Raw genomic sequence first — 57671 nt, forward strand, 5'->3', positions numbered from 1 at the left:
TGCCGGCATTCTCCTAAAAATTGTTTATCATTAAGACTGTGGTGCGGAAGTCCTTCTCCCTGGACGCTTCCGACGGCGTCTTTAGCTTGTTCACTTCTATACAAATAGAAGACCATAATTTTATTATAGCACAGTTCGAAAATTATCTGAATTATTACAGCTAGCATAGTCCATTTTAAATATGAAGATTTTTCCCGTAACAAAAAAACAACTGCAAACATATCGTTTACAGTCGCTTCTTGAAATAAGCTATTTTTTTAAGTGCCCACTCATAATGGCTTGACGTCGCCGAAACGAAATAGCTGCCAAGCGTGCTTCCACCGCTCCAAGTAAAAACCCCTTTTTTAAACAAATCATCGTTAGAAAATTGCTCAACAAGTTGCATAACTTGGCCATGACTTTCCTGCAATAAGCGTAGCGCTGCCGGGTATGCTGTTTGCTGATGCTTTTCCAAAAAAACGATGTTCATTGCGCCGTAAGTTTTCCAGTTATAGCCTTCCAGCAAAAATTGCTTTTTCTCCCCCTTTAAATTGACCTCTACCCAATCTAAAAGTAATTTTTGCCATTCATACAAGTGAATGAGGACATCGCGGATATTTTTATCCCTATTCCAGTGTGCTTCTTTTTTATTTATGTCGGCCAACTGAAACGCGGCTAACTTCACTTCATTTGGCATTTCCTCTAACATATGTATGAGTTGTTGATACTTTTCGTTTGAGGCTTGTATAAGATCTGCTTTAGTTGTTGGTCTCGCCACTATTATCATCTCCTTTATAATTTTTATACATGTCCGAAATTTGCGCGCTTACTAGGGCGCGTAGTGAAGCTGGGCTTTCCACGATGCAGGCGCTGCCGAGGCCTAAAATAAATGTTTCCAGCCAAGCATTATGTTCGGCAATAATTTTCAGCCGTAAAAATGGCTCCGCTTCTTCTATAATTTCCACTTGATGCCAGCTTTCAAAAATATGAAAAATCGAGCGATCAATTCGCAACACAAATTCAAGCATATTCTGCTTTTGCCAAATGAAATCGCGTTCATAATACGCTAGATTAGGATTAAATGGTTGACCTAGTTCGATGTGTTTGATTCGGTCTAGCAAAAACAATTTTGGAGCGCCTTCTTCTGTACCACTTAAATACCAGCGGCCACTTTTGAAAAGCAATTGATAGGATTCAATCATGCGTTGCTTCTTATGCCCATCTAATTTGGTGTATGTGAACATTAGTTGGTGATTGCTTTTTATAGCTTCTTGGATGCGCATAAATTTCGCGTCATCCGTTTTGGTGCCTTGCCAAGACGAAAAATCCACCACAACTTGATGTGCATGCTGTTCAATTTGTTGTAATTCTTCGGCATCGAACAGCAATTGTAGCTTTTCAATAATTGCCGTTTTATTTGGGTCATTTTCAATATTCAACCGATAAAGCGAAAGCAGCATGTATTTAAAATCGAGCGAGGAAAACAATTGTTTATCCAAATAGTAGTTCTCCATAATGCTAATCCCACCATTAAACCCCGGTGTCGAAATTATCGGTATACCAGCATAATCTAGTGCTTCCAAATCGCGATAAATGGTTCGTTCTGATACTTCAAAAAAATCGGCCAAAGTTTGAACTGTCACTTTCCGTTTGCTGACTAACAGCAACACAATGGCTAACATTCGACTAAAACGCATGAACGGCTTTCCCCTCTCGTTTAAAATAGCGTGTTTATTTTATTCCAATATAAATTTCAATCCGCGTTTTTTCAATATCTGGATTGGGATAATATAATTCAAAATCCGTCACGCAAGTGCGCTCCAATTGCGTCTGCCAAATTTCCTGCCAAAGTGCTGCTGGCGCCGTCATTGGATTTCCAACCACTGTAAAGCGGGCATATTTTCCATTTTGAATTGTGACCTCCCCGTCTGCCGTAGCTACACCTGCCAGCACGTCATACGATAAGGAAGTCGGTTTTTCATAATCACCTTCAAAATTAAAATACACACCGTATACTTTTGTTTCCATATCCATTGTAGCATGATTTTGATAAAACCCTTGCCAAAGTTCCGTAAATTTCTCACTCATATTCGGGTCATCATTACTAATGTGCACGTGTTCTCCAGTCACTTTTATTTCTTCAAAATGGCTAACTTGATAATTCATTTTTATTACCTCCCTTTCAGCTCCAGTATAGCACCGGGCTCTGACAACAGTTTGTCAGGGTAATAAAAAAAGTTTGCAGACGACAAAGTCTACAAACTTTTTAAAATTCAAACGGTCCCGACGGGATTTGAACCCGCGATCTCCTGCGTGACAGGCAGGCATGTTAACCCCTACACCACGGAACCAAGTGAGCACCTTAAAAAGGGCACTTCACCATTAAACCATGCTTGCCAAAAATCGTCAACTATTTTTTAGAGGCTATAAGTCGTTGCTTTAAATAAATCTAATTTCCCAATGCGGCTTACTGCTTCCCTAAGTCGCTCCTCGTCCATTAGAAGGCCCACTCGGACGTAACCTTCTCCGCACTCGCCGAAGCCACTTCCATCGGCCACCGCCACATTAGCTTTTTCGAGCAAATGCTCTGTAAAGCTTGTGCTCGTGAAGTTTTCGGGCACTTTCATCCAAGCAAAAAACGAGCCCCTTGGAATGACTGCTTCCCAGCCGATTTCCGAACACGCGTCTAAAAAGGCATTTTTTCGACTTTCGTAACGCTCATTTTGCTTTCTGACAGCTTCCTGGGAGCCTCTAAGCGCTTCAATCCCCGCATCCTGAATGGCAGGGAAAAGACTCACATACAGATGGTCTTGGATTAAATTGATGGCTTCAATCATCGTTTCATTCCCGACAGCGAAACCAATTCGCCAGCCGGCCATATTGTATGTTTTGGATAGTGTGTATAGCTCAATTCCGACATCCTTCGCCCCTTCTGTTTGGAGGAAACTAATTGGTTTGGCGCCGAAACCGATAGCCCCGTAAGCGAAATCATGCACGACGGCAATCTCATTTTCCTTAGCAAACGAGACGGTGTCTTCGAAAAACTTCTCTGTAGCGATGGCGCCCGTTGGATTGTTCGGATAATTTAAATACATCAACTTCGCATCTGACCGCGTCGCCTCATCTATCAGAGCATAATCCGGTAGAAATTGATTTTCCTCCAAAAGAGGCATTAATGTATACTCGGCGTCCGCTAAAACCGCGCCAGACAAGTAATCTGGGTAGCCAGGGTCAGGCAAGAGCATTTTTTCGCCGGGGTCAAGCAGACACATCGGCAGCTCCACAAGCCCCGTCTTCGTCCCAAACAAAATCGCCACTTCCTTTTCAGGATCCAAAGTCACCCCGTACTCTTCTTTGTAAAAATTGGCAGCCGCCTCTTTCAGTTCTGCCTTGCCGCGAAACAAAGAATACTTGTGGTTTTGCACATCATCTGCGGCATTTTTTAGTGCTTCTACGATGTTTTGCGGCGTAGGCTGATCTGGATTTCCTTGTCCCAAATTGATGACATCATGCCCTTCTGCAATTTTGCGATTTACATTTTGTACTAATTTTGAAAAAAATTGCTCTGGCAAATTTTCGAGCTTTTTAGAAAATCTCATTTCGTACGCCTCCCGTTTTATGTTTCATTGTTAAATATCTTAAAGTTTTCTAGCAATTTTGTCTAGTCTAGAAATAAAAAACATTAAAAAAGCATTGACAATCACCTTAAAAATCGGTATATTTTTACGTAACAAGTTTTTATAATGTAGTTCTCTTATCGAGAGAGGCTGAGGGACTGGCCCGATGACGCCCGGCAACCTAACTTTTTGAAGTGAAGGTGCTAATTCCAGCAAAATGGTATAGCCATTTTGGTAGATGAGAGGAGTTCGAATAGGCAACACATTCAACTTCTCTATTCTGATGGTAGAGGGGTTTATTTATGTGCTAAAAACTTTTTTAGTACATAAATACAAGGCGAAACGCTGTGTCCACACTCTCAAACTAGAATGTTTATAAAAATTTAAATTTAGACACATTTAGGGAGGAATTTTTAATGAAAAAGAGAACTAAAGGAATTTTGATTGCATTTACTGGCGCGGCACTACTTGCACTTTCTGCATGTGGTGGCGGGAAATCCGAAACGCTAAGCACGGAAAAGATTACAATTGGCGTAACGGGTGGACCTCACCAACAAATTGCGGAGGAAGTGAAAAAGTTAGCTAAAAAAGACGGGCTGGACATCACAATTAAAACGTTTGACGATTATAACACGCCAAACACTGCGCTAAACGATGGGGATTTAGACGCGAATAACTACCAAACGATTCCGTTTTTAGATGCACAGAAAAAAGATAAAGGCTACAAAATCGACCAAGTCTTTAAGACGGTTGCTTTCCCAATGGGCATTTATTCCAAAGATATTAAAGACATCAAAGAGCTTAAGAAGGGGGATAAAATTGCGGTTCCAAATGATCCTTCGAACGAATATCGTGGCTTAAAACTTTTTGAAGACGCTGGTGTCATTAAGTTGAAAGACGGCGTGGAAGAAAAAGCAACGAAAAAAGATATCGCGGAAAACCCGCTCGATTTAGAAATCATCGAACTTGAAGCTTCGCAAATTCCAGCGCAACTTGGTGAAGTAAAAGCAGCTGCCATCAACACCAATTTTGCGATGGGCGCTGGACTCACCATTAATGATGATGCGATTTTCCATGAACCAACGAAAGACAATCCGTATCCAAATGTTTTTGTCGTAAGAACTGAAAATAAAGATGATGAAGTTGTCGATACACTTAAAAAATATTACCATTCTGATGAAATTAAAAGCTTCATTGAAAAAGAATTTAATGGGTCTGTTGTACCTGCATTTTAGGGAGATGTAACCATGATTAAACTAGAACATGTCAGCAAGACTTTTAATGTTAACGGGCGAAGCGTTCAGGCGGTGAAGGACGTTTCGCTTTCCGTCCAAAAAGGTGAGATTTACGGTGTTGTGGGTTATAGCGGCGCTGGAAAAAGTACGCTTGTTCGTTGCATTAATTTTTTAGAACAGCCAACTGAAGGTACTGTGCATATTGCAAACGACAATCTCGCACAACTTTCGGCGAAAAACTTGCGTTTCGCGAGACGTAAAATCGGAATGATTTTTCAAGGCTACAATCTACTTAAAACGGCCACTGTATATGAAAATATCGCGCTACCGCTTAAACTTGAAGGTTTAAAAAGCGATGAGATTACAGCACGTGTTGAAAAATACTTAGAAATTGTTGGGCTTACGGATAAAAAAGAAAATTTCCCAGCTCAACTTTCTGGCGGTCAAAAGCAGCGTGTTGCCATTGCGAGAGCGCTTGCTCATGAACCTGAAATTTTACTTAGTGATGAGGCGACGAGTGCGCTTGATCCTGAAACGACCGAAGCCATTTTAAATTTGCTACTTAAAATCAACCGCGAACTCGGCATTACGATTTTCCTTATTACGCATGAACTCGATGTCATTCAGCGCATTTGTGACCGCGTTGCTGTGATGGAAAACGGGCAAATTGTTGAAGAAGGCACTGTTTTAGATGTATTCACGAAGCCAAAACACCCGACTACCAAACGTTTTGTTGGCTCAGAGGCTAGTTTTGAAATTCCAGCCGATGTGTTAGAAAAATATAAGCAAACAGGTAAATTGGTTTCACTCCATTTCATTGGCGAAGGTTCTGATGAGCCTGCCCTTGCGCTTGTATCCCGGAAATTTGATTGCCTGCCGAGCATTTTGGCGGGGGGAATTGATCACCTGAAAAATGATACCCTTGGCAAACTTTTAGTCCATTTAAAAGGTGATGAGGCCGAATATAACAAAGCAATTGAGTACTTGCGCGAACAAGGCGTAGTCGTTTCGGAGGTGCAACAAAATGGTTGATTTTTTTAACGAATGGGGCGACACCCTTTGGACTGGATTTCTAGAAACCCTTACAATGACAAGCATCACGCTCGTCATCTCCATTTTGGTCGGTCTGCCACTTGGTATTTTACTTGTTTTAACACGAAAAGATGGGCAAGCTGAGAATAAAACGGCTTACACGATTTTAAACTGGATTATTAATATTTTACGTTCGCTGCCATTTATTATTTTACTTTTTTTAATTTTGCCATTTACAAAAATTATCGTGGGCACTACAATTGGCGTAAAGGGCGTTATTTTGCCGCTTGTCGTTTTCACAGCGCCATATATCGCTCGGCTGATGGAATCTGCTTTACTTGAAGTCGACCGCGGTGTCATTGAAGCGTATCAGGCGATGGGAATTTCTACGTCAAAAATCATTTTAAATGTTGTGCTTCGCGAGGCGCGTTCAGGCATCGTGCTTGGCCTGACAATCGCTACAATTGGTCTAATTGGAGCCACCGCGATGGCAGGACTAGTTGGCGCCGGCGGACTTGGAACCATTGCCTATCAATACGGATTCCAGCGCTTTGAACCAACCATTATGTACGCGACCATTATTATTTTAATTATCATCGTACAAACCTTGCAATCACTTGGAAATTTCCTAGCAAGACGATTAAAGAAAGACTGAAAACTGGGGGAATAAAATATGTGGAAGCTTGCGCTTTGCCAAATTGACGTTACGTTTAAGGATCCAGATGCGAATTTCAAACGGGTCCGGCAAACAGTAACCGAGGCGGCAAGAAGCGGTGCTGAGATTGCCGTTTTACCCGAAATGTGGAATACGGGCTATTGTTTGAGCGAGCTTGAGATATACGCAGACCGTCACGGCGAGCGGACGAAAAACTTTTTATCTGAGCTTGCGAGAGAGCAAAATATTACGATTATTGGCGGTTCCGTTGCCATCAAAACGGACGGGAAATTCACAAATATTATGTACGCTTTTGATAATCAAGGTGATTTTCTTTCTTCTTATAAAAAGGTCCACCCTTTCAAGCTAATGGACGAACATCTCTATTTGGAGCCTGGGAATGATGCCAACCTCTTCATGCTAAACGGCACAAAAACAGCCGGCTTCATCTGTTATGATATTCGCTTCCCCGAATGGATGCGGCACCATACCGCAAGAGGCGCAGAAGTTATTTTTGTTGTTGCCCAGTGGCCAGATGTGCGCATTTCCCAGTGGGAAAAATTGCTCGTCGCACGGGCAATCGAAAATCAAGCGTTCGTCGTGGCCGTAAACCGTGTCGGCAAAGATCCAAACAACCAATTTAACGGCCATTCTATGGTCATCAATCCGCACGGGGAAATCCTCCTTTTAGCGGGAGAAACTGAAGAAAATTTCTACAGCACAATTGATTTGGCTGAAATCAGTGCGGCGCGTCAATCGATGTCCATTTTCGAAGACCGCCGCCCAGAATTATATTTCTAAGCTCACACAAAAAGAGAAAATAGGCAAGTAAAGATCCAGTAACTATACCATTTTTTAAAATGGATTTACTGGATTTTCACTTGTTTTTTTTATTTATGTCCCAGCCTCTTTTTTATATAATTTCTTCATTTATTTTCATTATTTTTTCATTTTAAGACGATACAATAAATGCATCATCTAAATCATAGGTTTTACACCTATTTTATATATTCTTCCTTAAAACCGCCAAAGCCCCTATCAAATCCATGATAGGGGCTTTGGTTTTTATTGGTATTTTAGTTGAATGGCTTCCAAATAGGCTATAAAGTTATCGTAAAATTCATTTTGACTTTTTATCGTTGCATGTGTTCCTAGGTTTAAAAGAAAGCGGTAGCCAACTTCATGATCAGGTAGAATAACCTTGGCTTGAAAATACGTTTCATCGAGTGCTTTTATTTCCAGAACATTTGCGCGCTCCACAATTTGTTCCCGTCCAGTACGGTCAAGGAGCAAGTCTACTTCTTCCATTTCAAAAGGTGAAAATTGCGGTTTTGGGTTAAATGGTCTGACCACAAATTCGCGCGGCGTAAAAGTATCCGCAAGGGTTTCTAAGTGAATCATTCGCGATAATTTAAACGTCCGAAAGTCTTCCCGCTCTGTGCTATAGCCTTGTAAATACCAATAACGATTTCGGAAAAGCAAATGGTATGGTTCTATTTTTCGCTTCGTTTCATTCCCATCTCGGTCGCTATATGTCACGGCAACATATTGATGTTTTTTTATCGCCAAATGTAGCTCCTCAACGTGTTCATTTATTTCTTTTTTCGTTGTTACATTTGAAAAATCCAGCGAAATAAGATGATCACTAATTTCATCATCAGACCGCAACATATTTTTCATTTTCAAAAGCGTTCGCTTAATATCTGTTGAAGAAAATAATTGTTCAAATCCATTCAAACTTGTGACAATTGTCGTTAAATCTTCCGTAGTAAGTAAACGTTTGTCTACTTTATAAGTTGGCATAATTCCAATTCCACCGTTCACGCCTGGCATCGTATAAATCGGAATTTTCGCCATCGAAAGTGTTTCCATGTCGCGGTAAATCGTACGTTTTGATACTTCGAACATTTTTGCCATTTCATTTGCGCTAACAATTTCACGTTGTAAAAGCAACATAATAATGCCAATTAGCCGCTCAATTTTCATTTTTTTACTCCTTTTTCAAATGATGACATACAGTTGTCAACATTAGCGTGTTATAGTTACATCATAACAAAATTAAATTTATTTTTGGAGGGAAAAAGTTATGTCATTTGAAATTGTACACTTAGAAAAAGAAGTATTTTCCGGAGAAAAAGTTGAAATTCCTAATTTTAATCCACAAGAAGGTTTTGGAAAAATGAGCGAAATTAAGACTGCTGCCTACGAAAAGTACGCGGACGATGCAAAAAATTATGTTGGTATTAATGCGTCCATCGATGGCAAACAAAATTACATCGTTGCAAAATCTGGTGAAGGTAATGGTGTGATTTCCTTTGAAATTCCTGAAGGCGACTATGCAAAATTCGTATCCGAAGAAACTGAACGCACTGCCATTGACAATTTTATCGGTCAAACTTACGGCGAAGTGATGCAAGGCGGTAAATACGACCTTGCCGGAAACTTTAACTTGGAAGATTTACGCGAAGACAAATTTACAATCTATATTCCAGTGAACGCAAAATAAACATTGAAAAAGAAGCAGAATTAATTTTCTGCTTCTTTTTATGCTTACAATAAATTTTCGCCTGTCATAACATTGACGCTTACGACGACTCTATTTTCTGAATCTAAACCGTTTAGGATGTATTTCATTGTTTCAAGATTTTCTCTCACTTTATCACGCGCATAATACGTAAATGTGCCATCTGCTTTTAAATCCCCGCCAGCATAGATTTGCTCTTCTCCCGTCGTTATATTACGAGCAACAAAACGAAGTGACGCAATATTCCAATATGTTCCTGTAATAAATGAGGCTGCATCTCGTTTATATAGCGGCGACACAATTAGTCGCGTTGCTAATTGCGGCGGTAAATGAAGCATAAATTCGGCTACGCTAAACCCTCTTTCATCAAAACCTTCAATTTTCAAGTGCGTACAATTAGCTGTGATTTCGGTGTATTGCAATGAAAATCGTCCGCTTGACTCAATTGTACCGCCTGTTTCTTGTGGTCGTTCCGCTCCATCAGATAATATTTCTGTTATTCTAAGTTGCGTAATGCCCCCTATGAATTTCCCCTTAACTTCTGTTCCCGATACAGTCGCTTCCGTTATTTGACTCACATCAATCACATTATCCTTCATATCCACCCACACTAATTGTCCATTTTGAATGGTTCTAAGGACAATTAACTTCGTTTCCGGTTTACCATCTTCTTTTAAAAGTGCAATATCCCCTTCTACTACAACTTCATTATAACGATACAAATCTTGTTTTTTAACAACTGGAATTGTGAGTCGTTCTGCCAGCAATCGTGTTTTAAAGGAATAGGCATCCGAATAGCTCGTTTTTTGCTCGCTCAAAACATTCTCTTTTCCCATGATTACTGTTCTGTAGCCATTATCTGTTATTCTTGGTTTTGATTGAAAGCTAGTTCCAGCTACTTCAATTGCATTTACTTCGCCAGCTTCAATAATTGTATTGAACGCTAGTTGTCCCACCTTAACATTAGCACGATCACGAATCGTTACAAGATTACAATTATCGATTTCATATGCATATTCGGGACTTACTTTTCCTAAAAAGCGATTGTCTGAAATAAATGTTTTTCCAACCCCTTTTACGGCTAAAGGTTCAGCGCCGCCATCAATTTGAATGTGCGCTTTCTTGTTTTCTTCAAAAGTATTATGTTGAATAAATGTGTAGGCATTTTCAATTTGCGCGCCGTTTGTGCCTCTTTGGAGTTTAATCGCTGCATTATCGAAAAAGCCCAATGAACTTTCTTTGATTGTAACACCATGGCACCCTTCCAAAAGGATTCCGATTCGATTAGCAAACGCCTGGATCGTTTTATTGTCTGCTGTTTTAATGGCAAGACCTGTATTTGCGTCTGCCTGCACTCCACAAGCCAAAATCTTTACGTTTGTTAAGCTACTTTCGTTAATATTTTCTAAATGAATGAAGGTCCCCGTCGCATCCTCCACTCTCCCTTTGTCCCTTTTGAGTTTCAAATAATCTTGTGTTGAGCCACTATTATCAATATGAATGTCTTCAAGAATCAATCCCTGCCCAACAACTCGTTTGCCATTAAATAGCTTTGCTGATGTATCACTAATTGCCTGAATGGCAGTCCCGCGAATATTAAAGAAAAACAGGTTTTTAAATTTGCATAAATCATACGGGCGAATAATTCGGATTGTTGTGACGTTATTTACGTATCTCAAGTCAAAAGTTAAATGAGACATGCCAATATTTCGAATAAAAGAACGTTCCCCAGTTCGCTTCTCGCCATTAAAATAAGCAAAATCAAAAATCGGTTGGTCCTCTTTTTCTTTGTCAAAAATCAGTTCATTATTCACCATCTCACCAGAAGGGATGATTTGACTTGATAGCGAAGAATCCCCTTGTAAGTTAACTCCCGCTTTATCTACAAAAATAGTCTTTGAGATTTTATAACTACCAGCCGGAAAATAAACTATCCCGCCTTCTTTTGTCATTTCCTCTGTTTCAGCTCTGGATAAAACTGTTTTATCGGCTTTCTTTACAGGATATTCATACAGCGCATCAATCGCGTCTTGGATTGCTTTTGTATCATCTGCTAGGCCATTTCCAACTGCGCCAAAATCTTTAACGTTGTGTACTTTTATTTCGGGTATAATGGTTGTTTCCACTTATGATCTCTCCTTTATGTTTACAAGTAAAGATTTATTTCTTTACTATTTCTTTATCATAGTACAAATTGGTTTTCTATAAAATTTTGGTATCCCTCGCAACAAAATGTGTAAAATGCCCATTTAAAGTTAAAAAAATCAGTTATTTGCCTCATTTTGTCCACAGACAAATAAAGAAAATTCCACTATACTAATAGTAATCTCTTTAGCTTGTATAGAACCATGTAGAAACAGCCACTTATTTTTTAAGTGGCTGTTTCTATATACTAAAATAACCTTTAGTGAATTCACTAAAGGTTATCTGCGCAAAATTAGTTTCCGCTAATTTCGCGTGCCACTCATGCTATATGGCTAAGTTTGTTATCGCTTCTTCATTTGTGAACGAGAATACTACAGCATGATATTCTAAGTATACTATTATGCCTTGCGTAAATCTGTGGATATTTTGTAGCCATTTCATTTCATAAAAACTAGGAAATCATTGCTATTCCTAACAATGAGCGCTAAATACTTTTTTATTTTTTTGTATAAACTACACATTTTAGTAAATATGATGCTAAGATGAAAGTATCGAAAAGGAGTGAAGAAGGATGGCACGCATAAAAGAGTACGAAATTGCAATCCAACACATTAAGCAACCTACTTCGGAAATTTCACATGGGACCACATTAATTTTCGCAATTTCAGGAAAAGTCACAGTCAAAATTTCAGAGCGGCACTTTCATTTGGAAGAAGGCGATATATTAGTCCTTGATCGCCATACATTTTACACGATTCAAGGAGAAAATCAGCATTTAATTATTTATTTGACGATTTCCGATACTTTTTTCACACAATATTATGCCGATTATTTCCGGCATTCATTTAACTTTTTCACTAAGGAAATCGATCCCGGGAGAGAACAAATTGTCAGTTCCCTCCGAAAGTCTATCAGTGAACTTTTAATCGCCTCAACGAATCAAAGACAAGCCAACAAGCTAGACGCGCAAACTGCATTACTTCAAATCTTGCTCGTTTTAACTCGTTTTTTAAAAAAGGAAAACCCTTCTTTTGCTAAAAAGGAAATGAATGATAAGCGCATCTCGCGAATCATTAGAGAGGTAGAAGAACATTTTGATGAGGCCTTGTCCCTTCATGATTTTGCTCAAAAGGAATATTTAAGTGAGGCTTATTTATCTCGTTATTTCAAGAAAACAACTGGCGTCGGCTTTTTGCAATACTTGACGGAAGTTAGATTGAAGCATGCGCGTGAAAACTTGCTCTATTCGACAGAGAGTATTACCGAAATTGCGCTTAAAAATGGCTTCTCGAGTCAAAAACATTTCTCAGAAGCATTTAAACAGTACTTCCATTCGCCGCCTAGTGAGTACAGAACGCAGCACCACCGCGAATTGAGTCCCCTCGAGCAAAAACAAGAAAGCCAGCAAAATCGTGCGATTGAGCAAATTGTGCCAACATCCGATATTCTCATTAAACTTGCTCGTCTATATCACAACATTGAATCTGGCAATGAATTAAATGAAGCACCGTTTGAAAAGAAGAAAATAGCAATTGCGGACAAGGCAGCACGAGCTTTAACCCAAAATATGCATATCCTAACCATTGGAGAGTTAAAGGAAGTTTTGAAGGAAAATGTGCAAAAACAAATTTTAACGTCACGCGATGAGCTCGGCGTCAATTATATCGGCATTCGCCATTTATTTAAAGGAAGCACTTTTCTGCCTGAGGCTGAAACGGACGAATTAGTTCCTACATCTTCTCCTTATGCAAATGCAGATGTGGCGATTTCATTTTTAAAACAGCATCGTTTGCAACTTTTTATTCGGCTTGAGTATCAAGATATCTCCGAAAATGAACATGATGTTTTTGAACGTCTTGATCACTTTTTGCGACACTCTATCCAAGTTTTCGGCCGAGAATTTGTTTCGCAGTGGCACTTTATGTTTTTCAATCCTAAACTGACCTTTGCGGATAAAAATGAATTGAAGCGTGTATATTTGAAGCTCCAGCAAATCATTAAGTCGCGCCTATCCGCCATTCAAGTGGGCACTTTTGTTCCGTTTTCGCTTTCGCAAAATGCGGTTCCTGTGCGCCATACTTGGTTTTTAGAGGCGGCGGATCAAATTGATTTCATTACCTATAACGCGAATCAAAATGAAGCGGTTGATTTTTCAAAAGAAGATTTTTTGATTACGGAAGATTATTGTTTGACTAAAACGCTAAAACTGAAAGCTTATTTGAAGCATCACCAAATTCATAAGCCGCTTATGCTCGTTAATTGGAATACACTCACGGGAAATACGCGGTACACGAATGGTACTTTTTTCCGTGGTGCGCTCGTCCTAAAAACCATGCTTGATTTAGCCCCAGAAGTGGATGCTCTTGGTTTTTGGATTAATACGGAGCTTCACGAGGAGGATGGCAGTCAGCTAAATATTAGTCTTGACGGGCTCGAAATGTTTCATTTTTTCAACGGGAAGCGACCAGCGTTTTATGCAGTGAAATTTCTGAAGCGGCTTAAAGGTGTTGTTGTTGCGGAGGGAAAAGATTTTATTATGACGCGGCATGTGGACGGCTATCAGCTTATTTTGATGAACTGTGCGACGATGAATCCGCGCTTTTCAGTAGAAGAAAAATTTTTAAAAGAAGAGCGAAAAGAAGTTCATGTTCGCATGTTGGGGCTTGAACCGGGAGAATATCAAGTTTGCAAATGGCAATTTGATCGCGATAATGGCGCTTTATATTCTAAATACTGGCAGTTAAATAGTAAGCACGGTTTAGATGAAGAAATTTTAGATTACATTGTGGATGCCTCGCAGCCTACGTTAACGGTTAGTGATGAGACGATTACAGATGATTGGTCATTTTACGCCTATTTAGATATTAATGCGATTCATTTTTATGAATTTCGGCATACGATTTAAGCTTAACGGAAACGTTAAGCTTTTTTCTTGCGTTCAACGTCGAATTTTTGACATCAATAAAATCACTTTTTAAAAAAGGAAATTTTCAAGCTAAAAATAAGCAAAAAAACACCCTTCTTTTGATTTTTATTTTTTTATAATAAAGATGCATCGACAATTACTGATGTTCTGGCCAGTATCAGTACAATAAATTGGAGGTTTTTACGGTGAAAGAAGAGTTATTCAAAAAATTAAACGAAAAACAATCTCGTATGATTGAAATCCGCCGCTACTTGCATGAAAATCCTGAACTTTCTTTTCAAGAAGAAAACACAGCAAAATACGTTGCGGATTTTTATAAAGATATGGACTGTGACGTGCGGACTCATGTTGGCGGAAACGGTGTTGTTGTAACGATTGACACTGGAAAGCCGGGTAAAACGCTTGCGATTCGTGCAGACTTTGACGCGTTACCTATTCAAGAAGAAACTGGGTTACCGTTTGCATCTAAAAACCCTGGTGTTATGCACGCTTGTGGCCATGATGGTCATACTGCATATATGTTAGTCCTAGCTGAAACATTGATTGAAATGAAGGAACAACTAACAGGCAAAATCGTCATTTTACATCAACACGCAGAAGAAACACCTCCTGGCGGTGCGATTCAAATGATTCAAGATGGTGCTTTAGATGGTGTTGATAATGTTCTTGGTATTCACGTCATGTCAACGATGAAAACTGGCGAAGTCTTCTACCGCGAAGGTGCGATTCAAACTGGACGTTCTTATTTCAAATTGAAAGTGCAAGGTCAAGGCGGACATGGTTCCTCACCTCACCTCGCAAATGATGCGATTGTGGCGGCAAGCGAATTCGTTGTGGCTGTTCAAACGGTCATTAGTCGTCGCTTAAATCCGTTCGATGTTGGTTCCATCACAATTGGTTCATTCGACGGAAAAGGAAGCTTCAACGTGATTAAAGACGCGGTTACTCTTGAAGGTGATGTGCGCTCGATGTCGGAGGACACACGCCAAACGATCGAAAAGGAAATCAAACGCATTGTGCGCGGAATTGAAGCGATGTTCGGCGTGACTTGTGAACTAGATTACAAAAATGATTATCCCGTTTTAAACAACGATGAAGCTTTGACCGAATTTGTTGTCAACTCACTTCAAAGCTCAGACATCCCTGAAATCACAGATGTGGTGCGTTGTGAACCGCAACCACCTTCTGAAGACTTCGCTTATTATGCGAAAGAACGGCCTAGCGTATTTTTCTATGTTGGCGCGATGCCGGCGGATGGACATTTTTATCCGCATCACCACCCTAAATTTGATATTAATGAAGACGCCTTACTTATTGCTTCAAAAGCGATGGGCGCTTGTGTACTGGATTATTTAAAAGGAGAGAATAACTAATGGCAACAAACGCATATAAAGGAACAAATAAACTTATCGTCGGCATCGTATTTGGTGTTATCACATTTTGGCTTTTTGCACAATCGATGGTTAACATCGTACCAGCTGTGCAAGATGACCTCGGTATTTCGTCAGACTTACTTAGCGTCGCAATCAGCTTAACTGCACTATTTTCTGGTATTTTCATCGTAGTCGCTGGTGGCATGGCGGATAAGTTTGGCCGCATGAAATTAACTTATATTGGACTTATTTTAAGCATTATTGGCTCGCTTCTACTTATCGTTACTCAAGGAGCGACATTACTCATTATTGGTCGGATTATCCAAGGACTTTCTGCTGCATGTATTATGCCTGCAACACTTGCCTTGATGAAAACTTATTTTGAAGGAACAGAAAGACAAAGAGCGCTTAGCTACTGGTCAATCGGCTCTTGGGGTGGATCAGGTATTTGTTCATTTGCTGGTGGACTTATCGCCACTTATATGGGCTGGCGCTGGATCTTCGTTTTCTCAATCGCATTCGCACTTTTAGGCATGTTATTAATTAAAGGAACACCTGAAAGCAAAGTTGTGCAAACAACGAAAGCAAAATTTGATACATTTGGACTAATTCTTTTCGTCATCGCAATGGTTTGTTTAAACCTTATTATTACACGCGGCGCAACATTCGGCTGGACAAGCCCAACAACAATCATTATGCTCGTTGTTTTCCTTCTTTCTGCTGGACTATTTTTCCGCACAGAGCTTCGCCAAGCAAATGGCTTTATTGACTTTTCTTTGTTTAAAAATAAGGCTTACACTGGCGCAACTCTTTCTAATTTCTTGTTAAATGCAGCGGCTGGAACGCTCGTTGTCGCAAACACTTATGTGCAAGTCGGACGCGGCTTTACAGCCTTCCAATCTGGTTTGCTTTCCATCGGTTACCTCGTTTGCGTTCTCGGAATGATTCGCATCGGTGAAAAAATCCTTCAACGAATTGGTGCCCGAAAACCAATGATTATGGGTTCAGCTATTACAGCCGTTGGAATCGCGTTAATGGCACTTACATTTATTCCTGGTGCTCTTTATACAATCCTTGTATTCATCGGATTCGCTTTGTTCGGAATAGGACTTGGTATGTATGCAACACCGTCCACTGATACAGCCGTTTCAAATGCACCCGAAGATAAAGTTGGTGTAGCATCTGGAATTTACAAAATGGCAAGCTCCCTCGGTGGTTCATTCGGCGTAGCCATTTCAGCTACTATTTATGGTGTGATTGCAGCATCTGGGAATGTTGATTTAGCAGCAATGGTTGGTTTAATCGCGAATGTCGCATTTTGTTTGATTTCACTCATTTCTGTTGTCGTCACTACACCAAAAGCGGAAAAATCTAAAGTAGTAAGCGCTACAAACGAATAAGGAGGCTTTAAAATGCGTAATCAATTAATGAAAATGCTCGAAGAACGAAAAGACGAAATGATTCAAATTAGACGTCATTTACATGAGCATCCAGAACTATCTTTTCACGAAGTAGAAACCGCAAAATTCATTCAAAATTTTTATAAAGGGAAAGATGTAGAAGTCGCAACTGAGGTCGGCAATGGTCATGCTGTCGTCGTCACAATTAAAGGTGGCAAACCTGGTAAAACCATTGCGCTACGTGCCGATTTTGATGCCCTTCCCGTTGAAGAAGAAACAAACCTGCCATTTAAATCCAAAAACCCGGGTGTCATGCACGCCTGCGGTCATGATGGTCATACCGCCTATTTGCTCATTCTTGCCGACTGCCTGATTGAGCTTAAAGAAAACATTCCCGGAACGATTAAAATTGTCCATCAACATGCGGAAGAAACACCGCCAGGCGGAGCTAAAAGCGTCGTTGAGTCAGGTATCCTAGATGATGTGGACCAAATTTACGGCATTCACGTATTCCCATTCGGCGAATCTGGCGAAGTTTACTATCATAGCGGCTATTCAATGGCTGGTCGCACTTACTTTAAGTTGCGCATCCAAGGTACTGGCGGACACGGCTCCTCGCCGCATATGGCAAATGATGCCATCGTAGCAGGCGCACACTTTGTAACAGCCGTACAAACCGTAATTAGCAGACGTCTTAATCCTTTTGATACAGGCGTCGTTACAATTGGCTCTTTCGACGGGAAAGGAAGCTTTAATGTCATCAAAGACTCCGTCGAATTGGAAGGCGACGTCCGCTACATGAACAACGAAACACGTGAAAAAATCGATACTGAAATCCACCGCATTGTCTCCGGCATCGAAGCGATGTTTGGCGTTACAGTAGAATTAACTTATACCAATGACTACCCACCTCTTTACAATGACCCAAAAGTTACTGATCAAGTTGTTGCAAGTTTACAAAAAGGCATTGGTGAGTATTTAACGGCTGTTTCCGAATATGACATGCTTTCTGGTTCAGAAGATTTTGCTTACTATTTGGAAAAAATTCCCGGCGTATTTTTCTACATTGGTGCTAAACCTAAAAATACAGAGCACGCTTATTTCAATCACCATCCGAAATTTGATATTGATGAAGATGCGCTTCTAGTTGCCGCAAAATCTGTTGCGGAAGTTGTTTTAAGCTACTATTCATTGGATTAATAATCGTCAAAAAGAACATAATCAGTCTCTGATTATGTTCTTTTTACATACTAGGTGATTATACATATACAAATCGGGGAAAGAAAGTATATGATAGAGAAAAAGGGGGAATTTTAGATGATTAAGGAAAGAAAAATTGTGTTAATCACCAGTTTGTTTTTTATTGCGCTCACTTTTTTAGCCTTGCTTTTTCAAAGAGAGATAATTTGGAATATGGTTTCGGGGCATTTTGATTTTTCAGTATCGAATGTTATTAACCTGCTGGCAGGGAGGGATTTGCTTAGCTTTTTCTTACATCAAGTGGTGGCGGCTTTAAAGAGCACCATTATTTTCATCGTTATCGAATTACTTTTGATTATCGCCGTTCCAATTTTAATCATTATTGTGATGTTTAAAGCGAAGAAAAAGGAAGGCTGGACGCGTACGAGCGTTGCCATTACGAGTGGTTACAGCTTATTGTTAGTTTCCCTGTTTTCATTTATGATTTTATTTACCGTGCAATCGCTGCATACGTATCAAGATATACATACAAATGTCGTTAACGCTAAAAAAACGATTTTATCGCACAACTCACAGGAAATTGAGGACGCGCTTACCCGCATCATGGATGACCCGCAAAAGTCCATTCAGAAAATCAAAGAAGTTTCTAAGAAAATTGACAAACATACAAGTGTTTTCACGATGCTTTCGGAATGGCTGACTAAAGTGAAAAGCTACGAGAGCATGCTTATCATTGGGACGGTTATATCTTTTCTTTTGATTATCGTTGCTCATATCGTTGAGCTATACCGCTTATGGCAGAAACCACAGGAATAAAAATTTGCCGCTTTTTTTATTACGGGTTAAAATTAAGTCACCAAACTCATTTTATTCATAAGGAGAAATTATGGCCAGTACAAGTTATAATGCACAAGAATTTAGGGAAAAAATTAATTCTGACTTAACAATTAAAATTAGCGACTCTGTCATCTTAATGTGCGCTATCTTAATTGCTTCCATCGGATTAAATATGAACTCTATTCCCGTTATCATTGGGGCGATGCTAATCTCCCCGCTTATGACGCCTATTTTAGGTGTAGGGTACGGACTTTCCGTCCTTGATTTTTATATCGTCAAAAAAGCAGCACTGTTACTACTCGTTGAGGTATTAGTGAGCCTAGTAGTGGCCACTCTTTACTTCACGATTTCGCCGATAACCTATGCTAGTGATGAACTAATCGCAAGAACTGCCCCAACGATTTGGGATGTAATTATCGCTTTTGCAGGTGGCGTTGCTGGAATTATCGGGGCTTCTAAAAAGACGAGTACAAATATCGTTCCCGGGGTAGCCATTGCAACGGCGTTAATGCCGCCAGTTTGTACAATTGGGTACGCCATCGCTACGCTGAATTTTTCGTATTTCTTAGGTGCCTCTTACCTCTTTATTATTAATTGTGCTTTCATTATGATAGCCACATTTATCGGCATTAGATTTATGCGCTTTCCCTTACATACAGCGAAGAATAGCAAACACACACGGCGCATCAATATCTTTTTAATTATTTTATCGCTTTTCATTATTATTCCAAGTATTTTTTCTGCTTCTATACTTGTCCAAGATAGTATGGAAAAATCGTCTATTAACCAATTTGTTACGAATGAATTTTCGGATTATGTTGTTTTGGATCAAAGTTATAACGAGGATAAACATGTTCTTACGGTTACAATATCCGGATCCCCGATGCCTAAAAGCACCGTTCAAAGTATTGAGCAAGACTTACCGGATTATGGTTTAGACGATGTTAAACTTGATGTGGATCAAATTCCTGACCTCACTGAACTGAAAGGTAGTCAGGTAACGAAATTCATCGACCAGTATATTAAGAAAAACTACGATACTAACAAAAGCGTCGAAGAACAAGCAAAATAATCATTTATAAAGCCACCTCCAGTCACGGGGGTGGCTTTTTAGTGCCATTACAGACTTATATACGTATAAAAAATGGAAATTCAAACAAATCATTCGTATTTTTCTTTAAAATAGGGTTGACTTCACTTTTTATTGTCTTTATCATAAGAAGTAGATTAAAAAGGTTAGGAGGATAAAGATGTTTTTCAAAGAGCAGTTTGACGAAATGCAGAAAATTGCTAATCAGATTTTCAACAACCCCGAATTAGGATACAAAGAGTGGAAAACGAAACAATCGGTTGAGGAATTTCTGAAAAGTAAGAATAATCAAATTGAATTGGATTATTTTAGCACTACGGGTATCAAAACATACCTTTCAAAAGATAAGCCTATTACAATGGCTTTTATCGCTGAACTAGACGCTGTGTACGCACCTACTCACTTTTGTGCCGACAAAGAGACTGGCGCCGCGCATAATTGTGGGCATTTCACACAGATAACGACAGCTCTTTCGCTGTATGCCTATTTCATTGAAACAGCTGCCTATAAAAACTATGATTTCAACATCGCCTTTGTTTTTATTCCAGCAGAAGAATATTTAGATCTTGACTACCGCGAAACTTTACGACAAGAAGGAACGATTACCTACTACGGCGGCAAGCCGGAAGCGATGAAACTTGGCGTGTTTGACGATATTGATTTTGGTGTTTGCGTGCATTCAATTGGGGAAACATTTGATGAGCCGACCATCGAAATTGGTTGCGATTTAGCCGGCTTTCTTTATAAACGTTATCACTTTGAAGGAAAAGCAACACATGCTGGTTTCGACCCGTTCAGCGGCGTAAATGCCTATAGCATGTCCACAATGTTCAACGTCGCACTCGGGCTACTCAGACAGCAAGTTCGCGATGATCAGCTTGTACGTTTTAATCCAATTTTGATGAATAGCAACATGTCGACAAACGTGATTCCAAACCGCGTTACTGTGGGAACCGATTTACGTACCAAGTCTATTGAATACATGCAGGAAACTGCTAAAAAGCTTGACCTCGCTGCAGAACATAGTGCGGCAGCCTTATCAGGAAATGTCAAAACAGAAACACAAATGGGCTACTTGCCTTTCGTTCAAGACACTTATTTAAATTCATTTGTCAAACACGCTTTTGATAAAAATGAAGAAATCACGGGCCTAATTGATGACCGCGGCGGAATTGCAGCTGCTGGTGACATTGGCGATTTAGCCTTTATGTTCCCGTGCATTCAAATCAGCTATGGTGGCTTCACAGGTGCCATTCACGGCGATGATTTCCGCATGATAGACGACCGCTTTGTGTTGGAACAATTCCCGCGTTTTGTGAGCCAAGTGTTCGAGGAAATGAACGGGCAATTAGACACGACGAAACTTTATAAACGTAGCTACAATGAATATGAAAAACTAATCCAATCAATCACAGACTAGGGAGGAAAACATGAAAAAAGGGTTTATTTATTTAATCGCAACTGTGCTCATCATTATTACAATCGCAGAAATGATTGGAATTAAGACACTCCAATTCGGCACAGTAACTGTCACTGTCTTGCCACTTGTTTTTGCCGTTGCCATCGGAATGATTTTCGGTATTCCATTTTTCCGAAAAGGCATCTTGAAGAAAATTTATAGCAAAGAAAATGTTGGCTTTTCCGGTCAATATTTAATCATTATTATGTTACCACTAATGGCGCGATACGGCGCCGATGTAGCCCCGCACATTAAAGAAATCCTAAGCATCGGCTGGGTATTCCTCTTGCAAGAATTAGGGAACCTAGGTACCGTTCTGCTCGGTCTCCCAGTAGCCATCATGCTCGGGTTGCGCCGCGAAGCAATCGGAGCAACACTAGGACTCGGTCGCGAAGGCGAACTGGCCTACATCTCGGAAAAATACACGCTAAATTCAGCAGAAGGACGCGGCGTATTATCCATCTATTTAATTGGAACCTTATTCGGCGCTATCTTCTTTAGTATTTTTGCACCATTCTTGCTTTCTCTAGGCTTTGACGTTCGAGCACTAGCCATGAGTTCAGGCGTTGGATCCGCTAGCATGATGACAGCCGCGTCCTCCACGCTCGCAGCCCAAGTTCCTGAACAAAGCTCAACCATACTATCTTATGCAGCAGCCAGCCAGCTCTTGACCAGTTTCTTAGGAACATATACCATGGTCTTCCTCGCTGTTCCGCTTCAAAGATTTATGTACCGCACCTTAACTCGAGGAGGCAAACAACATGCAAAATGAAACTCTTGGTAAAAAATATATCAAAATGGGCTTAATCCTTTTACTTAGCGTAGCACTTATTTTATTTACGCAAGGAATTAAATTATGGAAAAACCCTGACGGTACGCCAATCGTAACAAACACCCTAATTGGGCTAGCCGTTTTATGGTTATTTGCTTTCCTAGGTATTATCATATCTGATGTAATGAAAAGAGTGCCAGTTGGCTTCTTGCGTAACTTCCCCGTCCTCGGTTGGGTATCGCTAGTATCACTCATTTTCTGCCTAATCTCAGACTTCTTTGTAACTGCTATTTCAGCCGTTGATTTCCTATCCATTACAACGCCAATTTTAGCATTTGCAGGCATTTCCGTTGCCGACCATCTCGTTGACCTCTCCAAAACTTCTTGGAAAATTGGCATCGTTGCGGTTTTTGTTTTCATCGGAACCTACTTAGGCAGCGCCATTCTATCACAATTCGGCCTTTGGATTACAGGCTCACTATAAAGAACATAATAAAAAAGTAGGCAAGACCATGGTCGTGGTCTTGCCTACTTTTTTATTATTTTTGACGTCTTTCCGGGCTAGTCCAGACGCCTGTGCCAAATCCTAAAATAGTCTTCACTGCTGGAACGAATGTCATTAAAATGGTCACAGCGTTCATAATCCAGTAGAACAGTAAATAAAGCGGTGCAAACATAAAGTATTTCATTTTCTTCCCGCGGTCATCAATTAGTAGGGCGGCGAACAATTGGAGAGCGCCGGCTATCATTTCGAAGCAAACAAAGACGAAAGCGACAGCGAGCATGAGCCAGATTTGCGGGATGTCCCAGATGTACAGTAAATAGATGAAGCGAGCGACAAAAATGATACTCGAAATCCAAAAGAAGAAGGTCCACAAGATGCTTAGCGTTTGGTCAATAAATAGGGATGTTCGGCCGAGATTTTGAAACGGGTGGGACACTACCTTTTTGAAGTTTGTCAGCCACACTTCTGTCCCACCTTTTGCCCAGCGTTTGCGTTGTTTGTAAAGCATGTTTAAGGTTTCGGGCACTTCCATGAAAAAGATAATATCGGCGGCGAAAATCGATAGCCAGCCATTCATTTGGTGATCCCAAGCGATGCTAATGTCTTCTGTAGCGCGGTCTTGGCGAAACATGCCAACGTCCATTAGAGCGGCTTTTCGGTACATTGTGTTTGCCCCGCTATAGGCATAGATAACACCAAAAACGCTGCTTTGGGTCCGTTTAATAATGCCGACGATGCTTGAAAATTCGACGGTTTGAGACTTCCCAACGAGTGTTGAACGATTTTGCACGTCCATATTGGAGGTCACGGCGGCGATGTTTCTTCCGTCTTCACGGATAAAATAATTGACGTATTTCCATAAAGCATCCGGTTCAGGAACTGTGTCAGCATCATTGCTTAAAATGAGTTCGCCTTTCGCAAAGCTTGTGCCAATGTTAAATGCGTGTGCCTTCCCTTTGTTTTTTTCGATTCTGACGACGCGTAAGTTGGGGTACTTAGCCATTAGCCGTGCTAAAATTTCTGGCGTTGTGTCTGTGGAACCGTCGTCTGTTACAAGCACTTCATAATTTTCGTAGTTTATTTTGTTCATTAAATATTCGATTGTATCCTCGATAACGATTTCTTCATTATGTGCTGGAACCATAATGGTTATAAATGGTTCTACTTCTGGCGGAATATTTGTCCAAGTTTCTTGCCTATATTTGAACAAATAAGAATAACAAAACGCTCCGAAAAACCAAGCAAGTCCTCCTAAAATAGGATAAGTAAGCAAAATAACAAAAAAGATGGTCATTGTCATATCTAAAACGGTATTTCCTGTATGAAAAAGACTTAAATTCATTTGAGTTCTACCCCTTTTTCTTTGTATAAATCACGGATTGTAGTTTCATCGATATTTTTTTCTTCAGGTATGGACACAAATTTTGCGGCCTCCCGTTCTGCTTTATCCCCAAATCGCTCTGTAAAAAATGCTTCTAATGTAGCTTCTCGTGTATTTGATTCAAATTCATCGTATGTAATTTCTTTTTGCAAGCGTTCTTCGAAATTTTTATTCGTTTTGTGTGTGAGAAATAAGAAATAAATGACAATAAAAATAATGGCTACTAATAAAAAGATGTCAAGTATTCGAAAAATCCGAATGGCTGTTTCAAAAGCGGCAAAAATAATGACGCGTTCCTTTAAAAATAAAATGGGAAACAACACTAAGCCGAATGGCAGAAAAAAGACTAGCCATGCTAAAATCGTGATGAGTATTTGGCGAACTTTTAAGCCCGTGTGCCCCGATTCAAAAAATTGATCTTCGATAAACTGCTCGTTCATTTCTTCTCTTGTCGCGTTCTCTTTCATATGTGTCAACTCCTCTAAAAAGTTATTCTTCTCTCCATTCCCTTAATCATTATTTTGTAAGCATGATTTCATAAAACATTTGACTAAATTTAAACAAAAAACAGCAAAAAAATGTGTAAATTCCACATATTCATTCGTTTCATTCTTGTTATGATAATAAAAAAAAGGAGCTGATTGAATTGTTTACCGACAGAACTAAAGAGATTTTAGAAGACTTAAACTCTAATAAACTTGATAACTCATGGATAAATTTTGAAAAATTAGTTAAAAACTCAATCATTGATGGGAAACGCTTTTTAAATGAATTCATTGTGGTTCATGAAGGGACTGTGCATATGGAAAATAAAAATGCACAGATTCTTCATTTTTTCTCAAAAGGTGACGTCATTAACCAACAAGTGGCAGGTTTAAATTTAGAAAAAAATCTATTTTTAGTCTGCGATACAGATGTTGAGATTACTTTTGTTAACCGGGAATATTTTCTAAACTTCGCAACGAATAAACCTTCTTATATGGAATGGCTACTTGAGATGACTTTACTTAACAATATGAACTTGTACAATGAGCTTATTAAATATGACTTTTCTACAGAAGGTAGGGTTGTTTATACATTACAATATTTATGTGAAAAGTTAAACACGACTCGAAAAAATGACTATTTCGCTGTACCTTCTTTTATAAATAAGGTTAAACTCGCGAAATATGGGAATATTTCACGTAAACAACTTGATAAAATTTTAGAGTCGTTAATGCAAAAAGAGCTTGTACGAATCGAAAATAAAAGGTTTTTTGTAAAAGTCCCTTCATAAAGATTTCATTTAAAATTTTATTAATTATAATGCAATAAACAGTCATTCTTCACTTTTTTCTGTTATTATGATAGTATAAATTGTTGGGAGATGACGATATTATGAATCATAGCGAGCTGCTCAGTATGGTTGAGGATTTGAATCAAAGCAAGGTGTATCCTTCACACGTAGCATTCGAGACAATACAGAGAAATCAGACGCTTGAGATTCAAAAAATGGATACACATATAGTCATTATTTTGGAGGGTTGTTTCCATTTGGAAAATAAGACCTTTCAAATTTTACAATTCTTTGTTCCAGGTAATGTTATCCACCAATCTCCCTATAAAATGGGCGTGCATGATCAATTACGTCTTATTAGTGATAGTGAAACACAAGTTGCTTTTGTAAACCGAGAATTCTTTCTAAACTTTGCTTCAAATAAAATCGAATATATGGAATGGCTGCTAAATGCAGTTACGGAAAATTCTTCGGCATTTTGTTTTGAACTCATGAAATTTGATCTTCCCACTGATAAGCGCATCATTTATACGTTACAAACTTTCTGTCAAAAAGTGGAAGCTCCCGAAATAAACGGTTATTTTGAAATCCCTAGTTTTATTACAAAAACAATGTTGTCCAAATATGGTGGCGTTTCGCGCAAAACTTTGGACAAAATTCTTATAAACTTAGTCAATCAGAATTTATTAAAAAGAGAAGATGGCAATACTTTTGTAAAAAGTCATCTTTAACCATGAAAAAAGCTTGGTCATAGCGACCAAGCTTTTACTTATATAAAACAACTTTACCACTTGCCATTGATTTTTTTACATTGATAATTCGTTGATTGCTCGAACCGCGGAAAGCTAAATTGGGGTCAAAAAGCTTTTGCTCGAAACGGCCATCAACGAGCACATCGACATAAGAAAGTAGCTCGAGTTTATCTTCTGATTCCTGCATCATTTCTTCCCACGTGTAGCCGGTCCATGACCAAATATCTTTTGAGTCGCCGAACTCCTCGCGAATTTTTTTACAAACCGTTAAACAAGTTTCCGTGTTTAGAAATGGTTCTCCGCCGAGAAGTGTTAAACCTTGCACGGACTCATGCCGAACGTCGCGGACAATTTTTTCTAAAAGTTCCTCTGTAAACGGCACGCCGTATTGAAACGACTGCGCGGCTTTATTATAGCAACCTTCACAATGAAAAGGGCAACCAGATACATAAAGACTGCATCTGACGCCCTCCCCGTCCACAAAATTAAACGCTTTATAGTCCGCGATAAAACCGCGACTTAGTTTTTCAGATTGCCATTCTTTTGGCGCTGGATTATTCATCACGTAGCTCCATATGTTTCACACGCTTCGAAATTTCCACGTGACGCCCGTGAACCATCGGACGCTTCATCGGATTGCCCAAATAGCCACAAGTTCGCTTCACAACGTCCGCCTTTTCAGGATCTGTGTTTCCGCACTCTGGGCACTTAAACCCTTCTTCTGTTGGGGAAAACTCACCTTCAAATTCGCATTCATAACATTTATCAATTGGCGTATTTGTTCCGAGATAAGCGACTCGGTCGTAGGCATAGTCCCAAACAGCCTCTAACGCTTTGGTGTTGTGTACAATTTTTGGATACTCACAGTAATGAATGAAGCCACCTGAACAAAACTCTGGATATTCTTTTTCGAAATCAATTTTTTCAAACGGTGTAATTTTTTTGCGCACATCGAAATGGAATGAATTTTGATAGTATTCCTTATCGGTTATGTCTTTAATAACGCCATATTTTTCGCGGTCTAGGCGATTGAAACGGTCGGTCAAGCTTTCACTTGGTGTAGAGTAGACGCTAAACCAGTAACCGTATTCTGCTTTCCACTCGTCCGCGTATTCTTTCAAACTTTTCACGATGTCGAGCGTAAAGTTTTTCGCTTCGGAATTCGTTTCCCACTCGCCACCATAAAAAACGGTCGCCGCCTCATAAAGACCAATGTAGCCGATTGAAATGGTGGAACGCTCTTTGTTAAAGAGTTCGTCAACTGCATCGCCGTCTTGTAGTCGCTTCCCGAAAGCCCCGTATTTATATAAAATCGGCGCGTTTTCTGGGCGTGCCTCTCTGACACGATTTAAACGGAATAAAAGGGCATCTTTTACAGTTTGCATGCGCGCATGGAAAATATCCCAAAACTTCGTCTGGTCGCCGCCGCTTTGAATCGCGATTCGCGGAACATTAAGCGTGACAACGCCAAGATTATTTCGGCCGGCATTCACAAACTCGCCGTTTTCGTTCTTCCACGCTGGCAAAAACGAGCGACAGCCCATCGGAACTTTGAAGTCCCCCGTCAATTTCGTTAGCGTGTCGAAACTTAAAACGTCGGGATACATACGCTTGGCAGAACATTGTAACGCCAGTTGTTTAATATCATAATTAGGGTCGTTTTCCTCCAAATTCGTTCCTCTTTTTAACGAAAAGACAAGTTTTGGAAAAATCGCCGTGTGCTTATCTTTGCCGACTCCGCCAAGGCGAACAGTGAGAATCGCTTTTTGGATTTCGCGTGCGAACCAATCTTCCCCAAGACCAAAACCGAGCGTGACAAATGGCGTTTGACCATTGCTTGTATACAACGTGTTGATTTCATATTCCAAACTTTGCATGGCATCATAAATGTCCTTGCGCGTTTTTTCTTCAACATATTCCTTTTGCTTGGAAGCAACAACCCACTCGCCCGCTTCCTTTTCATGTTTCGCATAGTTGCGCTTAGCATAACCCGCTAAAATTTCATCGATGCGGTCGACGGAGCAACCGCCGTATTGTGAGCTCGCCACATTCGCGATAATTTGCGCGATCTGCGCGGTCGCAGTTTGAATCGACTTCGGACTTTCCACATTCGCATTCCCAATTGTAAACCCTTTTTCAAGCATTCCTTTAATGTCAATTAAACAGCAGTTCGTCATCGCGTGGTACGGGCTGTAATCCAAATCGTGAAAATGAATATCTCCTTTTAAATGCGCGTTTGATACGTGTTTAGGCAGCATATATTTCAGCGCATAGCTTTTAGCAACCGCTCCAGCCGTTAAATCGCGTTGCGTATTAAATACAGTCGCGTCTTTATTCGCATTTTCGTTGACAACCGTCTTGTCTTTTTCAAGTAATTTTTGAACACTTTTCGTCATGTCGGTCACATTTTCACGTACAGCATCGCGGTCATGGCGGTATTCTATGTAGCTTCGTGCAACATCTGGATAAGCGGATTTCATCAGCGCATTTTCAACCGTATGCTGAATTTCATCAATCGTTAATTCCCCTTCACTTGGTAAAGAATTCACAATTTCAACCACAATATCATCTAAAAAAGCTTCATCCTCCACATGAATACTTTTCATTGATGCCAGCACTGCACTCCTAATTTTTATCAAATCGAAACTCGATTTTCGTCCATCTCGTTTGATAACAACTTGTTCTACAGCTTGCTCCATGTACATAACTCATTCCCCCGATTATCTTCAGTCTGTTTTTAAACAGTATTTCCCCACCGTTATAAAAACTATATCTTGTATCAACAAAATAATCATAACACAATATAAAGTATCATTTAAAGTGATTTCCTAGATATTCGAAAAAAATAGGCCTTTAGTTCTTAATTTCACAAATATAAGTGCATGGCACCATGCTTTTCTAAAACAAGACATTCGTCCCTTTTCAAAAACACCCTTTTCTGCTCAGCTAACTTTTGTCAACATGCCCAAAAAATTCATTCGGCTTTTGTGCATGTTGCCATAGTTTTTGTAAAGCGTTTTCATTTACAATACAAGTAAGTTAAAAAGAAAGAGGCGAATAGAATGGCTCAATTATCTTTACAACATGTGTATAAAATTTATGATAATAAAGTAACAGCTGTATCAGACTTCAATTTGGAAATTGCGGACAAAGAATTTATCGTTTTCGTTGGTCCGTCTGGTTGCGGTAAATCCACAACACTTCGAATGATTGCTGGTCTTGAAGAAATTTCAAAAGGTGACTTTTATATTGATGGAAAAATGATGAATAACGTGGCACCAAAAGACCGCGACATCGCAATGGTTTTCCAAAACTACGCTTTATATCCACATATGACCGTTTACGATAACATGGCGTTTGGTCTTAAGCTTCGTAAAATGCCAAAAGCCGAAATTCAAACTCGTGTTGAAGATGCGGCCAAAATTTTAGGCCTAACCGAGTATTTAAAACGTAAGCCAAGCGCGCTTTCTGGTGGACAAAGACAACGTGTTGCCTTAGGTCGTGCGATTGTACGTGATGCAAAAGTCTTCCTAATGGATGAACCGCTATCAAACTTAGATGCTAAACTTCGTGTGCAAATGCGTGCGGAAATTACAAAACTACATCAAAAACTTGATACAACGATGATTTACGTTACTCATGACCAAACCGAAGCGATGACTATGGCGACTCGTATCGTTATTATGAAAGATGGTGTTATCCAACAAGTTGGTTCGCCAAAAGAAGTGTATGATCACCCTGTTAACATGTTCGTAGCTGGCTTTATTGGTAGCCCTGCGATGAACTTCTTTAGCGGTCGGATAGAAAATGGCCATTTCATTGGTGATGACTTCACCATCTCGATTCCAGAAGGCCAATTGAAAGTCTTAAAAGAAAAAGGCTATGACAATAAAGAAATCGTTTTCGGCATTCGTCCTGAAGATATTCACGATGAACCTCTAATGATTGAAGCTAATCCTGATTATGCCTTTGAAGCGAAAACAATTGTGGCTGAACTTACTGGTGCTGAATTCATGCTCCACAATCAAGTAGGCTCACACGAATTCGTAGCACGTGTTGATTCCCGTACAGATCACGTAAACGGCGAAACACTAACACTTGCTTTCGAAATGTCCAAAGCACACTTCTTCGACAAAGAATCTGAAATTGCATTAATTGACTAAGCTAATCCTCCCACTTCAATAAAAATAAGCGGTCGTCTAATTATAGACGACCGCTTATTCTATTTCTCAAAAGGAAATTTAATTCCCCATTGTTCCCTCACATTCGTCATAATTTGAATCACATCTTCAGTGAGTGCCATCGTTTGGCTTGCCCCGTTCGCAATGCTTTCTTCCATATCGAGGATTTCATAGGAGAGCGCTCTGTTTGAATCGCCGGCAGTCACAATTTCCTGATTGCCATTTGAATAGGTGATGCTTGCTTGGCTCGATCGCGGATACTCATCAATTGTGATAAAGCCTTTTTCGTAGGCGACGATGCCTCGTTTTGGCATTTTGGAACGGAATGTTAAACTTACAACCGCCATTTCCATTTTTTCATTACGCAAAATAATGCCTGATTGCTCGTCTACGCCCGTCTCATATTTTTTCACTGTCGTCAAAATTTCGGTTGGCGTTTCGTTCATAAAAAAGCGCGCAAACGACAAAGCATAAGTACCAATGTCAAGCAGCGCCCCGCCGCCAAGGTCTAAATTAAAAAAGCGATTAGTAGGATCATTCGGCTTCGCACTACCAAACGATGCCTGAATCATTTTAAGCTCCCCAAGTTTCCCCGAGTTCGCAATTTCTCTTAGTTTTTTATAAAGCGGCATGTGAAAAATCGTCATCGCCTCGGCAACAATCAAATTTTTCTCCGCCGCAACCGTTTGAACGGCAGCTAGTTCCGCCGTATTTATCGTTATCGCCTTTTCGACTAATATATGTTTTCCGGCTTGCACAGCTTGCATCATAAATTCAAAATGATGCGAATTTGGCGTTGCAATGTACACAACATCAATATTTTCATCGGCAAAAAGCACATCAAAGTCGTCATAAACCGTTTGAATCCCGTATTCTGCAGCAAACGCTTCGCCTTTTTCCTTTTTGCGCGCTCCAACTGCATAAATAGTGCGCCCCATCTTTTGCATCGCGTCAGCAAATTGATGCGCGATTTCGCCTGGGCCAATGATTGCCCAGTTTAGCTCTGTCATTTCCATCATCCTTTCCCTATTCATATTCTAATTTATTATAGGCATGCTCGCTTTTCTTTGTCAAAAGTCTATACTTTGGTATAATATTTTAAAATGGGGGGAATGAAAATGTCTTTAAAATTAGTCATTCTAGGCGTTCTTGACTATCAAAATGTGCATCCTTATGACGTAAAGCGCTTTTTAAAGCACTACGATTGGAATTACTTATTCCAAATTAATGATGCTAAAATTTATTATGCTTTTGACTCACTTTTAAAAAATGACTACATTTCAGTCGCTAAAGTGGTTGAAAATGAAAAGACGCCGACAAAAACGGTGTATGCGATTACAGAAAAAGGGCGCGCCCAAATTGAAAAAGAGCTTTATAAACTATTTAAAAAAGATATTTTGTCGTATAAAACGCTTTACCCGGCGTTACTTTTCTCCGACTATGCCGATAAATACAAGCTTTTGTTCTATTTAAATGAACGAAAAAACGCGGTGTCCCGCGAGCTTGAATTGAGCCGCGAGCGGGCAGCGGACAAAACGGCCAATCCAGAAAACGCTGCCACTGCGCTAATTATTAAAAACGCGATTCAACATTTAAAAGCGGATGTGGATTTGCTTGATAATTGGATAGCGCGCATAGAAACCGGGACTTTTAATGGGAATATTCGCGAGGAAATGGCTGAATTTTTTGGGTAAAAACCTACTTTTAGAGATAGACTATAAAGGTTGCACTTTTCAATTGGAGAAAAGTGCAACCTTTTTGTGTGGGTACCTGTAACATTTCTTGGGTAAAGTAGTTGAAGGAAAAATCAGAAAATAGCATCAGTGATTATTTCTTCACAAATACCACTTCAATAAACTCATATTTTCTAGAAAAACTATTACATTTAATAAACATTCAAGAGGACTAGGCTAACTTAATGACCTGTCGCCAATCAGATAGTCAGATGCTTCTTCAGACAAATTCTTTTTCCCTAAAGGAAGCAATTCTTTCAATTCCTCTTCTGAAAACAACGCTCTGTTGTCAGGTACTTTAATTAGCAACTTTGGAAACTTTTTTATAAATTCTCTAACTTTCTCTTCCATGTTTCTAGATGGCCATTTTCCTGTTTCTGCATATATCATTACTTGATAAGCTTCTTCAGATGATTTGAATGCTTTTTCTGCAAGTTCTTTAGTTATTGAATAAGATACTACTTAATCGAACAGACCTTGTGGCCATTCAATCTTATACTTATCATCATTCTTGATTATTGCAAAACCGTTTCCTGGTATTATCTCTTCCATCAAAACATCACCTTTCTCGTTTAAATATCTCTGTCATTTTATATCCGTCGGAAGGAAGAAAAAGGGACTCACAAAATAGCTAGCACCTTGACTTATATCGAACAACTTGTCCATAATCCCATTATAGGAGTCCTTCATGACTGACTCTACTTATGAAAAAGCTTTAGATTGTTGCTTTTTCATTTATAACTTTCAGATCAGTTTAAAAGTTTATTAATAAGCAATTTAAAAATAAATCTTAGTGGTAATTTTTCTTCATTAGTCTGGCTTTCATAATCAAATCCTCAAGCGCTTCTTCCTCTTTATCAAAATTCACTATTATTCCCTGTAGTCCCGCTCGCTCATTTGTAGAAAAAACATGGTATACCCCATTTTCTTTTTGTAACACCACCTCAAATGGTTGCAAAGCATAATCATTATATAGATTTACAGGTAATTTTTCAGCACTAATAATATTTAGCAACTTCTTTTGTTCCTCCATTACTACACCCTCCTATAATATTTCTTTTACTAATCCTATTTTTTCTAAGATATCTACAGAGAAAGGGAATTGCCACTGAGTTCCCCCACCGTCCGAACCAAATCCAAGAGCAATTTCTCCAACTCCAGTTTTTACTTTACTCCAATTATTTCCATAATATATTTGTACATCATTATAAATTTTTATTTTTCAGGCTACTATTAGTACAATTATATACATAACTCTTTATATCATTAAAATCGCCAGTTACTTGATAACGATGATACTTATTCACGTCTTCAATGAACGTCCAGTACGGCAAAAGCGCCGCGCTGGGCACGTTTCGAGACTTCCGTAAGGATTTCTAAGGCTAAACCAGTTGAGCCAAAACCAAAAAAAGGTATCAGTAGTTGGTGCCTCACTAATACCGTTTCAATAACTTTACTATTTTCTAACTAAAATTATTGTACACCTAAGTCCTTTGAATTTTTGTACAATACATATTGCTTGCTTTTGTTAGTTGATGAAGTGTCTTTTTTTGCCTCATTTTTTACAGCTCACAATTTAGAAAGTACTTTTTTAAATTCTTCATATTTTTCCATAAACTCGTCTCTTTCAAAATCAAAATCCCACAAGGAATCATCTATATTTTGATCTATATGAGAAGGTAACTCTTTTAATTCCTTTCTATATATTTCCAATTTCTCAATAGGCTCTTTTGCTAACTGCTCTAAAAATTGGCCCTCCCACATTTCGCCAGCCAATGGATCTTCCAAAATAAATTCTATAGCTTTTTTTATTGCCAAATCTTCTAATACATGCTGAGAAAACATTGTATAAACATCATTTTCGTCTATTTCATCTTCTGTTTTATTTAACAATTCTTTTAACCAAATATCATATTTTTCAGTCGTAATAGGAAAATCATCACTTTCATGATAAATATCCTTTATTTTTTCAGCCATTTATCTGTACCTCCAAATTCATTAAATAAGTCATCGATCTTTTTAAGACTATCATTTGCTTTTTGTAATTCATTCTGAAGAAAATTTCTAACATCTTTAGGTAGATTAGGATTTTTTAGTGAGTTTTCAATACTTCTCCTTGAACCCATAAGAGATTTATGGGTGTTGAGCATTTCATCCAAATGATCCCAATATTTTCCAAAATCCCCTTTCTTAGGAACTGGATTCCCTTCCAAATCTCTTCTTGTTCCACTAAAATCACCGTCAGTTAAATGATCATTAATATTATTATTTATCTTCTTCACACTTTTTTTCTGAGCAGGGGTTAGCATATCCTCAATATTTTTTGGAATATCATCCACAGTCCCATTGGCTTTCTCTATTATACCATCAGCCCGTTTGCCTCCGCCACCCAGATTCACATCAAACTTCTGCAGCACATCTTTCAGATTCGCGGTCCCTTGGGCGATTTTGGAAGGCGCTTGGTTCGGGATGCCTCCCATGCCGGCTAAGGCTAGATGTGCTCGTGGCGACTTGTAATGCGTCTTGAGTGACGGTTTTTAGGCTGGCCATGCGTGTCCTCATTTGCGTTTGACCAAGTTTGGCGATGTCACCAACTTGAGTGGGGACATTCCCCCCCCCCTTGTAAGAACGTATCACGCTCGCTAAACGGCTTCCTGAACACATCGTTTGCACACTCGTCCGATAAAGAAGCGCTCTCACTATGAGGATAACGTCCAGTACAGCAAAAGGGCTGCGCTGGGCGCGTTCGGTGGCATCAAGTTCGCGGCCAGCCATCCAGTCTTTCCCCGTAATCGCTGTGCCCATTTCAAGGCTGCCATAAGCAACACTTGAAGCTAAACTCGTAGGGGTCAAAATCAGAAAACGGTATCAGTGATTGACGCCTCACTAATACCGTTACAAAAACTTTACTATTTTCTAACTAAAATTACTTAAGAAACATTCGAAAAGACTAGAAAAGTCCTTTGAATCTTTGTACAATAAATACAGCTTGCTTTTGTTAGCTATTGGCAACTTAATTAGTGAGTTTAGACTTATATTCAAGGCTTTATCACTTGCTTTGGTAAAATATCATTTATTCATCTAAATAACTCGCTACTCCTATAAGATCTATTTGAAGGTCTTTTTCATATTTTATTCCGTAACAGACACGACTTTTTGCTAGCTCTTGATTAGCGAGTTACTCCCTACTAGTCAAAGCTTTCCCTTTGATTACCAGCTTAATGATAAAGCGCCTTCTTTATTTAGTTTTTTTGTTTATCATGCAATACTTCAGATGCATAATTCTTCTTTTAGTTTTAAAAGTAATTCTTGAATTTCTGAATCATTTTCGTAATTTTCCTGAATAACTTCACTAGCGTAACTATACAACTCTTTAAATGTTAAATACATTTTTTCATCTCTCGGAGCTGCTGGATACTCTGCAAAAAGAACTACTCTGTTAGTTCCAATTTCATTTAATTCTTCTTGATCTTCATATTCATCTAAATCATCTTTGAATAAAATCCTTATAAAATCGTTACCATAACCTTCTTTTTGAGCGAAATGTTCTAAACATGTTTTATTGACTGAACCAGAAAAAGTCTTTAATAATATCTCTCTTTCTTCACTATCTGTTACTAATGTATACATTTTATAGTTCCCTCTTTTCTATTTCCGCATACTTGGGAAAAAATTGTTAACTTCTCCAGCTTCATTAATAAATCCTGTAAACTCTAAACCATTACTAGCTACTCCAACAATTTCTCTTCCACTTATTTCCCCATTTCGCATTGCTTCTATCCCTAAATCGTATATGGTACTATCAGAAAAATATTTAGGGTCATACACTGTTTTAGGTTGTCTAATATTTTTATATTTGTTAGGTATAATGTTTCCCTTATTGTCCATAGCCGGAACCTTATACTCTATTTCATATATTCCTTTTATTGTTGGATGAGCTTTTTTGTTAATTATACAATCATCAATATTAAATCCTTGGGCATTTAGCTCACCATAGAAAGAAGCAATATTATGTCCTCCTTTTACTCCTTGCCCCCCTTTTCTAACAAATCCCTCTGAATTAGCCAAATGATTTTTTGCATTTGAGTTGATTTTTAAATTGTTAGCCCCACTTGTTTCTTTTATTATACCATCCGCCTGTTTGCCTTTGCCACTCAAGTTCACGTCAAATTTCTGCAGGACGTCTTTGAGGTTCTCCGTCCCTTGAACGATTTTGGAAGGCGCTTGGTTCGGGATGCCTCCCATGCCAGCTAAGGCTAGATGTGCTCGTGGCGGCAAGTTTAAAGAGCCTTTCATGGCGGTTGCCGTTTGTCCGACCTTGTCCAATCCTTTGATGCCTTTTTGTGTGGCGACCTGTAATGCGTCTTGAGTGGCGGTTTTTAGGCTGACCATCCGCGTTCTCATTTGTGTTTGACCAAGTTTGGCAATATCCCCCACTTGTGTGGGGACATTTTTCACGCCTTGTAAGAGGGCATCACTCACGTTTGCTAAATTTATGAAAGGTGATTATGTCTAAGTTTTCAGAACGCTTTAAACAACTCCGAACCGAGAAAAAAATGACATAACAAGTACTAGCTGATTTAGTCGGAGTAACTAGAGTAACCTATACTAATTGGGAAAATGGGAAAAGAGAACCTGAACTAGATAAAGTTGTAGAGCTTGCGGCAGAACTAAATAGCACGCTAGATTATTTACTAGGAACTTCAGACACTAACCATTTGGATATCACTGAAAATGGTATTAAAAATTTATCTGAAGAAGAAGCAAAAAAGCTAACAGATGTCTTGTTGAAGAATTTTCTAGCAATCACAGAAATTGGAAAAAAGAAATTTGATATGACTGATGATGAAATGGAAGTTATGAAGGTACTTGTCATAAAACAATTTCTAAAAGAAGCAGAAGAAAAAGAGAAAAATGACGCTTCTAATCCGTGAGACACTATAAAGAAAGTCAATAGACCGCTAGACTCTCCTAACGTCGCTATTGACTTTCTTTATTGGGCATGTCTGTTTATCAGTGCCCGAGGAACTCACAAAATAGCTAGCACCTTGACTTGCTCCTCGAGCGTTTTTAGCATAACATGCCCATCATTTGCTTTAGCAGTTGAATTTGTTCTTTAAAAATTCTCTTGTTTCATTCTTAGAATCTAGCAAAATAGCATGTCTACTTAAATTTCTTTTTATATTTTCACTACTCAGTTAAATTCGCCAAAAACTCTTTAAAACTAGAAAATCCTTTTAAAAATACTGGCTCTAATTCAGAAGATTCTTCGTGCTTCCATACTCCAACAGTAGGTGGATGTTCTCTATCTTTAAAACTTAAACAAAGAAAATCTCCTCCAAACAAGCTTGCAATAGGCAATAATTCAACTCCGACTAAATCCTCATTATCAGTTAATCTATCTTCAATCTGGGACAGTACAACATCTATATCGTACATACCAAGCTTATTGTTCTCACTATCCTTTAAAATGCATAAAAATCTTTCAATCACATACTCATGTGAAGAAACAGTAAAAACATTTGTAATTGGCACTGCACCATTATATTTGGAAATAAATGTCGCATATTCAATTGGCAACGTCACTTTCCAATAACTTTCTTCTTTTTCTATATCTTTTTGAGTGGGTAAAGGTAAAATTATAGATGTTTCTTCAATTTTCATAAAATCATCTCCAAACTATTTTATTATCTTGCGCTATCTGCCCACATTCCTGCAGTTCTACCACCATTATGACTTGTAATGTTGTGTATGCCAAAATCTACAAGCTCCATTTTACCAGGAATTTCAGTATGGTGCCATGTTTTACCAGGACGAGCACCACCAACTTGTTCATTTAACCAATTGAATTGTTCCTTATCTGATTTAAGCCATAAATCTTTAGGTAAGTCAATAGTTTCTTCAACTACTCCTGCGCCTTCAAAATCCGCAAATCCATATTTCATGTTTTCTACAGGAGTCACTTTTACATCAGGTATTAACCCTTCATTTACAGCCATTTCTTTTATCAATTTTTTCTGCTTAATTGATAAATTTTCTCCTCCAGAAATAGATTTATTCCATGACCATTTTTCATTTTTAGATACTATTTCAGCATATTTCTGAGAGTAACTTTGCAGAGCATCATCAAACGATGCTTTTCCATTAACAAAATCGTCAATTAGATTAGCATTAGCCCCATTGGCTTTCTCTATTATACCATCAGCTCGTTTGCTTCCGCCACCCAAATTCACATCAAACTTCTGCAGCACATCTTTCAAATTCTCCGTCCCTTGAGCGATTTTGGAAGGCGCTTGGTTCGGGATACCTCCCATGCCGGCTAAGGCTAGATGTGCTCGTGGCGGCAAGTTTAAAGAGCCTTTCATGGCGGTTGCCGTTTGTCCGACCTTGTCCAATCCTTTGATGCCTTTTTGTGTGGTGACTTGTAATGCGTCTTGAGTGGCGGTTTTTAGGCTTGCTATGCGCGTTCTCATTTGCGTTTGACCAAGTTTGGCAATATCCCCCACTTGGGTGGGGACATTTTTCACGCCTTGTAAGAGGGCATCACTCACGTTTGCTAAACGGCTTCCTGAGCGCATCATTTGTACACCGCCGGTTAGGGCTTTGACGCCTGGAATGACATCCAAAACCGCAAAAGCGCCGCGCTGGGCGCGTTCGGTGGCATCCAGTTCGCGGCCAGTCATCCAGTCTTTGCCTGTCTTCGCCGCGCTTATTTCAAGCGTACCGTAAGCGGCACTTAAAGCTACACCTGCGAGCGGGCAAAATGCGGAAACACCCACGATGACGATAGTGGCGACCACGAGTGTCCAAAATTCTGTCTTCTGTTGTTCATCTTTAATGGACGTGTAGGCGAAAGCACGGGAATTTAACATCGCGGCTTGAAAATCTTGATGGCTGACGTCTTCTCCTTTGTTCGTCTGTTTCCATGCATCATACTGCAGCTTCATTTGGTCGGCATAAAAGGTGTCCCCGCTGAATAAATCCTCGAGGCTCACTTTACTTTTTGGGACCTCTACTTGTTTTTGCGTATAGCTGTTTTCAAACTGTGTGGTTGTCGTGGTGGCTCCAATTCGGTTTTCCGTTGTGAACGTGGTCGCATCTAAGTCGCGCATGCCTGCCACAAAGTCATCTAGCTTTTCATAAAACGGGTGGTCGATCGTGTTGTTTACGATGTCCCCGATTTGGTCGGAAAAACGATAAAGGACGTCAAAATCCTCGAAAATCTCCTGATACTTGGATGTTTGGCTTGTATGTTGAAAAGAAATCACGCCGTCTGTGTCGTAGCGGGCAATGTCGTCTTCGGCTTCTTCTAAATTCTTGGAAACTTTCTTTAAATGGTCGATTGTACCCTTTCCCCATGCGCCTTTCCCGATAAGGCTGCCAATGCTTTTTCCTGCTTTTTCAAAGTCATCTTCCTGATAATGAATATCTTTCACTAAAGCATTCACCTACTTACTACTTTTTCTTTTAGTTTAGCATATGCAAGAAATGCAAGCTGTGGACATTGTATGAATTTTTCAGTAATATATATCAAATTTCGGGGCACAAATAAAAAAACAAGCGGACAACTAGTAAAATTCATTTTTGAAAATGAGATTCGTACTGGCTGTATGCTTGTTTATTTTTCCTCTTTATAGGACACTCTTCATCATTATTCCCGCACAAACTTCCTAAAAACGGCATTCAATTTGGCATAGGCGATTGGTTCGGGCGAATCAATGGATTGCACAAATTGTTTGAAATGGCCAATTTGTTCGTTAATATAGGCGTTTAGTTCATCAAGGCGCGGTTCTAAATCGAGTTCATCGCCTGCTTTTTTGCGTACTAAAAGTTCAGACGTTATTTCGCGAATTGGTTCGGGAATTTCAATTTTAGCCATGATTTCATCAAAGAGGACAGGCGGTTCCGCTTCATATTTTTCAATGTAGCTACATGCAAAAAGCGGACGGAGCACATAAAAATATTTTTTAATTTTCACCTGCTCACCTTGCAAATATTCGCGAAAATTTCCTTCCGCCATATGTAAATAATGATAAATTAGCGGTTTTAGTGCCATATTTTCACGACAAAGTTTGCGAAGTTCAGCTGCAAGATTCCCTTTATCACGATATACAATTGGCGAATTCAGCCATTCAAGTAAAGATGGATTGCACTTCCGAAGCAGTTGCAAGCCCTTCTTCAAATCCCAACCGCTCACGTCAAGCGAGTCATCAATCGGGTACTCAATCACGTCGCGCCGCTCCTCCACTGAAACATACCAATCCTCAGAATGTGTATATAAAAACCGTACATCAAAATCGCTATCTTTGGAAGGAAAGCCCCAGGCCCGACTGCCAGACTCCACTGCATACCAAATGGTTACGTTTTGTTCGTGCTCAATTCGTTTTATTTCCTTTTCAACCCATTCCCACACGCTTCTCACCTTCTTAAATTTGGAGTGTGTAGACGCTAACTACGTGCGTTTTTTCTCCAAACTGTGTTGTTTTTTCTTCCTGTTTTTGGTAGCCGAGATGTTCCCAGAAACCTTTTGCCGCCTCATTCTCATTCAAAACGCCGATGCGGAGCGACTTCGCGCCGCCGTCTGTCGCCCAGTCGCGAATGACTTGATGTAAAACGCGTCCAAGTCCTGCTTCCCTCGCGTCTGGCACAAGCAGTAACAGCCCGATAATCCATTCGCCCTTCTTTGGAAAATCCGCCACAACATCAATCAGGCCGATAGGTTCTTCCTGATCATCTAAAATCGCCATGACAAACTTGTCGAATTTCGTTTTCCCATCAGGCAAGTCCGTTAAAATGGCGTGCGCATCACTTGAATTCGCTTTCCGCCCTTGCTCAATTTGAAAGTAATCCTCGCACTTGGCGCATACATGTTCAGCCAAAGCGATATCCTTTTCATTTAAAAATTTCACATGATAATTACGTTTCATACTGTCACACTCTTTTCCACATTTCTTCTTCCATCTTGCCATATTTCCTAGTAAACTTCAATCGCTAGCAGGAATATGCTATACTTAATTGGTATGATTGGAGGAACTGAACTTATGATTAAATTAGTAGCAATTGATATTGATGGCACACTTTTAAACGACCACCACGAAGTAACGACCGAAGTGAAAGAAGCGATTCGAAAAGCAAAAGTAGCTGGCACAAAAATTGTTTTATGTACAGGCCGTCCACTTGTCGGCGTGCAACAATATTTAAGCGAACTTGAACTGCGCGAGGAAGGCGATTATGTCATTAGCTTTAACGGCGCCATGGTTCAAGATACCTTTACGAAAGAAGTCGTATCGCACTTAACGTTAACGAAAGACGACCTCGTTTCACTTTCAAAAATAAGTGATGATGCTGGACTACATATGCACTTCTTCGATGATAAAACGCTCTACACAGCGAATCGGAACATTGGAAAATACACTATTGTAGAAGCTTATTTAACCGGGAGTCAGCTCGTTTTCACTGAAATCGAGAAAATTCCGGCTGATTTCCAAATGTCAAAAGCAATGATGATTGACGAACCAGAAATTCTCGAAGCGGGAATAAAGAAGCTACCAAGCGACCTTGAAGAGCATTACCACCTTGTTCGCAGTGCCCCGTTTTATTTAGAAGTTTTAAACCCGAATGCAAGTAAAGGAAATGCGGTGAAGCAGCTTTCTGAACTTCTTGGCATCAAACAAGATGAAGTGATGTGCATAGGCGACCATGAAAATGATACAACGATGCTTGAATTTGCAGGCACTGCCGTTGCGATGGGCAATGCTATCCCGCGCCTAAAAGATATGGCTGATTTCATTACAGAAACCAACAATAACAGCGGTGTCGCGCGGGCCATTGAAAAATTCATTTTGAATGCTTAAATTAAAAAGCGTTGTAGTTTTCAATAACTACAGCGCTTTTTTTAAACTATTTTTTAAAACCCGTACTCATCATTTTTCGTGTTGCTAGCACCTTCAACGCTAGGTAAACACATGAAAACAAGAATAATAATGCTTCCAACAAACGGAATAAGACCAAGTAGCACGAACCAGCCACTTTTTCCGATGTCATGAAATCTGCGAATCATAAGGCTAATTCCCGGAATAATATTCGCGACTCCAAAGAGCCATACAAGTACGACTACAAAAAGCATTGGTCCTGCATACATTGCTCCAAAAACTTCCCCCGGATAAGCTGTACCCGCTGCTGCTGTTGCAGAAGAAAGACCAACGATTAGCATTAAAATCCAAAAGATTGCCATGATAATCGCATTCCATAGGATAGTATACCAGTATTCCGAACGTGTTGAACGCCCACTAAAGTTCACATAATTCTTCCAATAGGCTTTATAAGCTTCTAAAAATCCCATTTTTTCAACTCCCTTTTTTAAACTATCCAAATTATTATACTATACTTTCAAAGTGAATGATATGTCTAAATTTCGAATTTATTAACCATTTATTCTTTTTTAGCCACACTTTTACACTATTTCAAAAAGTAATTCGGTGTAAAAAAAACCTTTTTTTGTTTCGCGAAGTAGGCACTCTTAAGCCCATTCTCCACTGGATAATGACTAAGCTTCGTGCCAGGCTTGTAGGTTAAAATTGCGCCGCCGTGTAGGTTCATGTCGTCCCACCAAATCGCGAATGCTTTTATTTTCCCTTCAAATTTATCAGTCCCTTTAACAGGCTTCAAATTGGTGACCATCGAGTGGTAAATGTAGCCAGTAACCCATTTCCCGTTTTTATCTTGAACGGAAGTCTTGTGCCAATAGCGCGAATGCTTCCCAATTTGGACTTTTGTACCCGTTTTCCAAAGCCGAAGTGGCGTTTGTGATTTGAATTGCGGTTTTGGAAGTAGTGGGGTAACATCTTGGACGGTAGCAGAAATGGAATGTTTCTTCACATCATTTTTCGTATTGTGAGCTACTTTTATTTTAGACAATAAAGTGATATTTTGCGAAGCCGTTCCTCTGTAGCCCGTAATGCCGTACTTCGCGGCTAGCTCCATACGATGACCATAGCTTGAGTCAAGCCCAATCAGATTCATATACGCGACGAGCCCTAGATCGTCTGTTTTCGGCGCGCTCGCTTCAAACGAATCCGAACCATAACCTTTGTAATTGAACTGCATATGCGGCTTATCAACAAGCCCCCGCCAATCTCCACCCCATTCAAAACCGAGCGTCTTCGCCTTTGCGATAAACTTCTTCATATCTGCACGGTTGTACCCGTCCCACTGAATCGTTTGCCCTTTCGCTGGGACAAAATCGAATGCCTGCCCAACAATATGGTAAGACTTCATCGTCTGTGATGCGCCACTCGCCACGTGACTCTTTTGCTGCGCAGTAGTTCGGATCGTTTCGTAAATTAAAACTTCGATTTGTTCCCCTTCTGCCCATTTTAAAAGCGAAGTCGCCGCTTTTTTCGTCTGGTTGGCTAATTTTGCGATATTCGCCCAATTTCTCTCGCTGTAATACGTCACTTGCTGTCATCCCCCTTCAAATTCCCATCACGTTTCGTAAACTGTTCAAACAAACCCGTACCGCCTAGTCCTGCTAAGCCGCCAGACCATAACATAACGGAAATTGAGCCGGCACCAGGAATAAACGTTGCCAGGCCTCCAACCGTAATACCTATCATTAAACTTACTAGCGGCAAATAATGCCGCGGAATTTTATTTGTGCTTTTGACAACTTGAACAATTGCAGTTGTTGAAATTGTTAAAAATGTCATATAAGCGAGTAATTCTTCTCCAAAATTCATTTTTTCCATCTCCTTTATGAAAAGCTTTCGACAATGCTTGCAATTAAAAGTGCAGCAACAAGACCAATTGCCCAGTAAAACGAGCGCAAAGCTTTTTCTTCACGTATGTTGGCTGAAACTTCTCTATCAAGTGCGTGTTTTTCGCGGCTAGCAGATTGTGTAAGTGCATTTTTCAGCTCGTTTTCAAGTGCTTTTAGCGAGTTTCTGATTTCATTTAATGCATGTTGTTCATTTAGTTCTCTCGCATGGCTTTGCTCCTCGATATGTTTGACACGCTTTTTCAAGTATGCCAATTCATTTTCTAATTGCACGACCTTTTCTTTCATCACTTCCACTTTCAACACCTCCGTTTTGATAGCAGCCTTTTAAAAAGTCGCATTTTTGCAACTTCCTTCATTATACGCGATTGTTGATTTTCTCACAAAAAAAGTATCGCAAAAATGCGACTATCCATTGTAAAACTTGGTGAGATAAGATATACTTTCTATAAATCTCTGGAAAGAGGGGCTTTCAATGCATGTTGGTGAGCGAATAAAAACAAGACGCAAACAATTAAAGATTAGCGCAGATGAAATTGCTAAAAAGTTAGCGGTTTCCAGGTCGACTATTTTTAGATATGAAAACGGTGAGATTGAAAAACTGCCTGTTGGCATGCTCAAGGCGATTGCTGATATGTTAGAAACGACTCCGAGTAAATTGATGGGGTGGGAAACTGAAACAAGCGAAGATTTCATCGCAATTTTTGAAGAGCTAGAGCCGGATAGACAAAGGCTGGTTTACAATTTTGCGGCGGAACAACTGGCAGCACAAAGACAAATGAAAGTTCTAGATTCCTCGACCATCGCGGCTCATTTGGAGGACGATGTCACAGAGCTTGAAATGCAAGAAATTCTGGGCTTTATTGAGAATATCAAAAAGAACTAGGACAGCTAACTTTTGTAAAAAAATAAAAAGAAAAATGGGTATAAACGTAGCATGCGATTATATAAATACAACAGTAGAAGGGGTCGTTAGATGAAACATCGCAGAAAAATTTTATTTACAGCTTTGCTAGCAACAAGTCTTTTGGGAGGATGTGGGGAGCTTCCTCTCGAAATTAATCAAACACCTGAAAATGGCTATGATTTAACCTATTATGGAACAACTGATGTAGGCGCTGAGATAACGTTTACAGATGCGGCTCGTAATGAAGAAAAGGCAATTGCAGAAGACGGCAGGTTTGCTATCCATGTTCCACGGACAACCTCTAAAGCGTCGTATGAAATCATTGCAAAAAAAGAGGGCGAAGAAGCAACAAATTCATTTACAATTCCGAAACAAAAAACATTGGTTGATTATGAGGTGCTGAAAGACCAGTTTACACTTCCGCTACCTGGTGCCCCGCAAGCGGATACAAAAGTGACGACTGGATTTAATATTGCCTGTGACGGGAACAACGTAATGGCTATTTCTCTCGTTTATGCGCCCAGTACCGAGCTTGACATGGGTATTTACGATTATGACAATTTCCAAAACGCCATTGAAGCGGTCATGCGTGCGGTTGGCTCAGAAGATAAGCTAGATAAAGTTTTAGATACTTTCGACGCTAGTCATAAGAAACACAGTACTACGAAAGTGACAGTAGATCATGCAACTTATAAATTCTCTACTGATAAGAGCCTAGATGTAACAACATTAGAGATATATCCAAATTAAATTTGCCTTACTGATCACCCCTTAGCCTGAAGGTTATAGGGGTGTTTGCTATTTTCCTAGCATACTCTTTCACTTCCAATTGAAAAGATTATACTTTAAAATAAAGAAGTAATGTGTTTTATGATTAATGATTTGAGGAGGATTTTAAATGGAACACAAAAAACGGACAAGTTTTCCGAAAGATTTTTTATGGGGTTCAGCTTCTGCTGCTTATCAAATTGAAGGTGCATGGGATACAGATGGTAAAGGACCTTCTGTTTGGGACAACTACGTACGAATTCCCGGCACGACTTATGAAGGAACAAATGGTGATGTAGCGGTTGACCATTACCATCGCTATAAAGAGGACGTGAAACTCATGGCGGACGCTGGACTAAGAGCATACCGCTTTTCGATTGCTTGGTCGCGTATTTTCCCACAAGGTAAAGGGGAATTAAACGAAGCTGGCTTGAAATTTTACGATGACTTAATTGATGAGTTATTAAAATACGATATTGAACCGCTTGTTACGATTTATCATTGGGATATTCCGCAAGCGCTATTTGATGAATACGGCGGTTGGGAATCACGCGAAGTCATTCGTGATTTTACTAATTATGCGATTACGCTATTTAAGCGCTACGGCGACCGTGTTAAATATTGGGTTTCTTTAAACGAGCAAAATATTTTTGTTGGAATGGGCTACGGACAGGCGCTTCACCCGCCAAAAGTTTCAGATTCAAAACGGATGTATGCTGTTAACCATATTGCAAACTTGGCGAATGCTAGTGTGATTCAAGCTTTCCATGAAATTGTTCCTGATGGTAAAATCGGACCAAGTTTTGCCTACACGCCTCACTATCCGATTGATACGGATCCAAAAAACGTTCAAGCAGCCGATGATGCGGAAGAATTGAATAGTTATTTTTGGATGGACGTTTACGCATATGGTCGCTATCCAAGTGCAGTATGGAAATATTTAGTGGAACAAGACATTGCGCCTACAATTGAAGATGGCGATATGGAATTGCTTCGCGCTGGCAAACCTGATTTTATGGGCGTCAATTATTATCAGTCTGCAACAGTTGCTTACAACCCGCTTGACGGTGTTGGCATGAGCAATGAAATGAATACGACGGGTAAAAAAGGGACTTCGAAGGAAACAGGGGTACCAGGCGTTTATAAAAAACTGGTTAATCCATTTGTGAAAACGACAAATTGGGACTGGACTATTGACCCGAAAGGTTTACAAATTGCCTTGCGCCGCATTAACAGCCGCTATCAACTTCCTATTTTAATCACAGAAAATGGTTTAGGTGAATTTGATAAGCTGGAAGACGGGCAAATTCACGATGAATATCGCATCGAGTATTTGGCGAGTCATGTGACGGCGATTCGTGATGCGATTAGCGACGGCGTGGATATGCTTGGCTACTGCACGTGGAGCTTTACGGACTTGCTTAGCTGGTTGAACGGCTATCAAAAGCGCTATGGTTTCGTTTATGTGGACCGCGATGTGTCTGACGATGCACCGATGACGCGTATCCCGAAAGATAGCTTCTACTGGTATAAAAAAGTGATTGAAACAAATGGTGAAGAATTATAATAAAAGTTGATGACGACAATCAAAAAAGTAGGATGGCACTTCGGCCATCCTACTTTTTTGATAAGGGCATTTCAATTTATTGTGCGTTCACAAATTCTGCTGATTTAATTCCGGCTTGGCGACCGAAAATAATAATTTCCGCCACCGAGTTTCCGCCGATTCGATTTTCTCCGTGTAAGCCGCCAGCTACTTCTCCAGCCGCGAATAACCCGGTAATTGGTTGCCCCTCTTTATTTAGCACTTCCGTATTCGTATTAATTTTCACACCGCCCATTGTGTAGTGGACGCCTGGACCGATTTTAATCGCATAATATGGCGCTTTGGATAAATCATTATCCATACCTGTCGTACGACCAAATTCAGCATCTTTTTTACTAGCTACACTTTGGTTCCATGTATTTAATGTTGCTTCCAAGTCAGTAGCTGGAACATCAATTTCTTTAGCTAAAGCCTCAATCGTATCCGCCTTTTTCACAAAGCCCATTTCTTCATATTGCTTAATTGCCTTCACACGTTCTGTTACGCCTGCATCAAAAACTAAATAAGCCGTTCTTTCTGGCAATTTATTAATAGCAGCAGTCACTTTATCTCGTGTGTCTAGTTCATTTGTGAAACGCTTGCCGTCGCTATTAACTAAAATGGCACCTTCACCACGAACTGCTTCCCCAATTAAATACGATTTTTCTTGTTGAACCGTTGGGTGAACTTGAATTTGATCCATATCAACCGTTGTACCGCCAAGTTTCTCAATCATCTTGATACCATCGCCAGTACTACCTTCTTGGTTCGTTGTAACATAACCTTTTAAATCTGGACGAACTTTTTCAATCAATTCAGCATTAGCACCGTATCCACCGGTAGTAACAACAACTGCGTCTGCTGTGATATTTTTCTTCGTCTTATCATTGAACACGACTTTCACGCCGTTTACTTTGCCATCTTTTTCAGTAATTTCCGTTACATTTGCATTGACAAACGTTGGAATTTCTTCTTTTTTCACATTTTCTAACAGGCCATCTACTAAATATTGTCCTACTGCGGAACCGTCTTCTGGACGATGCGTCCGTTTTTCATTCATTCCGCCTGTAATGGTAATATTATTTAGCGTAATTCCTTTTGAATCGAGCCAATCAATTGCGTCGGCGGAGTTATCTACAAAGAAGCGTAGCATTTCTTTATCATTCGTTCCGTGTCCGCCTGCTAAAGTTTCCTCATAAAAGAGGTCGTTACTGTCTTCAATCCCTTGTTCTTTTTGAAATTTAGTTTCTGAAGCGTTCATACCAGACGATGCTTTGGACGTATTTCCTCCGGCAACTGGCATTTTTTCGAAAATAACTGGGTTTAAGCCTTTTTCTTTTGCTTCAAGTGCTGCGGACATTCCTGCACCACCTGCACCGATGATAATGATGTCGTAATGGTCTTCCAGTTTATCTAGTGATGTATAGCTCGCTTGAGATGCTCCTGAATTTGCTTCCGTAGCTTCCTCTTTTTCACTAGCCTTACTTTTCTCGTTTGACTTATCACTGGACCCGCACCCTGCTAGTACGAGTGTGATAGAAAGGATAAAAATAAGTGTAGCTAATAATTTCTTTTTCATTGTTAAACCTCCGTTTTTTCCCTTTTTCACGTTTATACCCTTACCTTGTGAACACATGAACAAGCATAACATAAAATAAACTCCTTGTGTGCGAATTCACAAAAAAAGTGCTCAAAAAAACAAAAATAAAAGCCGCTATCCTTGTTTTAGGATAGCGGCTTTTATTTCGTAAATACATTTGGCTCGAAATTAAGCTTCTTATACAAAACAATTTTAGAATTCGCTTTAATTTCATCTGCTCTTTGCACAGTTTACGATATTTCTCCCCATCTGGGATTTCATGAAAATTAACTTTTCTTATTAAATTATACGCGCGCCTTGTCTAAATGCGCGGTGTCATTAAGTTGTACGATATTAAATTGGCCATTCTCATATTCGACTTTACTAATACTTGTATTTAAAATTCGTTCGCCTTCTGCGCGGTGGTCTGACATTTTTCCGCCTCCTAAAAGATACATCAGGAGCGTTAACGTCATGCCGTGAGAAACGACGAGAATATGACCGCTTTTTTGTTCAGAAATAAGCTTTTGCATGCCTTTTTGAACGCGTTCTTCTAGCTCATAATAAGTTTCGCCGCCATTTTCGCTTGCGTCAAATGTCGCTGGGCTATGTAGCATCGCTTCACGCGCTTCTTTAAACTGAACATCTAGTTCGCTGACACGCACGCCTTCCCATGAGCCAAAGCTCATCTCACGAAACTCTTCGGTAAGGTGAATCGGGACTTTTTTTCCACTTAAAATGTATTTGGCTGTATCTTGTGTACGTTTACTTGGACTCACATAAGCTGCTTTAAAAGGAATATCTTGAAGTGCCTCGCCGACTAAAATCGCACCATTTTTCCCTTCAGATACAAGCGGGGAGTCTCCCCAGCCTTGCATTTGTCCAGTTAAATTCCATTCTGTTTTGCCGTGTCTTACAAAATAAATTGTCAATTTGCCTTGTTCCAATTCATTTCCTCCTATAATTCAAACACTAATAGATATTATTGTACCACTCCATCTATTTTTTTAAAAGAGGACGAATTTCGCTCATTTTCGGCTTTAAAGCTTGGCTAGACTTGTTGAAAGCGATTTAGTCGCCTTGTAAATTTCGCGATAAATCAGATAGATTTTTTCATATTTTGCTACATTTTGCGCATTTGGCGTATATAATTGACCTTGATACGTGACAAAAGTTTCCGCGCATGCATTTAAATCCGGATAAATCCCGAGCCCTGTAGCGGCAATCATAGCGGCCCCAAGGCCCGGACCTTGCTCACTCGTTAGCGTTCGCACATTTCGGTTGTAAATGTCCGCTTGCATTTGAAGCCATAGCGGGTTTTTGGCACCTCCGCCAACTGCAACGATTTCCGCCGCATCACGTCCTGCCAGTTTTAACAGCTCAAAAGCATCACGCAGTGAAAAAGTAATGCCCTCAATAACCGCGCGCATGAAGTGACTGCGCGTATGCTGGCCGTCAATGCCAATAAAAGCACCGCGAATCTCGCTATCCGTGTACGGGGTGCGCTCACCGCTTATATACGGCGTAAACAGCAAGCCTTCCGCACCAACTGGGATTTTCTTAGCCCCTTCAAAAAGTGCGTCAAAATCTTCGTCTGGCGCGAATTCCCGCTTAAACCAGTTCAAACTATTGCCCGCAGAAAGCGTCACGCCCATTGAATAAAAAGACCCTTCTTCTACATGGTTAAAAAAATGTAACGGTGACGCGTCGGCCTCCAAAATGTCCGATTCGAAACTTAGGAAGACGCCACTCGTTCCAATGCTCGACAGTGCGAGACCTGGTTTTGTGATGCCGGCACCAATTGCAGCTACTGCGTTGTCCGCTCCGCCCATGAACACTTTCGCGCTCGTTTGAATCCCGAGTTGCCGCGCGAGTTCCGGTGTGACCGTTCCGATGCAAGTCGTTGATGAAACGAGTTTTGGTAGCGTTTGCCTTGGGATTTGAAACGCGGTTAAGATTTCCTCTGAATAGGTTTTCTTTTGGACGTCAAGGAGCAGTGTGCCGGCTGCGTCGGAGTAATCGGTGCAAAGTTCGCCCGTTAAAATGTAGGCCAAATAGTCTTTTGGCAAACAAAAATGCGCCGCCTGATCCCATGTTTTCGGTTCATTTTGAGCAAGCCAGACCAATTTAGGGAGCGTGAAGCCTTCCAGCACATCATTTCGCGTAATCGATTTAATGTCAGGCATCTTCTCCCGAATATACTTACACGCCTCCGTTGTACGGACGTCATTCCACAAAATGGCCGGGCGCACCACTTCCATCTCGCTGTCCATCACAACAAGACTGTGCATTTGCCCCGAAAAACTAATGCCTAGAAGCTCCGCCTTTAAATCAGGCACCGCCTCGTGAAGCGCTTGAAATACCACCTTTAAGGCACGCACCCATTCAGCCGGATTTTGCTCGCTGTAGCCCCTTCGCTCACTAATTAGCGGGTAATCGCTTGCGGCGTCTGCAATGAGCTCGCCCGCTTCACTCATCAAAACCGCTTTTAACGCGCTCGTTCCTAAATCTAAACCTAACACATAACCCATTTTTTTCTCCTTTAAATTAAATAATCGTTCAAGCGTGACTTCACATATTCAATGTGGCTTGACGCGTTTTTGACTTCCTCATTTGCTAGCGCATATTCAGTTAGCGTTTCTAGGTCTTCCTCGCCTTTCAAAATGCGTGCGCCAATTCCTTCGCGGAAGCTTGCGTATCGTTCTTCCTTAATTTTTTCAAAAAAGCGCTCTTCTGTAAGTTTTGCTGCTGCTTTTAATCCCCGTGCGTACGTGTCCATGCCAGCGATGTGTGCGAGCAGAAGGTCTTCCATCGCAAATGAACTGCGGCGAACTTTGGCATCAAAATTAATGCCGCCTGGCGCGATTCCGCCGTTTTGCAAGATTTCATACATCGTGAGCGTTGTGTCATACACATTTGTCGGGAACTCGTCGGTATCCCAGCCGAGCAGCAGATCGCCTTGGTTCGCATCAATCGATCCGAGCGCGTTGTAGGTGCGCGCCACATTTAATTCGTGTTCAAACGTGTGGCCAGCAAGCGTTGCATGGTTCGCCTCTAAATTCAATTTAAAATCATTTTCGAGACCGTATTTTTGTAAGAAAGCCATTGTTGTGGCCGCATCGAAATCGTATTGGTGTTTCGTTGGTTCTTTTGGTTTTGGCTCGATTAAAAATTGTACGTCGTGACCGATTTCTTTCGCATAACGAATCGCCATTTTATACATCCGCGCCATGTTCGCCTGTTCAAATCCCATATCCGTATTTAAAAGCGATTCATAGCCTTCACGGCCGCCCCAAAAGACGTAATTTTTGCCGCCTAGTTTTTTACTAATATCGAGGCCTTTTTTAATTTGGGCGGCTGAGACGGCGTATACGTCCGCATTATTCGTCGAAGCAGCTCCGTTTAAAAAGCGCGGGTGCGTAAATAAATTTGCCGTATTCCATAGCAATTTGATGCCCGTCTGCGCCATTTTCTGCTGAATTAAATCCGTGATTTCATCTAAATTGCGCATGAATTCTTGAAGGGAGTTGCCTTCTGGCGCAATGTCCACATCATGGAAACAAAAATACTCCACGCCTAGCTTCTCCAAAATCTCAAAAAACATGTCTACCCGATTTCTCGCGAGCTCCATTTCCGTTGCCCCGTGTACATCGCGAACATTCGTTGCCGCACCAAACGGGTCAGATCCGTCTTGCGTCATGGTGTGCCAGTAAGCGACTGCAAAGCGCAAATGCTCCTTCATCGTTTTTCCTAAAACAACCTCTTCTGGATTGTAATGTCTAAATGCAAATGGATTTTCGGAAGTTACACCTTCATAATTAATTTTTTCGATTTGTTTAAAATAAGTCATCATTTTCTCCTTTATTTTTCGTTTTCTCTAAACGCGCGATTTCGTTCTTCTAACTCTACTAAATATTGTTTTTCCTGTTTGTCAGCTCGGTAGAAAAATAGTGCGATAGCTGCAATGGCAAAGCCAACAATTGGAATCCAAACGAAATTAAATTCGATGGCACGAAGGGATGCGTCGGTTTGAACTTGGTTCGCCTGATAACCGCCCATCGCCAAAATTCCAGCCGTCAAGGCACCGCCGATACCCATACCAAATTTTGCCCCAAAGCTAGAAGCCGATGTCAATAGCCCTTGGGCGCGTACACCGTTCTTCCATTCGCCGTAATCAACTGTGTCGGCAAGCATAACGGATAACAATCCGGAAATAAAACCAGTTCCAAAAGCATTAATGATAACCCCAACAATAATAATCGCGATACTCAAATTGTGTGCCCCGACACCCATGATGACTTGGCCAACAATTGCAAGCGCTAGCCCCATCACCATCGTGTTTCGCTTACCAATTCGTCCAGCGACAGCAGGTGTAAATAATAATGTCAGAAGCGATCCAAATGCGAGCGCCATAATGATGGGCACTAAATCTTCACGACCGAGATTGTATTTAAAGAAATACACCGTCGTTTGATTTTTCATCGTCATCGCCATCCAGTAAATGAAGTTCATTAGAATCATAATCATCCACGGCCAGTTACGCTTCATTGCTTTGACGCTATCCTTGACGCGCACCACTTTTTGAACGTTAGTGACGCGCTCTTTTGTGTTGACGAAAGTATTTAAAAGTAAAACAACAGCGACGATTGAAAAGAGCAAAATCGTTAGGAAAAAGCCTTTTTGCTGGTCGCCAGAACCGAGTAGCGCCACAATTGGCAAGGTGAAAACGGTTACGATAATTTGCCCGAGCGTGCCACCAAATTGGCGAATAGTTCCGAGCACTGTCCGCTCTTTCGGGTTGTTCGTCAAACTTGGCAAAATCGATGTAATTGGCAAATTCACACATGAATAAAAAATGCCGACTAAAATGTACGTCACATATGCCCAAACAATTTTTCCGCCGTCCGATAAGTCTGGCGTTGTAAATGTGAGCACACACATCAAGCCAAACGGAATGGAGAACCATAAAAAAAACGGCCTGCTTTTCCCCCATTTTGTATGTGTTCGGTCAATAAAAATCCCAATGATTGGTCCGTCAAACGCGTCAATGACACGTGCGACTAAAAACAGCGTTCCCACTGCCGCCGCACTAATGCCATAAACATCCGTATAGAAAAACATTAAATACGTTCCGATAACTTGAAATGCTAAATTACATGCTGTGTCGCTTAAGCCATAACTAATTCTTTCTTTCCATGGAACCATTGCTTTCAGAGGTGCTGCCTCTTTTATACGTTCAGTTGCTTCCATTTCGTTACCCTCACTTTTTTAATTTTTTTACTTCAGACGAAGATTTTTTGCTCCCTCAAAATGCAGTACATCACCCGAACCGGGCTTATGCCAAACAACAGAATAATGTGCGATGTTTTCTACATCAACAGAAACAACATCTGCTTGTTTATTCACCGTGACACGCGCCACTTCTTCACCCGCTTTAGAAAAAATCGGCTCTGTGACAGAAACGTCCGCCCCGTCAAAACCGTATACGTGGATTTCTGGGTTCGCCGCGTAATCGTACTCGGCGCGCTCACCTTCTCTGCCCATCACAATCACACTGTTTTCTCTCGCAAGCAGTGGAAACGACATATAATCGTGCGTTTCGCTGTACCACTTTTCGCCTTCATATGTTTTTTCGGTTAAAATGTTCGTCCATTTCCCTTGTGGCAAGTAAAATTCACCTCTACCCGCAGAATTGAAAATCGGGGCCACTAAGAGCGCGTCACCGAGCATATATTGCCGATCCAAAGTTTGCGCCGTCAAATCCTTCGGAAAACTCATCACCATCGGGCGCATCATTGGAATGCCCGTTTGATGTGCCAACACCGCATGACGGAACAAGTACGGCATTAAACGCAGTTTTAGCTTCGTAAATTTGCGCGTTACTTCCGTCGCCTCATCATCAAACACCCACGGAACGCGGTATTCGACATTGCCGTGATAGCGACTATGAGAAGATAAAAGTCCAAATTGCGTCCAGCGTTTGTAAATATCTGGCGTCGCGCCTTCTTCAAAGCCGCCGATATCATGACTCCAGAAGCTAAAACCAGATAGCATGAAGGACAAGCCGCCTCGAAGCGATTCCGCCATGGATTCATACGTCGATAAGCAGTCACCTCCCCAATGAACGGGAAATTTCTGACTACCCGCTGTAGCTGACCTTGCAAACACAACAGCCTCGCCTGGTTTCTTGCGTTCTAAGAGCTCATACACCGCCTCGTTATATTGATACGCATAATAATTGTGCATTTTTTCAGGATCAGATCCATCAAAGTATGTAACGTCAGTTGGAATTCGCTCACCAAAATCCGTTTTAAACGCGTCCACACCCATATCCATGAGCGCTTCTAGTTTCGACAAGTACCACGCTTTCGCTTCCGGGTTCGTAAAATCGACCACCGCCTGGCCACCCTGCCATAAATCCCACTGCCAAACAGAACCATCTTTACGTTTAATGAAATAGTCGTTCGCTTTCCCTTCCGCAAATAAAGCCGATTTTTGCGCAATATAAGGATTTATCCAGACGCAAATTTTCAACCCTTTTTCCTTCAAACGTTTTAACATCGCTTCTGGATTCGGAAACACTCGCTTATCCCATTCGAAATTGCACCATTCAAAGTCTTTCATCCAGAAGCAATCAAAGTGAAACACTTCAAGTGGAATATCGCGTTCTTTCATGCCATCTATGAAGCGATTGACCGTTTCCTCGTCGTAATCCGTGCAAAACGATGTGCTGAGCCACAAACCGAACGACCATGCTGGCGGCAGTGCTGGTTTGCCCATCAAATCTGTATATTTCTGGACTATATCGGCCATTGTCGGCCCATAAATCACATAATACTCAAGCGTCTCGCCTGCCACACTAAACTGATTTTTCGACACGTGCTCTGTCCCAATTTCAAACGATACGTGTTCCGGGTGATTCACAAAAACGCCATACCCTTTATTACTTATGAAAAAAGGGACGTTTTTATAGGACTGGTCGCTGCTTGTTCCGCCGTCTTTATTCCAAATATCAACCGTCTGCCCATTTTTGACAAAGTTCGTAAACCGCTCGCCTAAACCGTAGATGTTTTCGCCGACTGCTAGGTTCAACCTTTCGCGCATAAAATTGCCGTCCGCCGATTCAACATAGCCTTGTCCGTTTACATCAGATGTTGTAAGGAGCGTATCATTTCCGAAAAACGCAATTTTATAGCTCGTTTTATCGAGCTCGGCTTTTAAGGCGCCAGATTGAACGACAATTTTTTCTTGCGTATCAGTTGTTTCTAGCTCTCGTTTGTTTTTCTTGACTGGAAATTCCGGACCTTTTTTTAGTCCCCCATCATGATGTTTTAAAGTGACTTTGAGAATGTCTTCTTTTGGTGTTTCTAAACCGACCGTCATCATTCCTAAATTCAATGTGTCGCCACGAGTTTCAATTTTCTTAAACGGCGCATAAACCTCAACTGAATCCGCTTTCATTTTGTAATCAAAAATTTCTTTTGGCGTGTGAATTGTGTAACCTTCTTTGACGAGCCAAATCCCATCTGTAAATTTCATGACTTTTCCTCCCATTCATCAAACGTTTGCAAAAGTTTAAGTTTGTTAGCATGATAAACTAACTAACAATAATATAAAGGAATACGGTTTCTTTTGTCAAGCCTTTTTGCTAAAATAAAAAGAGAAAGCGGGGGAAACGAATGTTTACTAGTCGTGCAGGAATTAGAGAATCAAACGAACGAATCGTCTTAAATAAAATTGCGCAAAAAGGGCCGCTTTCGCGTGCCGAACTTGCGGAGACTATCGGTTTAAATAAAGCAACCATTTCTGATATCGTAAAAAAATTGATGACACAAAAACTTATTAATGAAGTTGGCATTGGCGAAAGTACAAATCAAGGCGGCCGAAAGCCCATCATGCTTGAGCTTAATGCCAAAGCGGGTTTTTCCGTCAGCGTTGACATCGGCTACAACTACATTGACGTGATGGTGCAGCGTTTAGACGGCACTGCCTATAAGCGGGAGTTGTTTCCTTTTAAGACCATCAAGCGGGACACGATTATTCAGGAACTTTCTGAAAAACTTGGTGTATTTCTTTCCAGCTTGCCAAAAGCGCCATTTGGGGTTGTAGGAATTTTAATCGCGATTCACGGAATTGTACTAGACAACCAAATTCAATTTACACCAGCATATGATTTGGCTTTTCTGGATTTCAAAAATACACTCGGCGAACAATTTGCCTGCCCGGTGTACGTGGAAAATGAAGCGAATCTATTAGCAGTTTCTGACCATACAAGAGAAGAAAATTACGCAAACCTTGTGAGTATTAGCATTCATTCTGGCGTGGGAAGCGGCGTTATTTTGGACAATCAACTTTATACCGGCATAAACGGCTATGCTGGCGAAATCGGACATATGACTATTGTGACTGAAAACGGCCGCCCATGCCCGTGCGGCGCAAATGGCTGCTTGGAGTGCTACGCTTCCGAAAAAAACACTTTGGACACATATAAAGAACTATCTGGACACGAAAACGCACTCGTCGTAGATTTATGCCGCGCTTTTTTGGAAAAAGATGCAACGGCCGTGCGCGTCGTACAAAATATGATTCACTACTTAGCAATTGGCATCCAAAACGTGACGGCGCTCTACAACCCAGAAGTTGTTTTTATAAACAGTGAAATTTCGCGGCTTATACCCGATTTCACCAACCAAATCGAAGCCAAACTCACTTCATTCACATCAAAAAATATCAAAATAAAAGCCTCCCACCTAGGCGAGGAAGCTATCTTGTACGGTGCTGGCTATTTAGTTATAAAGCGCTTCTTAGATTCATAAAAAAAGCAGTTTCCTGAATAATAGGAAACTGCTTTTTATTACACCTCATCTGCTGTAAATACCAGACCTGCTGAAGCTTTCGCCTTCGTCACAACGTCCATCACAATTTGGCTGTGCGCAAGCTTGCGGAGCATTTCGTCCGCATCTTTTTCATCAATGATACGCTGG

General features: G+C 40.3%; 57 protein-coding genes, 1 tRNA gene, 2 pseudogenes and 1 riboswitch (1 of these 61 only partly in view). Of the genes and pseudogenes, 25 read left to right on the forward strand and 35 right to left on the reverse strand.

The window, feature by feature from the left end:
* Window positions 1-226: 226 nt before the first annotated feature.
* The 5 genes from CFT42_RS10010 to CFT42_RS10030 form a co-directional block, all read right to left on the reverse strand.
* Window positions 227-757 carry a ClbS/DfsB family four-helix bundle protein gene (locus CFT42_RS10010; RefSeq protein ID WP_088816064.1) on the reverse strand — a complete coding sequence of 177 codons (531 nt, stop codon included), beginning with the start codon at window positions 755-757 and terminating at the stop codon, window positions 227-229.
* On the reverse strand, window positions 738-1676 hold the full coding sequence (locus CFT42_RS10015) for a helix-turn-helix transcriptional regulator (protein ID WP_088816065.1): 939 nt from the start codon (window positions 1674-1676) through the stop codon (window positions 738-740). Before CFT42_RS10015 ends, CFT42_RS10010 begins: the two co-directional genes overlap by 20 nt.
* Window positions 1677-1710: 34 nt before the next feature.
* A complete protein-coding gene (locus CFT42_RS10020) occupies window positions 1711-2145 on the reverse strand; it encodes a GyrI-like domain-containing protein (RefSeq protein WP_088810437.1) in 435 nt (144 codons plus the stop codon).
* Between the two features lie 112 nt (window positions 2146-2257).
* A tRNA-Asp gene (locus CFT42_RS10025) sits at window positions 2258-2330 on the reverse strand.
* A 66-nt stretch (window positions 2331-2396) separates the two neighbouring features.
* The gene (locus CFT42_RS10030; protein ID WP_088810438.1) at window positions 2397-3578 is read right to left on the reverse strand and encodes a pyridoxal phosphate-dependent aminotransferase; all 1182 of its coding nucleotides are present in this window, start codon (window positions 3576-3578) and stop codon (window positions 2397-2399) included.
* 152 nt (window positions 3579-3730) lie between these two features.
* A riboswitch (SAM riboswitch) is annotated at window positions 3731-3841 on the forward strand.
* Window positions 3842-4012: 171 nt separating this feature from the next.
* Here CFT42_RS10030 and CFT42_RS10035 point away from each other — a divergent pair.
* The 4 genes from CFT42_RS10035 to CFT42_RS10050 are packed head-to-tail and all read left to right on the forward strand — an operon-like array spanning window position 4013 to window position 7319.
* Window positions 4013-4831 (forward strand): MetQ/NlpA family ABC transporter substrate-binding protein, encoded by an 819-nt coding sequence (locus CFT42_RS10035; protein WP_088810439.1) that lies wholly within the window; start codon window positions 4013-4015, stop codon window positions 4829-4831.
* Window positions 4832-4843: 12 nt separating this feature from the next.
* Window positions 4844-5863 carry a methionine ABC transporter ATP-binding protein gene (locus CFT42_RS10040; RefSeq protein ID WP_088810440.1) on the forward strand — a complete coding sequence of 340 codons (1020 nt, stop codon included), beginning with the start codon at window positions 4844-4846 and terminating at the stop codon, window positions 5861-5863.
* A complete protein-coding gene (locus CFT42_RS10045; RefSeq protein ID WP_088810441.1) occupies window positions 5856-6518 on the forward strand; it encodes a methionine ABC transporter permease in 663 nt (220 codons plus the stop codon). Before CFT42_RS10040 ends, CFT42_RS10045 begins: the two co-directional genes overlap by 8 nt.
* An 18-nt stretch (window positions 6519-6536) precedes the next feature.
* Window positions 6537-7319 (forward strand): carbon-nitrogen family hydrolase, encoded by a 783-nt coding sequence (locus tag CFT42_RS10050; RefSeq protein WP_088816066.1) that lies wholly within the window; start codon window positions 6537-6539, stop codon window positions 7317-7319.
* A gap of 264 nt (window positions 7320-7583) precedes the next feature.
* On the opposite strand, the gene CFT42_RS10055 is transcribed toward CFT42_RS10050, so the two are convergent.
* A complete protein-coding gene (locus CFT42_RS10055) occupies window positions 7584-8504 on the reverse strand; it encodes a helix-turn-helix transcriptional regulator (protein ID WP_088816067.1) in 921 nt (306 codons plus the stop codon).
* A 100-nt stretch (window positions 8505-8604) separates the two neighbouring features.
* Between CFT42_RS10055 and CFT42_RS10060 the strand changes: the two genes are divergently transcribed.
* A complete protein-coding gene (locus CFT42_RS10060; RefSeq protein ID WP_088810444.1) occupies window positions 8605-9024 on the forward strand; it encodes an effector binding domain-containing protein in 420 nt (139 codons plus the stop codon).
* 44 nt (window positions 9025-9068) lie between these two features.
* Here the strand turns inward: CFT42_RS10060 and CFT42_RS10065 are convergent, their stop codons facing one another.
* Entirely contained in the window at window positions 9069-11168 is a 2100-nt protein-coding gene (locus tag CFT42_RS10065) for a glycosyl hydrolase family 28-related protein (protein ID WP_088816068.1), read from the reverse strand.
* A 590-nt stretch (window positions 11169-11758) separates the two neighbouring features.
* Between CFT42_RS10065 and CFT42_RS10070 the strand changes: the two genes are divergently transcribed.
* The 9 genes from CFT42_RS10070 to CFT42_RS10110 all read left to right on the forward strand — a co-directional run bounded on the left by CFT42_RS10070 (window position 11759) and on the right by CFT42_RS10110 (window position 22728).
* The gene (locus CFT42_RS10070; protein ID WP_088810446.1) at window positions 11759-14092 is read left to right on the forward strand and encodes a helix-turn-helix domain-containing protein; all 2334 of its coding nucleotides are present in this window, start codon (window positions 11759-11761) and stop codon (window positions 14090-14092) included.
* 191 nt (window positions 14093-14283) lie between these two features.
* Entirely contained in the window at window positions 14284-15486 is a 1203-nt protein-coding gene (locus CFT42_RS10075; protein ID WP_088810447.1) for a M20 family metallopeptidase, read from the forward strand.
* Complete coding sequence (locus tag CFT42_RS10080; RefSeq protein WP_088810448.1) at window positions 15486-16886, forward strand: MFS transporter; 1401 nt, start codon at window positions 15486-15488, stop codon at window positions 16884-16886. The genes CFT42_RS10075 and CFT42_RS10080 overlap by 1 nt, the downstream gene beginning before the upstream one ends.
* A 12-nt stretch (window positions 16887-16898) precedes the next feature.
* Complete coding sequence (locus tag CFT42_RS10085; RefSeq protein WP_088810449.1) at window positions 16899-18086, forward strand: M20 family metallopeptidase; 1188 nt, start codon at window positions 16899-16901, stop codon at window positions 18084-18086.
* A 117-nt stretch (window positions 18087-18203) separates the two neighbouring features.
* On the forward strand, window positions 18204-18902 hold the full coding sequence (locus CFT42_RS10090) for a hypothetical protein (protein ID WP_088810450.1): 699 nt from the start codon (window positions 18204-18206) through the stop codon (window positions 18900-18902).
* A 70-nt stretch (window positions 18903-18972) separates the two neighbouring features.
* A complete protein-coding gene (locus tag CFT42_RS10095) occupies window positions 18973-19995 on the forward strand; it encodes a DUF389 domain-containing protein (protein WP_088810451.1) in 1023 nt (340 codons plus the stop codon).
* Between the two features lie 178 nt (window positions 19996-20173).
* Window positions 20174-21433: a M20/M25/M40 family metallo-hydrolase gene (locus CFT42_RS10100; RefSeq protein WP_088816069.1), complete on the forward strand. Its 1260-nt coding sequence runs from the start codon at window positions 20174-20176 to the stop codon at window positions 21431-21433.
* A 10-nt stretch (window positions 21434-21443) separates the two neighbouring features.
* The gene (locus CFT42_RS10105) at window positions 21444-22244 is read left to right on the forward strand and encodes a DUF3100 domain-containing protein (protein ID WP_088810453.1); all 801 of its coding nucleotides are present in this window, start codon (window positions 21444-21446) and stop codon (window positions 22242-22244) included.
* The gene (locus CFT42_RS10110) at window positions 22234-22728 is read left to right on the forward strand and encodes a hypothetical protein (protein ID WP_088810454.1); all 495 of its coding nucleotides are present in this window, start codon (window positions 22234-22236) and stop codon (window positions 22726-22728) included. The genes CFT42_RS10105 and CFT42_RS10110 overlap by 11 nt, the downstream gene beginning before the upstream one ends.
* 55 nt (window positions 22729-22783) lie before the next feature.
* Here CFT42_RS10110 and CFT42_RS10115 read toward each other — a convergent pair whose 3' ends face one another.
* Together CFT42_RS10115 and CFT42_RS14985 are read right to left on the reverse strand one after the other, a co-directional pair.
* Window positions 22784-24091 carry a glycosyltransferase family 2 protein gene (locus CFT42_RS10115; protein ID WP_088810455.1) on the reverse strand — a complete coding sequence of 436 codons (1308 nt, stop codon included), beginning with the start codon at window positions 24089-24091 and terminating at the stop codon, window positions 22784-22786.
* The gene (locus CFT42_RS14985) at window positions 24088-24597 is read right to left on the reverse strand and encodes a hypothetical protein (protein WP_088810456.1); all 510 of its coding nucleotides are present in this window, start codon (window positions 24595-24597) and stop codon (window positions 24088-24090) included. The genes CFT42_RS10115 and CFT42_RS14985 overlap by 4 nt, the downstream gene beginning before the upstream one ends.
* 179 nt (window positions 24598-24776) lie before the next feature.
* Here CFT42_RS14985 and CFT42_RS10125 point away from each other — a divergent pair, with 179 nt between their 5' ends.
* Together CFT42_RS10125 and CFT42_RS10130 are read left to right on the forward strand one after the other, a co-directional pair.
* On the forward strand, window positions 24777-25406 hold the full coding sequence (locus CFT42_RS10125) for a cyclic nucleotide-binding domain-containing protein (protein ID WP_088810457.1): 630 nt from the start codon (window positions 24777-24779) through the stop codon (window positions 25404-25406).
* Window positions 25407-25663: 257 nt separating this feature from the next.
* Window positions 25664-26137 carry a cyclic nucleotide-binding domain-containing protein gene (locus tag CFT42_RS10130; protein ID WP_244169960.1) on the forward strand — a complete coding sequence of 158 codons (474 nt, stop codon included), beginning with the start codon at window positions 25664-25666 and terminating at the stop codon, window positions 26135-26137.
* A gap of 34 nt (window positions 26138-26171) precedes the next feature.
* On the opposite strand, the gene nrdG is transcribed toward CFT42_RS10130, so the two are convergent.
* Both nrdG and nrdD read right to left on the reverse strand, forming a co-directional pair.
* Window positions 26172-26720 (reverse strand): anaerobic ribonucleoside-triphosphate reductase activating protein, encoded by a 549-nt coding sequence (nrdG, locus tag CFT42_RS10135; RefSeq protein ID WP_088810458.1) that lies wholly within the window; start codon window positions 26718-26720, stop codon window positions 26172-26174.
* The gene (nrdD, locus tag CFT42_RS10140; protein ID WP_088810459.1) at window positions 26713-28863 is read right to left on the reverse strand and encodes an anaerobic ribonucleoside-triphosphate reductase; all 2151 of its coding nucleotides are present in this window, start codon (window positions 28861-28863) and stop codon (window positions 26713-26715) included. Before nrdD ends, nrdG begins: the two co-directional genes overlap by 8 nt.
* A gap of 357 nt (window positions 28864-29220) precedes the next feature.
* Here nrdD and CFT42_RS10145 point away from each other — a divergent pair, with 357 nt between their 5' ends.
* Complete coding sequence (locus tag CFT42_RS10145; RefSeq protein ID WP_088810460.1) at window positions 29221-30321, forward strand: ABC transporter ATP-binding protein; 1101 nt, start codon at window positions 29221-29223, stop codon at window positions 30319-30321.
* Between the two features lie 59 nt (window positions 30322-30380).
* Here the strand turns inward: CFT42_RS10145 and CFT42_RS10150 are convergent, their stop codons facing one another.
* Complete coding sequence (locus CFT42_RS10150; RefSeq protein ID WP_088816070.1) at window positions 30381-31349, reverse strand: Gfo/Idh/MocA family protein; 969 nt, start codon at window positions 31347-31349, stop codon at window positions 30381-30383.
* Between the two features lie 108 nt (window positions 31350-31457).
* Here CFT42_RS10150 and CFT42_RS10155 point away from each other — a divergent pair, with 108 nt between their 5' ends.
* Window positions 31458-32033, forward strand: coding sequence for a PadR family transcriptional regulator (locus tag CFT42_RS10155; protein WP_159458165.1), 576 nt, complete (start codon window positions 31458-31460; stop codon window positions 32031-32033).
* A gap of 216 nt (window positions 32034-32249) precedes the next feature.
* On the opposite strand, the gene CFT42_RS14990 is transcribed toward CFT42_RS10155, so the two are convergent.
* The 7 genes from CFT42_RS14990 to CFT42_RS10190 form a co-directional block, all read right to left on the reverse strand.
* Entirely contained in the window at window positions 32250-32462 is a 213-nt protein-coding gene (locus tag CFT42_RS14990; protein ID WP_244169961.1) for a hypothetical protein, read from the reverse strand.
* A gap of 400 nt (window positions 32463-32862) precedes the next feature.
* A complete protein-coding gene (locus CFT42_RS10165; RefSeq protein WP_088816072.1) occupies window positions 32863-33105 on the reverse strand; it encodes an Imm59 family immunity protein in 243 nt (80 codons plus the stop codon).
* Window positions 33106-33641: 536 nt separating this feature from the next.
* Complete coding sequence (locus CFT42_RS10170; protein ID WP_088816073.1) at window positions 33642-34049, reverse strand: contact-dependent growth inhibition system immunity protein; 408 nt, start codon at window positions 34047-34049, stop codon at window positions 33642-33644.
* Window positions 34034-34471 carry a polymorphic toxin type 28 domain-containing protein gene (locus CFT42_RS10175; RefSeq protein ID WP_208611157.1) on the reverse strand — a complete coding sequence of 146 codons (438 nt, stop codon included), beginning with the start codon at window positions 34469-34471 and terminating at the stop codon, window positions 34034-34036. Before CFT42_RS10175 ends, CFT42_RS10170 begins: the two co-directional genes overlap by 16 nt.
* Window position 34472: 1 nt before the next feature.
* Window positions 34473-34877: a hypothetical protein gene (locus tag CFT42_RS10180; RefSeq protein ID WP_088824931.1), complete on the reverse strand. Its 405-nt coding sequence runs from the start codon at window positions 34875-34877 to the stop codon at window positions 34473-34475.
* A 465-nt stretch (window positions 34878-35342) separates the two neighbouring features.
* On the reverse strand, window positions 35343-35702 hold the full coding sequence (locus CFT42_RS10185; protein ID WP_088816075.1) for a hypothetical protein: 360 nt from the start codon (window positions 35700-35702) through the stop codon (window positions 35343-35345).
* An 18-nt stretch (window positions 35703-35720) separates the two neighbouring features.
* Window positions 35721-36530, reverse strand: a complete 810-nt coding sequence (locus CFT42_RS10190) for a CdiA family toxin C-terminal domain-containing protein (RefSeq protein ID WP_244169962.1) — start codon at window positions 36528-36530, stop codon at window positions 35721-35723.
* 122 nt (window positions 36531-36652) lie between these two features.
* On the opposite strand from CFT42_RS10190, the pseudogene CFT42_RS15115 reads away from it, so the two are divergent.
* Together CFT42_RS15115 and CFT42_RS14995 are read left to right on the forward strand one after the other, a co-directional pair.
* Window positions 36653-36769, forward strand: a pseudogene (locus tag CFT42_RS15115) (helix-turn-helix transcriptional regulator); the annotation flags it as partial.
* A gap of 21 nt (window positions 36770-36790) precedes the next feature.
* Complete coding sequence (locus CFT42_RS14995; protein WP_240310373.1) at window positions 36791-37006, forward strand: hypothetical protein; 216 nt, start codon at window positions 36791-36793, stop codon at window positions 37004-37006.
* Window positions 37007-37262: 256 nt separating this feature from the next.
* On the opposite strand, the gene CFT42_RS10200 is transcribed toward CFT42_RS14995, so the two are convergent.
* From CFT42_RS10200 to CFT42_RS10215, 4 genes are all read right to left on the reverse strand, one after another.
* Window positions 37263-37736, reverse strand: a complete 474-nt coding sequence (locus tag CFT42_RS10200; protein ID WP_088816076.1) for an SMI1/KNR4 family protein — start codon at window positions 37734-37736, stop codon at window positions 37263-37265.
* 23 nt (window positions 37737-37759) lie between these two features.
* The gene (locus CFT42_RS15000; RefSeq protein ID WP_244169963.1) at window positions 37760-39508 is read right to left on the reverse strand and encodes an HNH endonuclease signature motif containing protein; all 1749 of its coding nucleotides are present in this window, start codon (window positions 39506-39508) and stop codon (window positions 37760-37762) included.
* 215 nt (window positions 39509-39723) lie between these two features.
* Window positions 39724-40485, reverse strand: coding sequence for a nucleotidyltransferase domain-containing protein (locus CFT42_RS10210; protein WP_205408904.1), 762 nt, complete (start codon window positions 40483-40485; stop codon window positions 39724-39726).
* A gap of 13 nt (window positions 40486-40498) precedes the next feature.
* Window positions 40499-40999 (reverse strand): GNAT family N-acetyltransferase, encoded by a 501-nt coding sequence (locus CFT42_RS10215; RefSeq protein ID WP_088810464.1) that lies wholly within the window; start codon window positions 40997-40999, stop codon window positions 40499-40501.
* A gap of 114 nt (window positions 41000-41113) precedes the next feature.
* Here CFT42_RS10215 and yidA point away from each other — a divergent pair, with 114 nt between their 5' ends.
* Window positions 41114-41926: a sugar-phosphatase gene (gene yidA / locus CFT42_RS10220; RefSeq protein ID WP_088816077.1), complete on the forward strand. Its 813-nt coding sequence runs from the start codon at window positions 41114-41116 to the stop codon at window positions 41924-41926.
* Window positions 41927-41979: 53 nt separating this feature from the next.
* Here the strand turns inward: yidA and CFT42_RS10225 are convergent, their stop codons facing one another.
* The 5 genes and pseudogenes from CFT42_RS10225 to CFT42_RS10240 form a co-directional block, all read right to left on the reverse strand.
* On the reverse strand, window positions 41980-42414 hold the full coding sequence (locus CFT42_RS10225; protein WP_088816078.1) for a DUF805 domain-containing protein: 435 nt from the start codon (window positions 42412-42414) through the stop codon (window positions 41980-41982).
* Window positions 42415-42530: 116 nt separating this feature from the next.
* The gene (locus CFT42_RS15005) at window positions 42531-42950 is read right to left on the reverse strand and encodes a hypothetical protein (RefSeq protein WP_244169964.1); all 420 of its coding nucleotides are present in this window, start codon (window positions 42948-42950) and stop codon (window positions 42531-42533) included.
* Window positions 42951-42974: 24 nt separating this feature from the next.
* Window positions 42975-43529: pseudogene (locus tag CFT42_RS15010) on the reverse strand (M15 family metallopeptidase); the annotation flags it as partial.
* Window positions 43526-43810: a holin gene (locus CFT42_RS10235; protein ID WP_088816079.1), complete on the reverse strand. Its 285-nt coding sequence runs from the start codon at window positions 43808-43810 to the stop codon at window positions 43526-43528. The pseudogene CFT42_RS15010 and the gene CFT42_RS10235, both read right to left, overlap by 4 nt.
* Before the next feature lie 14 nt (window positions 43811-43824).
* Window positions 43825-44145: a hypothetical protein gene (locus CFT42_RS10240; protein WP_088810469.1), complete on the reverse strand. Its 321-nt coding sequence runs from the start codon at window positions 44143-44145 to the stop codon at window positions 43825-43827.
* Window positions 44146-44323: 178 nt separating this feature from the next.
* Here CFT42_RS10240 and CFT42_RS10245 point away from each other — a divergent pair, with 178 nt between their 5' ends.
* The 3 genes from CFT42_RS10245 (at window position 44324) to CFT42_RS10255 (ending at window position 47090) form a co-directional block, all read left to right on the forward strand.
* On the forward strand, window positions 44324-44734 hold the full coding sequence (locus tag CFT42_RS10245; RefSeq protein ID WP_088810470.1) for a helix-turn-helix domain-containing protein: 411 nt from the start codon (window positions 44324-44326) through the stop codon (window positions 44732-44734).
* 90 nt (window positions 44735-44824) lie between these two features.
* Window positions 44825-45505 carry a hypothetical protein gene (locus CFT42_RS10250; RefSeq protein WP_088810471.1) on the forward strand — a complete coding sequence of 227 codons (681 nt, stop codon included), beginning with the start codon at window positions 44825-44827 and terminating at the stop codon, window positions 45503-45505.
* A gap of 148 nt (window positions 45506-45653) precedes the next feature.
* Window positions 45654-47090, forward strand: coding sequence for a glycoside hydrolase family 1 protein (locus tag CFT42_RS10255; RefSeq protein ID WP_088816080.1), 1437 nt, complete (start codon window positions 45654-45656; stop codon window positions 47088-47090).
* Between the two features lie 76 nt (window positions 47091-47166).
* Here CFT42_RS10255 and CFT42_RS10260 read toward each other — a convergent pair whose 3' ends face one another.
* The 6 genes from CFT42_RS10260 to yicI all read right to left on the reverse strand — a co-directional run bounded on the left by CFT42_RS10260 (window position 47167) and on the right by yicI (window position 56226).
* Window positions 47167-48687 carry a flavocytochrome c gene (locus tag CFT42_RS10260; protein ID WP_088810497.1) on the reverse strand — a complete coding sequence of 507 codons (1521 nt, stop codon included), beginning with the start codon at window positions 48685-48687 and terminating at the stop codon, window positions 47167-47169.
* A gap of 305 nt (window positions 48688-48992) precedes the next feature.
* Window positions 48993-49634, reverse strand: a complete 642-nt coding sequence (locus CFT42_RS10265; protein ID WP_088816081.1) for a histidine phosphatase family protein — start codon at window positions 49632-49634, stop codon at window positions 48993-48995.
* Window positions 49635-49727: 93 nt separating this feature from the next.
* Window positions 49728-51218: a xylulokinase gene (xylB, locus tag CFT42_RS10270; protein ID WP_088816082.1), complete on the reverse strand. Its 1491-nt coding sequence runs from the start codon at window positions 51216-51218 to the stop codon at window positions 49728-49730.
* Window positions 51219-51229: 11 nt separating this feature from the next.
* Window positions 51230-52537, reverse strand: a complete 1308-nt coding sequence (gene xylA, locus CFT42_RS10275; RefSeq protein WP_088810475.1) for a xylose isomerase — start codon at window positions 52535-52537, stop codon at window positions 51230-51232.
* 11 nt (window positions 52538-52548) lie between these two features.
* Complete coding sequence (locus CFT42_RS10280; RefSeq protein ID WP_088810476.1) at window positions 52549-53937, reverse strand: glycoside-pentoside-hexuronide (GPH):cation symporter; 1389 nt, start codon at window positions 53935-53937, stop codon at window positions 52549-52551.
* Window positions 53938-53964: 27 nt separating this feature from the next.
* A complete protein-coding gene (gene yicI / locus CFT42_RS10285; RefSeq protein ID WP_088816083.1) occupies window positions 53965-56226 on the reverse strand; it encodes an alpha-xylosidase in 2262 nt (753 codons plus the stop codon).
* 140 nt (window positions 56227-56366) lie between these two features.
* On the opposite strand from yicI, the gene CFT42_RS10290 reads away from it, so the two are divergent.
* Entirely contained in the window at window positions 56367-57503 is a 1137-nt protein-coding gene (locus tag CFT42_RS10290; protein WP_088816084.1) for an ROK family transcriptional regulator, read from the forward strand.
* Between the two features lie 38 nt (window positions 57504-57541).
* Here CFT42_RS10290 and CFT42_RS10295 read toward each other — a convergent pair whose 3' ends face one another.
* On the reverse strand, window positions 57542-57671 hold the 3' end of the coding sequence (locus CFT42_RS10295; protein WP_088816085.1) for a Gfo/Idh/MocA family protein. It continues 860 nt past the right edge of the window; 130 of the gene's 990 nt are visible here — the last part of the coding sequence; the start codon falls outside the window, past its right edge — the gene reads right to left on this strand; the stop codon is at window positions 57542-57544.

Origin of the sequence: Listeria goaensis, from assembly GCF_900186125.1 — a bacterium.
GTDB classification, from domain to species: domain Bacteria; phylum Bacillota; class Bacilli; order Lactobacillales; family Listeriaceae; genus Listeria; species Listeria goaensis.

What these genes read in the sequence shown, in the direction of transcription:
- CFT42_RS10070 (WP_088810446.1), top strand. Translation starts at nt 11,759, where the DNA reads ATGGCACGCATAAAAGAGTACGAAATTGCAATCCAACACATTAAGCAA.
- CFT42_RS10180 (WP_088824931.1), bottom strand. Translation starts at nt 34,877, where the DNA reads ATGGGCACAGCGATTACGGGGAAAGACTGGATGGCTGGCCGCGAACTT.
- CFT42_RS14990 (WP_244169961.1), bottom strand. Translation starts at nt 32,462, where the DNA reads ATGATATATGCAGAAACAGGAAAATGGCCATCTAGAAACATGGAAGAG.
- CFT42_RS10030 (WP_088810438.1), bottom strand. Translation starts at nt 3,578, where the DNA reads ATGAGATTTTCTAAAAAGCTCGAAAATTTGCCAGAGCAATTTTTTTCA.
- CFT42_RS10165 (WP_088816072.1), bottom strand. Translation starts at nt 33,105, where the DNA reads ATGGAGGAACAAAAGAAGTTGCTAAATATTATTAGTGCTGAAAAATTA.
- CFT42_RS10115 (WP_088810455.1), bottom strand. Translation starts at nt 24,091, where the DNA reads ATGAATTTAAGTCTTTTTCATACAGGAAATACCGTTTTAGATATGACA.
- CFT42_RS10215 (WP_088810464.1), bottom strand. Translation starts at nt 40,999, where the DNA reads ATGAAACGTAATTATCATGTGAAATTTTTAAATGAAAAGGATATCGCT.
- xylB (WP_088816082.1), bottom strand. Translation starts at nt 51,218, where the DNA reads ATGGGTTATGTGTTAGGTTTAGATTTAGGAACGAGCGCGTTAAAAGCG.
- nrdD (WP_088810459.1), bottom strand. Translation starts at nt 28,863, where the DNA reads ATGTACATGGAGCAAGCTGTAGAACAAGTTGTTATCAAACGAGATGGA.
- CFT42_RS10035 (WP_088810439.1), top strand. Translation starts at nt 4,013, where the DNA reads ATGAAAAAGAGAACTAAAGGAATTTTGATTGCATTTACTGGCGCGGCA.
- CFT42_RS10080 (WP_088810448.1), top strand. Translation starts at nt 15,486, where the DNA reads ATGGCAACAAACGCATATAAAGGAACAAATAAACTTATCGTCGGCATC.
- CFT42_RS10255 (WP_088816080.1), top strand. Translation starts at nt 45,654, where the DNA reads ATGGAACACAAAAAACGGACAAGTTTTCCGAAAGATTTTTTATGGGGT.
- CFT42_RS10095 (WP_088810451.1), top strand. Translation starts at nt 18,973, where the DNA reads ATGGCCAGTACAAGTTATAATGCACAAGAATTTAGGGAAAAAATTAAT.
- yidA (WP_088816077.1), top strand. Translation starts at nt 41,114, where the DNA reads ATGATTAAATTAGTAGCAATTGATATTGATGGCACACTTTTAAACGAC.
- CFT42_RS10155 (WP_159458165.1), top strand. Translation starts at nt 31,458, where the DNA reads ATGTCTTTAAAATTAGTCATTCTAGGCGTTCTTGACTATCAAAATGTG.
- CFT42_RS10060 (WP_088810444.1), top strand. Translation starts at nt 8,605, where the DNA reads ATGTCATTTGAAATTGTACACTTAGAAAAAGAAGTATTTTCCGGAGAA.
- CFT42_RS10185 (WP_088816075.1), bottom strand. Translation starts at nt 35,702, where the DNA reads ATGTATACATTAGTAACAGATAGTGAAGAAAGAGAGATATTATTAAAG.
- CFT42_RS10200 (WP_088816076.1), bottom strand. Translation starts at nt 37,736, where the DNA reads ATGAAAATTGAAGAAACATCTATAATTTTACCTTTACCCACTCAAAAA.
- CFT42_RS10225 (WP_088816078.1), bottom strand. Translation starts at nt 42,414, where the DNA reads ATGGGATTTTTAGAAGCTTATAAAGCCTATTGGAAGAATTATGTGAAC.
- yicI (WP_088816083.1), bottom strand. Translation starts at nt 56,226, where the DNA reads ATGAAATTTACAGATGGGATTTGGCTCGTCAAAGAAGGTTACACAATT.
- CFT42_RS10090 (WP_088810450.1), top strand. Translation starts at nt 18,204, where the DNA reads ATGATTAAGGAAAGAAAAATTGTGTTAATCACCAGTTTGTTTTTTATT.
- CFT42_RS10150 (WP_088816070.1), bottom strand. Translation starts at nt 31,349, where the DNA reads ATGACAGAGCTAAACTGGGCAATCATTGGCCCAGGCGAAATCGCGCAT.
- CFT42_RS10045 (WP_088810441.1), top strand. Translation starts at nt 5,856, where the DNA reads ATGGTTGATTTTTTTAACGAATGGGGCGACACCCTTTGGACTGGATTT.
- xylA (WP_088810475.1), bottom strand. Translation starts at nt 52,537, where the DNA reads ATGACTTATTTTAAACAAATCGAAAAAATTAATTATGAAGGTGTAACT.
- CFT42_RS10110 (WP_088810454.1), top strand. Translation starts at nt 22,234, where the DNA reads ATGCAAAATGAAACTCTTGGTAAAAAATATATCAAAATGGGCTTAATC.
- CFT42_RS10020 (WP_088810437.1), bottom strand. Translation starts at nt 2,145, where the DNA reads ATGAATTATCAAGTTAGCCATTTTGAAGAAATAAAAGTGACTGGAGAA.
- CFT42_RS10015 (WP_088816065.1), bottom strand. Translation starts at nt 1,676, where the DNA reads ATGCGTTTTAGTCGAATGTTAGCCATTGTGTTGCTGTTAGTCAGCAAA.
- CFT42_RS14985 (WP_088810456.1), bottom strand. Translation starts at nt 24,597, where the DNA reads ATGAAAGAGAACGCGACAAGAGAAGAAATGAACGAGCAGTTTATCGAA.
- CFT42_RS10260 (WP_088810497.1), bottom strand. Translation starts at nt 48,687, where the DNA reads ATGAAAAAGAAATTATTAGCTACACTTATTTTTATCCTTTCTATCACA.
- CFT42_RS10085 (WP_088810449.1), top strand. Translation starts at nt 16,899, where the DNA reads ATGCGTAATCAATTAATGAAAATGCTCGAAGAACGAAAAGACGAAATG.
- CFT42_RS10055 (WP_088816067.1), bottom strand. Translation starts at nt 8,504, where the DNA reads ATGAAAATTGAGCGGCTAATTGGCATTATTATGTTGCTTTTACAACGT.
- CFT42_RS10235 (WP_088816079.1), bottom strand. Translation starts at nt 43,810, where the DNA reads ATGAATTTTGGAGAAGAATTACTCGCTTATATGACATTTTTAACAATT.
- CFT42_RS10040 (WP_088810440.1), top strand. Translation starts at nt 4,844, where the DNA reads ATGATTAAACTAGAACATGTCAGCAAGACTTTTAATGTTAACGGGCGA.
- CFT42_RS10245 (WP_088810470.1), top strand. Translation starts at nt 44,324, where the DNA reads ATGCATGTTGGTGAGCGAATAAAAACAAGACGCAAACAATTAAAGATT.
- CFT42_RS10100 (WP_088816069.1), top strand. Translation starts at nt 20,174, where the DNA reads ATGTTTTTCAAAGAGCAGTTTGACGAAATGCAGAAAATTGCTAATCAG.
- CFT42_RS10280 (WP_088810476.1), bottom strand. Translation starts at nt 53,937, where the DNA reads ATGGAAGCAACTGAACGTATAAAAGAGGCAGCACCTCTGAAAGCAATG.
- CFT42_RS10250 (WP_088810471.1), top strand. Translation starts at nt 44,825, where the DNA reads ATGAAACATCGCAGAAAAATTTTATTTACAGCTTTGCTAGCAACAAGT.
- CFT42_RS10170 (WP_088816073.1), bottom strand. Translation starts at nt 34,049, where the DNA reads ATGGCTGAAAAAATAAAGGATATTTATCATGAAAGTGATGATTTTCCT.
- CFT42_RS10050 (WP_088816066.1), top strand. Translation starts at nt 6,537, where the DNA reads ATGTGGAAGCTTGCGCTTTGCCAAATTGACGTTACGTTTAAGGATCCA.
- CFT42_RS10290 (WP_088816084.1), top strand. Translation starts at nt 56,367, where the DNA reads ATGTTTACTAGTCGTGCAGGAATTAGAGAATCAAACGAACGAATCGTC.
- CFT42_RS10105 (WP_088810453.1), top strand. Translation starts at nt 21,444, where the DNA reads ATGAAAAAAGGGTTTATTTATTTAATCGCAACTGTGCTCATCATTATT.
- CFT42_RS10145 (WP_088810460.1), top strand. Translation starts at nt 29,221, where the DNA reads ATGGCTCAATTATCTTTACAACATGTGTATAAAATTTATGATAATAAA.
- nrdG (WP_088810458.1), bottom strand. Translation starts at nt 26,720, where the DNA reads ATGAATAATCCAGCGCCAAAAGAATGGCAATCTGAAAAACTAAGTCGC.